Source organism: Nitrospiraceae bacterium (genome assembly GCA_035623075.1).
GTDB lineage: Bacteria > Nitrospirota > Nitrospiria > Nitrospirales > Nitrospiraceae > DASPUC01.
In genome coordinates this window covers 1-57,037 of the sequence record DASPUC010000004.1, presented here as the reverse complement: position 1 = coordinate 57,037, position 57,037 = coordinate 1, and the positions used below count along the sequence as shown (strand labels likewise).

Sequence of the window (57,037 nt, the reverse complement as noted above, 5' to 3'; positions counted from 1 at the left end):
TTGCTTGGCTACCTACTCCAGACCCATGGCTACGAAGCAATCTTGGCTTCGGATGCTCGTGAAGCGCGCCAACATTTGGACGAACAACCTTTCGCGCTCATTCTGTGCGATGTCAACATGCCCGGTGAATCGGGTATGGATCTTGTTCGCGCAATCATCAGAGAACATCCCCATACGGCGACCATCATGGTCACGGGGCTCGACAGCTCGGTTCTGGCCAACGCGGCTCTCGAGATGGGCGCGTTCGGTTACATCATCAAGCCGTTTGAATCCAACGAAGTGCTGATCGATGTGGCGAATGCTTTGCGCCGACGACGCCTTGAGATGGAAAACCGTCTCCATCGGGAGAACCTGGAAGACGTCGTCCGCACCAGAACGATGGCGTTACAGCAGGCTTTAGAATGGTTAGAACGAAGCGAGAAGGAGCTTCGCCTTTCCCGCGAAGAAACTATTCAGCGGTTGGCCATCGCAGCCGAATACCGCGACAGTGCCACCGCACAACATATTCAGCGGATGAGTCACTACTGCGAAATGCTCGCCAGACGCTACGGTCTCTCAAACGAACGGTGCGATCTGATCCGGACAGCCAGCCCGATGCATGACATCGGGAAGATCGGCACTCCCGATCACGTTCTCCTCAAGCCGGGCAAGTTTACCCAGGAGGAATTCAACGTGATCGCCCAACACGCTGAAATCGGGTACCGCATCCTCGGTGGCTCGGAAGCCGAAGTTCTGAAGGTTGCAGCCACGATCGCCTGGACGCACCATGAGCGTTGGGACGGCAGCGGCTATCCGCGGAAGCTCAGGGGTGAAGCGATTCCCGTTGAAGGACGTATCGCCGCAATCGCCGATGCCTTCGATGCTCTTACCACTCAACGGGTCTACAAGCCTGCGTTCGAACTGAGCCATGCCGTCGATCTCATGAGTAAACATCGCGGCGAGCACTTCGATCCAGAACTCCTCGATGTCTTCTTCGCCTCCCTGGACGAAATCAAACGGATTCACGAGCAGTACGCTGACCGATCGCCTCGGGGCATGAGCCTCGACCAGTAAGCAACATTCCCGCATTTCATTGACCCTCTCTCATCCCGCGCTATACTTCGTATACATCATACGGGCCGCCTCAGCTCCGCCTCAGCACTCGGTCCGAATCATCGTCCTTCAGGCGACGAAAGGATTGCCCCCATGGCAAATAAGGTCTCATCCGTGCGGAAACCGGCAACGACCAGAAACTGGATCGCCTATCTCTGTGAGTCACTCGTGACCTGCGGTGAAATGCCGACATGGGAAGCTGCAACCTACTTGACGGAGAATCTGTTCGCTGAAAAGCCGAACCCCCGGCTTCTTGGTACCACGAATGCCTTTGAAGTGACCTCGCAATTCCTCCACCGGTTGTATCATCCCCTTGTGGAAGCTGCGGCGCGCGATCTCTCATTCCCGCAGACTGCGAAGCTGCATGTCTTTACGGATATCAGTTTGACAGGGAAATCCGCGGTCCTCGTCGTCTACTTTCCGGGGAATAATCAATCGTCTCAGCTGCTGATGTTGGACGCGGCTAAGGCTTGGGAATTGGTCTTCAGCGACTCCGAGGAATTCAACCGGTGGGCTGAAGAGCGCTACCGATCGGTCAAGTCTGCTCTGATCGCTGCTATCGGCAATCCTCTGAATTCGACGCTGCTGGTGGGGCTTTCGGCATGAGAGTCCACTAGGACTCGGATGGTTCATAGTTCAGATTGGGGCCCAGCCATCGTTCGACGGTGCGCAGCTCCATCCCTTTTCGTCGGGCATAATCTTCAACCTGGTCTTTCCCGATCTTCCCCACGCCAAAGTATTTTGCCTCGGGATGAGCGAAATAGAAGCCGCTTACCGAAGCAGCTGGCAGCATAGCAAAACTCTCCGTCAACGTAATGCCGGTGTTCCGCTCGGCTTGTAACAGATCAAACAGGACTCGCTTTTCAGTGTGGTCCGGACAGGCCGGATAGCCGGGCGCAGGGCGGATGCCACGGTATTTTTCTCGGATGAGGTCTTCATTCGAGAACTTTTCTCCTCTTCCATATCCCCACTCTTCGCGCACTCGTTTGTGCAGCCATTCCGCAAAGGCTTCGGCCAATCGATCAGCCAACGCTTTCGCCATGATCGAGTTATAGTCGTCGTGATCTTTGTCGAACTGTCGACACAATTCATCCAGGCCGATCCCGGCCGTCACGGCAAAGGCGCCGATATGATCGTTGCGGCTGGAGTCTCGCGGCGCGACGAAATCTGCGAGCGCCAGGTTCGGTTGTCCTTGTGGTTTTTTGGCCTGTTGTCGCAACGTATGGACGACGGTCAAGTGTTCCTTCCTGGTTTCGTCGGCATAGAGCTGGATATCGTCGCCAACACTCGCAGCCGCATACAATCCGTACGTCGCTTTTGCAGTCAGAAGCTTCTGGTTCACGATCCTATCGAGCAAACGACGAGCATCGTCATGCAGCTCCTTGGCTTTGGGACCAACTATCGCATCGTCAAAAATTGTCGGAAATCTTCCCTTCAATTCCCACGTGTGAAAGAACGGAGACCAATCAATAAAGGCGACTAACTCGCTGAGCGGCTGATTGCTGATAACCTTTAGTCCCAAAAACGAAGGCACCGGAATCTCAATCATAGTCCAGTCAGATGCAAAACGATTCGCTCGCGCCCGACCGATCGGTAAGAGCGGCTTCGTCGCTCGATCCTGATGCGCCTGACGCACACGTTCATAGTCCATCCGGACTTGGCTGACAAATTCGGATTTCTGTCCCCGGTTCATGAGGCTCCCCACCACACCGACCGCCCGTGACGCATCCAGGACATGGACCACGGACGGCTCGTAGGACGGCGCAATTTTCACCGCCGTATGCGCTTTGCTCGTAGTGGCGCCGCCGATCAAAAGCGGAACCGTGAAGCCCTCACGGGTCATCTCTTTGGCAACATGCACCATCTCATCGAGCGATGGGGTAATGAGACCGCTCAAGCCGACGATATCAGCCCTTTGGTCCCGAGCCGTCGCCAAGATCTTTTCGCACGGCACCATCACGCCGAGGTCTATCACTTCATAGTTGTTGCACCCCAACACCACCCCGACGATGTTCTTGCCGATATCATGGACATCGCCCTTCACGGTCGCCAGCAACACCCTGCCATTTGACTTGGCGCCGCCTACCTTCTGCTTCTCCTCCTCCATGAACGGCAGGAGATAGGCCACGGCTTTCTTCATGACCCGGGCGCTTTTCACCACCTGTGGCAAGAACAGTTTTCCGGATCCGAACAAGTCACCGACGACATTCATCCCCGCCATCAGCGGCCCCTCGATGATTTCAAGAGGCTTCGCATATTTCCGGCGAGCTTCCTCGACGTCTTGATCGATATAATCCGCGATGCCTTTGACCAGCGCGTGAGCCAATCGTTCCTCGATCGATCCGGTTCTCCATTCGTCGTCTTTAATCGCCGCTTTTCCCTTCTGCTTAACCGTTTCCGCAAACGCCACGAGACGTTCCGTTGCATCTGGGCGACGGTCGAGCAGGACGTCTTCGACGAGCGCGAGCTGATCTTTGGGAATCTCCTCATACACTGCTAACTGACCAGCATTGACGATCCCCATATCCAGGCCGGCCTTGATCGCATGATAAAGAAAGGCCGCGTGCATGGCTTCCCGAACCACGTTGTTGCCCCGGAAGGAAAAGGAGATATTGCTGATGCCGCCGCTTACCCGTGCCAAGGGAAGGTGCTGCTTGATCCATCGCGTGGCTTCGATGAAGTTCACCGCGTAACTATTGTGCTCCTCGATCCCCGTCGCAACGGTCAGCACGTTCGGGTCGAAGATGATGTCTTGCGGTGGAACCCCCACACGCTCGGTGAGAATCTTGTAGGAGCGCGAACAGATGTCCATCTTTCGTTCAAGGGTGTCCGCCTGACCCCGCTCATCGAATGCCATGACGACCATGGCCGCGCCGTATCGTCGGATCAAAGTCGCCTGCTCGATAAACTTTGCTTCCCCTTCCTTCAAGCTGATGCTATTGACCACCGCCTTGCCCTGAAGGTTCTTCAAGCCGGTCTCAAGAATCTCCCACTTCGAACTATCGACCATCACAGGCACACGAGAGATATCGGGCTCTGACCCCACGAGCCGAAGGAATTTCTCCATCGCCGCCCTCGAGTCCAGAAGGCCCTCGTCCATGTTGACGTCGATGATCTGAGCCCCACCCTCCACCTGTTGCCGAGCCACCGAAAGTGCGCCGTCATAGTCGCCGCTCAAGATCAATTTGGCAAAGGCGGGCGATCCGGTCACGTTGGTTCGTTCGCCGATATTGACGAAGTTCGATTCCGGCCGGATCGTGAGGGCTTCGAGGCCGCTCAAGCGCGTATAGGGCTCAACCGACGGTGGAATTCTAGGAGGCAACCCCTGTACGGCTTCTGCGATCAACTTGATGTGGGCCGGTGTCGTTCCACAGCATCCCCCGACGATATTCAACCACCCGTTCTTCGCCCATTCCTTGAGTTGCGGGGAAAACGTGTCCGGCGTTTCCGGAAATCCGGTCGGCAACAACGGATTCGGGAGTCCGGCATTCGGATGGCTGCTCATATAGATGGGGGCAATCTGGGATAATTCCTCGATAAGGGGACGCATCTCTTTCGGCCCCAGCGCACAATTGATGCCGACACTCAGTAACGGGACATGGGAGATCGAATTCCAAAAGGCCTCGACTGTTTGTCCTGTCACCCCACGATTGCTGCCAGCCTGAATAAACGTCACTGACGCCATTACAGGTAACCGCAGCTTCCGCTCGTCGAAGAACCGCTCAATGGCGAAGAACGCGGCTTTGGCGTTAAGCGTATCGAAAATGGTTTCCACGAGCAGGATATCGACACCACCGTCGACGAGGCCGCGGACTTGCTCGATATAGGCGCTCACCAGCTCGTCGTACGTGGTGCCACGGGCTGCCGGGTTATTGACGTCGGTCGAGATCGACGATGTTTTTGTAGTGGGTCCAATAGCTCCGGCGACGAAACATTGTCGCCCTGGCTGTGCAGCACAAACCTGTGCTACAGCTCTCCTCGCACACTCGGCTCCGGCTTTGGCCAAGTCATAGGCGAACGATTCCATGTGATAGTCGGCCAACGAGATGGATTGTGAATTGAACGTGTTGGTTTCAACGATATCGGCGCCGGCTTCAAGATACTGGCGATGGATGTCCTGGACGATCTCCGGCTGGGTGAGGTTCAAGAGATCATTGTGGCCCTTGAGGTCCTTCTTCCAATCCTTAAACTGCTCGCCCCGAAACGCGGCCTCCTCCAGCCTCCGCTGCTGGATCATGGTCCCCATCGCGCCATCGAGGATCAGAATCCGAGCTTTCAGGAGAGCATCGAGCAATGATGCCTTTGACTTAGTTTCCGCCATGATTTCTCCCTGTTCCGGGTAGCGTCATGATACTGGAAGGATTCGTGACCAGCAAGCAAGAGCGGGGCTTCCACCTTGACATGCCCTTTTCTCGCCGATACGATGGCCAGCACCTGCTGGAGAGAAGCCTTGCTCCTGCGTCCAACTTCACCCATCAACTGTCTGCCAATTATTCTTTTTCTGTTCATTGTGCGTAGTTGGAGTGCTCCGTTTTGCCTTCAGGCGGCACCCTATTTTGAGGACGGCTTTCTTGGGCTCACTCAACAAGAACTGCATGAGAAGCTCGGTAAACCGCAGGCTGTCCGAGACCGCAAGTCCGCGCTGCGCGTCTTCACTTACTATTCGATAGCGGATTGGGAAAAATACTTTCGGCAAATGGTCTCGCCCGAGAATGGCGAAGATGTATACACGTTCAAACGAGAGGGAATCGATATCCGGTATTCCTTCAGCTATGCCGTGGATCCCAACGACCAAAACGAGAACCGTACCCTGTATGTTCGTCTCGTGGATATTGAGTTCACACCTCCGGTTCCGATGGGGCAAGTTCCCTCGCTTGTCCCTGAGTTCAAGCCGTCGGAAGATTCCCGTACTCCCGCCTTTCGTTCAAACATTTGGGTTCTCCTGTTCAAAGGCAACCCGTCAGCAGACGCCCGGTTTATAGTGAAGGAGAAAGGGAAGGACTCTCTCAACTGGTCGCTCGCCTACCAGCTATTTTCGCTCCAGGGGCTTCCCGATCCTCTGACTACCAAAGCGCCAGTCGATCGGATTGAAATCAGCACCCAGAGCGTCGACCTCGTGAAACAGCGCCAGCGTCTCACTCATGACCCCATCCTGAACCCATACTCCAAAGAATTCGCTCAACAACAGCTGACTCCCCCGCCTCCAAAGACAAAGAAAATTCCTGTCCCAAGCTATGCGGATTAACCCTCACGGATTGAATTAGGAGAGAGAATAGAAGAAAGGAAATTACTGAGCGTACTTCAGCCGGTCTTGTTGTTTCTCTTGGATTTCTCCCGCCTTACCCTTCAGGACCTCGACAGGACCATCCTTGGAAACGTATAACAAAACCGGGGTAGCGAGCCCTAACAAGACCAAACACCAAAGCGCAAGAAATTTCGTGACTTGGCCACGACTCATATACATGGCGATAACGCACACGAGCGCCATCAGCCCCGCATAGGTCAGGATCTGCGACTGATAGTTCGTCATGCCCGGAATGTCCGGTATCAGTCCATTCATGCCCTTCAACATATCTTTCGACAAATGGGTAAAGGAGTTGTGGAGATTCGCCAGCGGCGAGCCTGTCGAATGAGAAGATGGCGACGTTTCCGTGATCTTCACTTTGGATCGGTATCGCTCCGGAATGCTATTGAAGTTGTCCGTCATGACAGCCATGCCCTGCTCATCCACGTAGGAATAGATGGCCGTCACATAGGCTTCATGAACAAACCCAAGAAGCAACCATCCTAAGAGCAGAATTCCCACCAGGCACAGCATGGGAACGGTGAGATATGCCCTTGCCCGCATCGAATATTCGTCAATCATCGCCATAATAGACTAAGTATAGCCCTCACTCTTATCTCCATGATTTATAGATGGAAACCTGCTCTCGTCCTTGACTCCTCTCGAGCACCGTTGCTAGCATGCGTCAGACTGAATCTGACTGCCGTTTAAGCACCCGCAGAAATCACCATATGGATGCAACGACCCCTGCCACCCTCGAACCGACCCCCTTCCTCCGCCAGCGGCCTGTTCGCCTCACAATTTATGCAGGACTCGGGGTCTTCGTACTCCTCATGGTTGTATGGCCGCTTGTTGCCCAACTGCGCGATCCAAACTTCCAAAAACATATCGCAGAACATCGGGTCATGGTCGGGATGTCGAAAGAACAAGTATTACAGGCCTGGGGAGGACCTCAAACCATCAATACCACCTTCACGAAAGACGGTATCCGTCGAGAGGAATGGATCTTTGAAGATTGGGAAAACACTTCGGTAGTGAAACACCGCTATCTGTACTTTGAGGAAGGTACGCTCGTCGGCGGTTGGTTCCAAGGATCGGGGGAACGCCTTCCGGCTCAAGCTCCCCCCAACCCGCATACCCCACGGCCGCAAAGCTAGGCCGCCCTAGGCCTGGCTGGACACATCTCGCACTTCCAATCGCAGCCGACTCAACAATAATTCTGCACGTGACAGATCGACGGGGTCGACCATGACCATGGTACCTAGAAAGGGAATACCGGGATATAAACTGCTGACATGTTCATGGTGTACGATATACGGAATTCCATTGCTCTCCAGTAAGCTCTTGACGATGGCCAGCTCTCCCAAGCTATGAGGCTCCGTCAAACGAATCATCGACATCGATTGCTTTCCTTTATCATCGATACATCGGGAGCAAGAGCTCGCGATTTCGTTGCAATTTTTCGCCTCGACACATACACTGATCGACGATCAAGGAGTCTCCGTAATTTGAACACGACGTTGTTTGCCGGGGCCTCCTGAAATCGTGAGTACCCGTTTCCATTCTCGAACTTGATAGACCGCCCAGGCATTCGGCTGACCCTTATAATAGGCGAAGGGATCTTCTCCGCTGGCATTCAGATAGATGGGCTCTGTGAAACCCTCATCGAGCACGTAGTCCATCAGGCATTCGGACGTAAACCCGTCCCCACGCAATGAAACATCGGCCAACAGAGAAAGAATCTCGTCGGGGTTTTGCACAGTAATCTGATTCATACCATCACGCTCACGACGACAAAAGTGTAGCTGGCTCTCATGAGGGAAGGCAAGAGACGATGACGCGTCCTTTGACTAAAAATCATTTTCAAGAGGAAATCCTGCGCATCATGGACTGCAAACACCATTGGGCATGGCCTGCCTTCGCCAGCGGGAAATTGGATACGCTCCAACTCCGTGTCCATTTTCAGCAAGAATATGCAGTCTATGTCCGTGATTTCCCCGTCTTTCTCGCGCGGATTCACGGGCGCAACCCTCCGGCCTCCGTGCGTCGCATGTTGGCGGAAAACATTTACGAGGAAGACACCGGCGGGTTATCGCTCGGCAAGTCACACCCGGAGCTGTTTTTATCCATGATGGAGGGATTGGGCTTTCAGGCCGACTCCTTTAACGCGATCCGTTTGTTGCCGGCAAGTCGCGCCTACCGCGCTTGGCTCGACCGTGTATCGAGCCACAGGGACTGGGTAATCGGCGCCGCAGCGCTCACAATTTTTGTTGAAGGCAGCGTAAAAGACCGGCAGGAGATCCTTGAGCCGTCCAAACCGAAAACCACTGAAGAAATTGAATCCACAGTCCAACATCATCCTCTCGTGCAATTCCATGGCCTTTCACCAGATCATATGGATCTCATCCGCTCCCATCAAATGGTCGAAGCTGGGCATCGGCATGATGCGTACAACATGGTGGTAGGCCAATCCACAGCCCGCGGCCGGCAACAGGCAGTCCTCCGTTGCCTCAAGAAAAGTTTGAAGCTTTGGCTGGCCTATCGCGACGCCGTCGCCATCGCCTGCGGACTTAAGAAGCCCTGATGATATGCCGCATCCTCGGCACGCTGACACTCTTCGTAATCATCAGCCATCAGCAGGCAATTAGTTCGGACATACCCGACGACATGGCCTTGGTTCCCGCAGGGGAATTCTTCATGGGATCTCCTGCTGGTACTGATAACCTTCCCGATGAACAGCCGCAGCGTCGTGTGTATCTGAGCAGTTTTTTCATCGATCGACATGAAATTACCAATGAAGCTTACCATTTGTTCGTCAAATCGACGGGCCACCGCACTCCTGAGAATGCCAATCCATCCTCGACACTCTGGAGCAACGCGACTTCAATGGCGGGGATTGAGCGCCATCCAGTCGTCAACGTGAGTTGGAATGATGCCGTTGCCTATTGCCATTGGGCGGGGAAACGTCTGCCGACGGAAGCGGAATGGGAAAAAGCGGCACGTGGAACTGACGCACGGCGTTATCCCTGGGGAAACGATTGGGACTTCGCGAAAGCCAATAGCGCCAGTTACTGGGCGGAACGCACGGTTGAATTCAACAGCGGCGCTGATTGGGAAGCCTTCTGGATCAGGGGCGAAGGCGCGAGGCTGGCCAAGGAAAAAGGCATCAAGGGGGAAGTACTAACAATGCCTGTCGGCAGTTTCCCTCAAAGTCTCAGTCCGTACGGCCTCTACGACATGGCTGGCAACGTTGCCGAATGGGTACAGGACTGGTATGACCCTAATTACTATCGATCGGCTCCCCTCTCTGATCCACTCGGTCCGGAACGCGGCGCCATTAAATCCATGCGTGGCGGATCGTGGCTGAAACCAGCAGTGAGCCTGCGCACGACCGACCGTGACTGGGGTACGATGGACAGTCGCCCCAGCGGAACAGGATTTCGCTGCGCGAATGATGCATTTTGAAGCTGGACGCTGCCGGCTGATCGCACACAAGCTCCTATATATTCGAAGCTACCCCATGCTCCGAGGAAAAGAGTCATGTGGCTCCTTTTTCCAGAATACGGGATATTCTGCCTGCACCACAAACACAATAGAGCGGATGCGCACAGACCGCTCATCCGAAAAAACTCTGCTACAGCAATAAGTTATAGGTCAAGCATCGCAGCGAATACCTCCTCGATTCCTGAAGGCCGTTGGCAAGACAAATACTGAAAACGTGGTAAATTTTTTACTTAGGAGGTTAGGACTCCGCGCGGCTCAGCACAGGCGTGGACTCAGCGGGAGGAGGTCGTTATGAAACACTGGTTGAATCTTGCCTTTCTTGTCGCTCTCGGGGCGGTTATTTTTTCTGGCGCAACCGAAGCGGCGCAGCAGACGGTAAATATCAGACTCGGCGGAAAGTACTGCGGGTTTTATCAGATGGACCTTGAGAAGGAATTGAAACATGTTCCAGGCGTTACGGAAGTAGATTTCCAAACGATGCGAGGGCATGTGTACGTGACCATGATAGCCGGAAAGGTTCACCCAAACTCATTACTCGCTGCAATCCGGCGTGTTAAAGGAGATGGGTACTACTGCACAGGTCAATTTGAGGGTGAGCCAGGACGAGTTGAACACTACTGAAGGTTGACAGAACGAATTCCCGTACTCTGGCGTACGAGCGTTTCACATAGTCCTTCCCGCGCGTGGATGAGTGCTTCACTTACCATACGTAAGCTCACTGCTTGTCTTCCGCGCAACACCGGTCACTTCGTTGAACGGCTGGCACCCTCACCAATTCCTCTTTCCAGCAAATAGTCAATTCTCTCAATCCGCACCACCGGCATGATGAGCCCGAGACCTTCTTCGTCGTGGGAAAAGTCGTATACGATCGACTCTTGAGGGATAAGCCGACCCGTCATGACTACAGTGATGTCGATGGCCTGTTTGGTCTCCAAATCTCGCAATAACATGTCCCGCGTCCTTGGATCCGGAACCGCCAGAAGGTTGCCCGGCAGATCTTCCGGCTTGAACCGGACCATTCCCCAGCGCGTGGGGTTAAACTTGGGACCAACGGCGACGCTGAACCCCCCGCTTGCCAACTCATAATGAGACAGTGCACCTGGCCACACAAATGCTATAGACCATTGCAACGCAGGCTTCCCCTCTCTCAACCCATCCCGTTCTCGATTCAGATTGAATAAGCGATCATCGTGGCCCGGGTCATGGTGCCCGTGCCCGTACACTGTTGCCCACGCTGGCGGAGTTCCATCGAGCTCGACCAAAAATTGCTCGATCGCCGATGTTTCGATAAGAAGATGCGTGTCAGGAGGAAGAATGGTGCGGAGATCTGTCGCCTTGCTCACCAGAAGCGGCAGCGTCGTCGCGACTTCCTGTCCCCACGCGATGGCCACGCTCGTAGAAACAATCGCCAGAACTCCGAGGACCAGAGTCTTCACGGCTGTGCCATCATTCGGCGGCACGTTGAAGGGCGGATTCAAAACTAGAACGGAGCGCTGTCACAGCATGATGATCGCTGGGAAGCATTCCCTCTTCAATAAGAACTGTCAGCCGAGGTGTGGGATCGAGCCTCCGAAGAGCTTGCCGCGACAGCGCGCCTGCTTCGATGACTTTTTGATACGTGCCCAACCACGCGATTGCAATGGCGCGGAGGCCTGCATCGGAACGCTGCATCCGACCCATCCTCACCTGCTCGAGCAATTTGATCAGAGGATCCGACTGTGAGATAGCACTGATCGCACGCTGGAGAGCTTGTTCGCCTGGCTCCATCATCCTTCAATTCATGGAGCACGAACCTGGCCCGCGAGGGTCCCCGCAGGTCCCACAGGAACCGGGTCCGCTCGACGTGGCCCAACTTGTCGTGGCTCCGACCCCGAAAGCAGAGAATTGTTTCGCGACCGTAGTCGCCTTACACTGCGGACAGGCCACGATCGTCGAGCCTTGTACCAGTAATTCGAATCGATGATTGCAATCCTGACAGACATATTCGAAGATAGGCATCGCAACTCTCCTTCGTGATGCCATATTATAGGGTTGCGGCTGAGGTTGGCGCAACGCCCCGTCGAGGAGTCATGTATCAGGAAGAAAAAACTTTCACTCTTCACTTCAGTTTGGAAGCTGCGTTCCCCGATGAATACGAGGGCGACGAAGATCACATGGTTTGGACTCGCGATTGGGAATCGCGAGTGAAACCGGATGTCATCAAGGCCCTCTTTGCGTCACTGCGCCAACATCCGGGTTGGAATGCCCACATCCGCAATCGAGGCAAGTCTCCCATTGATGAAATTGAGATTGTACTGTCGAGAGACTTCTCCAAACCACAACCGTTCAATCTTTAACCATGTCGCAGACGCCGCTTGGTCTCTACCTCCACGTCCCTTTTTGTCGCCAACGATGTGATTTCTGTGCCTTCTATCTGGAAACCTACAGGGACGGCCGTGCAGGTACATTTGTAGACTCTTTGCGGCGCGAGATCCGTCTCTATGGCGCCCAGGATCTTGCAGCAACCCATTCGATCCAATCCATCTATTTCGGCGGCGGAACGCCGACGACACTTGCCCCCGATCAACTAGAAAGTATCCTGACAGAAATTCGGGCGGCGTTTGTGGTCATTCCCGAGGCCGAGGTTTCAATCGAGGCCCATCCTGCAACGGTCTCGGAACAAGACCTTGTACGACTGGTTCGAGCAGGTTTCAACCGAATTAGCTTTGGCGCGGAATCCATGGACGACCGGGAATTTCTATCAATCGGGCGACCCGGTTCCTCCGAGGACACCATCCGTGCAGTTGCGAGGGCCTGCGCTGCGGGGTTCACGAATATCAATCTTGATCTCATGTATGGCTTGCCCGGACAAACCCTGAAAAGCTGGCGACAATCTCTTGACCGTGTCGTTCAGCTCGATCCCGCTCATATTTCCTGCTATGCGTTAACGATAGAAGAAGGAACGACGCTGGCTCGGAACATCGCGCGCGAGGTCATTGCAGCTCCTGATGAAGTACGACAGGTCGAGATGGACCAAACGGCCGACGCATTCCTCCGCCGAGCGGGTTTCCAACGATATGAGATTTCCAACTACGCAAAGCCTGGTTATGTCTGCCGACACAATCTTCTGTACTGGACCAATGGGGCCTATCTTGGCCTTGGTCCGAGCGCCCAGTCGTACGTCGATGGAAGCCGTTTCGGAAACATCGCTGACTTGACGGCATACAACGGCGCATTGGGTGAACATCGTCTGCCGGTCCAAGGTTACACAGAGCTGTCCGACCATGAACGGCTTCGCGATGCCGTCGTCTTTGGGTTACGTCTGGTCCAGGGGATTCCCACACAAGCGCTCGAAGCACACGCCTTGCACTACGGCCATCGCGAGACATTGATGGGACTGCGTGCGCAACAACTCATCGAAGATGAAGGAACCCAGAGCAGACTGACGGCCAAGGGCCGCCAATATGCCGATACCGTTGCAGAGAAGCTCTTCTAGATGATGGAACAGGATGTTCAAAAACCGTCCTTGAATTCGTCAGTCGTATCTCGTCGCTCATGCCTCGGTTTCAACCTGCGAGATACGCTTCACGAACGACGCTTCACCGATTTGAAAAGGGGTGCCAGAACAACGCGCCGAGCAAAGCACGTTTCGACGCGCTCGGAGTGGTGAGTATGAAGGGTGACCTTTTTAGCATCCTGTCAGTGTCGGACCATCAGTACGTGCAAGGCCGCGTCAGACAGAATCCCAGCCCACGCCACACCATTCAACCATCGTAGAGAACGATGCCCCGATTTCCAATGGTGCAGTAATGCGAGCAACAGGCAGATTTGCGTCAATAACGAAAACGGCCGGTGGAGGTTCGCCGAAACCAAGCCACGCTCGCTCGCGATGGCCGATACGGCTGCTAAAGCATAACAGCCGAATGCCCCAATTTGGAGCCATCGTGCTTTCGCATCGGTGCCTCGTCGAACCACGAGAACGAGCGCCCACGTCAGACACACAATCACGACCAGGAGTAATAGAGGAAACAGCGGCCACCAGATTTTCGCATCCAGCATAGGGCGACGACTGTAACAACCGACCGGCGTTGCGTCAATGACCGGCTTTCCCCGACATTGACATTCTTACTGGTCAGGGTGGAAACTAGTTTCGTCCTGTACGGAGGTTCGGATGCCGGTCAATATGGATCCTACGAAGCGGAGACGGAAGTCGCCGGCTGCTCCCAAACCAGCAGCTGATCCCGCCGCCGATTGCGCCAAACCAGGTGCGTCGAAGACCTTCGGCGACGAAACAGAGACCGATCGCCTCAAGGCGCTGGCAGAAGCCGAGTCGAAGAATTTGTGGGATGCGACCGAAGTCATCGACATGGACAAGTGGTGAGCTGTCAGGGGGGTAGAAAGAAAAAGGCCATCGCAAGCATCAGGTAGACTCCGACCAGCATGACCCCTTCCATCCAGTGCGACTCGCCATCCACCGCGACGAAACCGACGATCACGACAGAGATCGTGACCGCAGCGACTTCAAAGGGTGTGAAGATGAGATCGAGCGGCGACCCGACCGCATAGCTAGCAAAGACCAAAACGGGAGCGACCAGCAACGCGATTTGCAGACTTGACCCAACCGCGATCCCGAGTGCCAGATCCATCTTATTCTTCAGCGCGACGATGACAGCGGTCGAATGCTCTGCCGCGTTCCCGACCAATGCGACCAGAACCAACCCAACAAATAGCTGCGTCATTCTCAGACGATGGGCCGCTGGCTCCAAGACACTGACCAGAATCTCGCTCATGACTGCGATCAACAGGGTCACCCCGGCCAGTACCATGATCGACTTGTTCCTGCTCCATGGTTTTTCTCCAAGATCATCGGCAGCATGAGGTTCACCTCTATACACGTGCTTATGAGTCTTCAAGGAAAACATGAGACTCAGGACATAAATAGTAAACAGAACAACAGCAATCGCCAGACTCAGCTGTTGTTCGATGGCGACACCGCTATCTGCCGCAGTAAAATGAAATAGGGCGGGAATGATGAGTCCCACCGCAGCAAGCAGCAAGAGGCTGGCTCCCATTCCAGCCGCCGTTTGGTTAAACTTCTGTCGCTCGTATTTCACCCCGCCAGCAACCATCGATGCCCCTAAAACGAGGAGAACGTTGCCGAGAATCGACCCAGTGAGAGAAGCCTTCACTACATCGTGCAATCCACCGCGTAACGCCACCAAGGCGATGATCAGCTCGGCAGCATTGCCAAACGAGGCATTAAGCAATCCGCCTATTCCAGCACCGACGTGGGACGTGAGATGCTCTGTCGCACGTCCAAGCAAGCCGGCTAAGGGAATAATCGCGAGCCCTGAGGAAAGAAACACGACCAGCGGATCGGCGTGCAGCAGTTCGAGCCCCACCGTGACAGGAACAAAGACGAGCAGGAGATCGAGCCAAGACGTGAAGATTTGTCGCACGAGCAACCCCTATAGCATGATGCCAGGCGTTTGTCGATGAAACCGCCGCTCGAACCAGATGCCCTGTACTACCCGTTTCACCTGTGTCATCCGGAGACGCTGCATCGGCTGCTGGCACGATTCGCTACAATCCATTTTCGTGATTTCATGGCGCTGCGTCTGACGCCGACGGCGGGCATGACCGCCTTTCAGGATCGGATGGGTGCGGACTTTCCCGACCTCGTCGCCAACAGCCGCCTCGTCCAGGGATACGACGTGAGTGGCCCGCTCACGAACGACCTCATCGCCGATATTGATCGTGATCTCGCTGATAACACGTGGCGCAGGCACTTTCATCAAGCCCTGTGCCACGACCGTCGGTTTCAGCGAGGACTCTTCGATCTCACTCACAGTATGCAGATCGGAAAGACAACGGTACCGGGAGCCGCAGCTCTCCTCAACCTGATGGGGCCCGCATTTCAGCAATATCCCTTACAAGTGGAAGACATCAAGGCGCTCAGCTCCGTTCCCCTCACGGTCGAGCAAGGGTATCGGTTTGAGTACGGCCTGGCATTGATCAAAACCTCGGCCTCTCTGGTTTATACCGACCGCCTCGCCCACAGGCACGGTCTCCAGACGGTCACAGATTCCTCCGCCCATTTTGCCTTGTTTGAGCATTCAGCCGGGCGAGATGGCCGTAAATGGGCCAACCATCTGCTGGTGAGACAAGGATATTAATCCCTTACCAGAAGTCTGCTAGAATTCCACCCGTATGGCTACGACGCCCCCCCCTCTAGCCGTTCCACATGCGGCGGAAACACCGACGACCGGAACCGGCGATGGGTTGGAAGCGCGAGTTATCGTCTATAACTGCGATTGTCACACTTACCAGCAAGTGATTACCCTATTTTGCCAATGCATTCCGGGAATGAGTTCGTCTAAAGCATTCGAGCTGGCCTGGAAGATTGACCACGACGGTGAGGCGGTGGTGTTCGCCGGAACGTTGAAGGAGGCGGATGACATCGCGGCCAAACTGGGTGCAGGAGGACTGAAGGTATCGGTCCAGTAGGGCAGGCTAGCGCTTCTTGGACTTCTTGGGTTTGTGAGATTTCTTCGATTTCTTTGGCTTCGCAGCCTTAGGACGACCCTTTCCATGTGTTGATCGTGTTTTCACCCTCGAGGCAACCTTCCCTTTGATCGACTTCTGTTGAGCCCCTTTGAGCTTGTGCAACCCGGCAGCCCGATTGAGCTTATTGACCATCTCTCCGCTAAAAATACGCACCTGATAGAGCTCAAAGAGTCGATTGATGGCTTTCTGATCGCCTTTTTTCGCCGCATTCAAGAGTCGGCGGCGTTGATTCATTTCTTCTTCTTCTGTGTGCGAGGCAGCACGTCTCTCCATGCCCATCCTTTCCGTCGATTTTCGGCGCAGCGCGGCGCGCAGTATAGCGGAAATAACACAATTGTTCTAGGCCAAATTAACTACCTCCAGCGTCCGACCTCCTTGTGGTCTCTTTTCTTGCGTGGGTATAATTCAGCGACGATTGTTTGAACGACGACGTGATTTCAGCAAGGAGGCCAGACCATGGAACACCAGCACAAACCAGAGACCACAGTTGCCGACGATCCTCATGCCCGCGACCTGCTGCGTCGAGCCTTTGAAAAGACGGCCCGCTGGCAACCAGACTTTAAAGGGTTTACGGCCGATTTGACCGTGAACATCAACGGAAAAGAGACAAGCGGGCCGGTGATCGTGAAAGGCCCTCGTGAGGTGTCGGTTCAACTCTCTGACGGCGACGTGCAGAAGTGGGCGCAGGAACAACTCGGCATGATTGCTGTGCATCGGGGCCCGCGCAGTTTTGAAGAATCGGATGGGAAATATACTTTGACAGCCGAGGAAGACGGCCATCCGCTCGGTACGAAACTCAACATCCACGGATCGAATTCATTTTATCGCCTCAAGAACGACCGGATCACGCAGATCAATCGCACGATGGCTCATCATGGGATGGCTCCCTTTGCCTTCACGATCAACGTGGAAGAAAGCGCGGTCACTCAAGATCATAAGAACCTAACGACGAAGTATACCGTCTATTACTATTCGCCCGCAGATGGCAAGCTGAACAACGTCGAAAGCTTTACCGACACGCATGTGCGCGTCGGTGCATCCGACCTCCCGGCCACTCGCCGGATCATTTCCTTCGAGAACGGCCAAGTGATCGTGAAGAGCTTGACCTTTGCGAATCATCGCCTGCTATAGGCCATGGATCTAAGGAAGAGCTTTCCGCGGAGCATGCGGTTCAAGTTGGAAGGTTACGTGCACCTTGCGCGCATGATCGACAAATGTCGTGCCGTGCTGGCCGGCACCGAAGGTGAATACATCTACCCCTGCCCGATGGACCTCAGGCTGATGGAATTCGCCGGCATCACTGACACCCAATTCACGGAGACGGTCAAAGCCAATCCGACCGATGAGGATGTGGCCCAGTGGTTCCGCAGGGTAGCGAAACCCCACGTCTCCGCAGAACTCGAAGAATGGAATCGGATGATGTTGAATCGGGGCCCGAGCACACCAGAAAAGCAGGAGTACTTCAACAAGTGCCGCAACGCCGTCGATCCTTCACGAACCGACCTTAACGCCTGGTCCGACTTGCAAGACCTCGAAGAAGGCCGGATCGTCCCTCGACGGACAGTTGCACCTTACTAGCGACCTGTGCCAAGACCCTCAAGCACTCACAAGGCAGCTCTTGAGGGATCGTATCGCCCTCGTCCACATCACAAAGTTGCACAACGGAGCCGCGGTTTAGGAAACCGTGTCCCTGACCCTACTCCGGCCTACTCCAGCTCACTCAGGCTCACTCCAGCCAAGGTTTAGCGAAATCTCGAACGTTGGCTGGAGTAGGCTGGAGTGAGGTGGAGTTGAGCACAAAATGAGCACAAACGGTTCATAGGATGCACTCATCCAGAATACGGTATGCCTTTAAGTTGCGATAACCGGCAATTCACGGGCTCCATTCGCTTCCTGTTGAATACGGAGGCGCTCGGCCCGCGAGGCATTGAGGATTTGGTGCAGCATGTCATCGGTGAGGTGCGTAAGCTGCGCCGCTGCGTCTTTCATATCGGCGTGCTCCACCGCTCGCGACAGCACTTCTGCTTTTGTGGCTCCCTTTGTTTGTCCGAGAAACGGTTTGATGATGAGATAGAGGACGTCACGTGCAGGCATATACCGAAGGAAACGACGCAATAACCTGTACGTTTGAAGGGGGTACCGCGTGAGTTTGTAGAGAAACAGTCGTTTGAGACCTTCTTGCCTAACTTGGTTAATGGTCTCCCCCGGCAGGCAGGTCGGATCAATCTCAGAACATTTAAAATACTTGTACCAGTCCGTGACCTCGTTCACTAATCCGCGCTTCACATATTCTTGCCACAAAGGCGTCCCGCGATAGACACACAGCCGATTGAAGCCAAACGTGTCCAGGGGCAATGTCGCTGCAAAGTCGAAGGTCGCCCTCATATCGAGAATTGTCTCATCGGGATTGCCGACCGTAAAAAAGCCGTGCACGATTTCGATGCCAGCTTGCTTGGCATTGGTGACCGCTGTTCGGACCTCGTCCAGCGTCTGCTCTTTGTGCAGGCGATCGAGGATCTTCTGACTCCCGCTTTCGATCCCGAACATGACCGTCCGGCAGTGGGCCTCAGCCATGGCAGGAAACAGGTGCTGGGCGACGGAGTCCACTCGCCCTTCGATGCCCCACTGGATCTTGAGTCCCTCCTTTACGATACCGCCGCAGATGGCTTCGATGCGCTTGGGCTGAAGGAGAAAATGATCGTCCACAAAATACACGGATCCGTACCCCTGCTCCTCAAGATGCTTCAGTTCTGCCACGACATGCTGTGCGCTGCGTGCACGCCACTTCCCTTCATTAAAGATGGGAATGTCGCAGAACACGCAAGGCCAGGGGCATCCTCGGGAGGTCTGCATGGTAGTGAAGCGTTCCATGGAGAGCACGGCAGGAACATCAAGCGGCATCGACTCGATGAAATCTAACATCAGGCTGTCCCGGTCTGGAAACGGCCATTGGTCCAGATGGCGTTCGACCAGGCGTCCGGGGTTCTGCACCACTTTGCCATCTTTCATCCACGTGAGGCCGAAGACGCCTTCGGGATCCTTCAATCGTCCGACCAGGTCAAGAATCAGCTGCTCTCCATCGCCACGACACACAAAATCCACTTCCGGACATTGCAGCTTCACGAGCGGCGCGTTTAGGCTGGCGAAGACGCCCCCAAACGCCAGCTTCACCTTCGGATTACTCGCGCGAATTTGTCTGGCCAATATTTTAGCGTAGGGGTAGCTCGTGGTACTCAGAAAGCTAAGACCCACCAGATCCGGCTGGTCGTGATTGATTGTCCGTACAATGACCTCGTTCGGCGTATCGGGATTGGCCTGGTCGAACATCACACAGTCATGCCCCGCTTGTTTCAAGACCGCAGACAGCGACATGATGCCGATGGGAGGAAACCCCATGATGCGAAGATTGCCGTTCTTCGCTCGGCCCTTGGCCGGAATGGCATAAAACTGGGGGTCACGAACGTGGATCAAAAAGATACGCAGACAAACTCCCTTTGCGATACGTTGAAGAACCGTTAAGGCGGTACGCGCGGAGTGACCGTCAGGAATGAAGAGAAGCGAGGGTCAATTTCAGACGCACCATATCATCTTATGGCGGTCTTGCAAAGGGTGAGCGTCAAGAAGCCCGTGGAAAAGAGTAGTGTGAGGTCCCTTTTTAGATGAGCCTAAAACCTCGAAGAGTTGAATTTCCCAATGTCTTTGAAAACTAAATAATTCATTACTCTATTTCGAATGTTCAGAAACAACGGGTTTTGCATCTTAGCCGGGGGTCAGCTCACCGTAACTTTGCCGGTAGCAAGATCGTAGACAGCAGCTTCCACTTTCAGTTCGCCAGCCTTGATCGCGCCCCGGATGACTGGAGAGGAAGTACGCAGCAAGTCAGCCTGAACCCGTGCATTGGCTTCGATTGCCTTACCAAGGTTACCGCCAGATCGTTCCACTGCTGGCTGAAGGTGCGGGTACAAGGCGCTGATTTGGCCAGGTGCCGCGTTGGCGTTCATCGCTGCCTTTACTGCCCCACATCCACTATGGCCAAGCACGACAAGCACTTTGATCCCAAGGACCGCAACTCCATATTCGAGGCCGGCGATAACCTCGGGCGTTACCATATTCCCGGCTACTCGTGTGACGAAGATGTGGCCAATCGTTTGATCAAAAATGAGTTCCACAGGTACGCGAGAATCGGCACAGGCAAGTACTCCCGCAAAGGGCTCTTGTTTATCGACGGTGTGCTCTCTCAGGATGACCAGATCGTGCTCAATCGATGTTGGCTGATTAGCGACCATCCGTTGGTTGCCTGCGAGTAATTGGTGCAGAGCTGCCTCGGGGCTCAGACCCCTTTGGGCATAACTCCTTTGAGGAAAAGCCAGCCCGATTCCAGCCTGAGTGGCAACCCCAACAATCGCGCCTGATAGCATCTTCTGAAGAATTTGTCTCCGAGTGGCATCTGCACGAATACGTGTTGGATTTGGCATTTTGCGATGCCCTCCTCAAACCTAAAAGGTTGGACAATTTCGCTGCAGGCTGACACAAATTGACATTGCACGCGGCCGTGCTGAGGTTTCTCTATCTTGTAGTCCGCGAGATGTAAGGAACGTTAAGTAGCTACTTAGCTATGCCAAAATCGACTGCTATGGACTCCCTGGCCGTATCTCCCCAGCGGTCGGTGGCGATGGCCACGTGAAGCTTTGAATCAACCAACGGTTACCTTCCTTGACTAAGGTATAGCGGACCTCGCGGACTTGCCCATCCAAGCCCTCAAGGGTGCCGCTGATGGTCGCGACATTATTTTCAACGTTCCGCGAGAGGAAGGTGCTCCCATAATTTTTCGAGACTACACTGGTTGCCCGAGCGAGAGCCTCGAAATCGTTTGCCGTCAGTTGCCACTTCGCCACCGAGCTGAGGTAGTCGTACGCCTGCATGTAGTTCGCCCTGTCGATCGCTTCGAGTTGGGCGCAGATCACTCGGACTGGTTCCAGAGTCCTCCCCCAAAACCACCAGCCGACGCCGCCGAGAAGTACCAGTATGACCAATTTGTTTCGCATTCGGTCTCGTCCTTCGTTGAAGACAATTCCCTGTTTCCGCTGTCAATATCACTGTTTTGGAATTCGTTCAAAATGATTTGTTTCTGGACCACCCTCCACTCTATTCAGAGCCTAGCGAAATATTTCAAGTCAGCACACGGCCTCTCGGGAGGATTTTGGGACACATCAAAACACTCTGTAAAGCACGCCTGATCTAGCGCAGGTATCCGGCAAGGTTGAGATTGATGCCATAGGCACAATTCTCAGGCCAATTGCCTGTCGTCGATCTTCGCCATTTGATCTGGAACTTACCGTCATGGGCCGCAACCCAGATCGAGTGTGGGGTGCGCGCTCCACCATTGACCACCGTCTCAACGGTCTGGGCGATGTAGGGATAATCCCCTGTCTCTCCCTGATCGCGATAGGCCAACGTCAGATTGCAGATCTCCTCCAACGTGCCGTGCGTAATAATCAAAAGACCGGAGAGGTAGATCGCTTTGACACCGTCCGGAATGATGCCCGTCACATCCACAGTGGTCCATTCATTTTCCGGAAATGTCGCCAGCCCCTCACCTGTATACGTGTTGAAGAAAATCACGGGAAATGCGTTCGGGTTATGCGCCGCGATGCCAATCGTGGTGCCTTCGACGAATCCTGAAGCGTTATGACACCCCGCCCCAATCAGAAAAACGATGATCAGCGCAGGGAAAAGACTTTGGAATATTCCGCCTAGCGATCGTCGCTCTTGCACCATTTCGATCAAAGCCGTTGATTTGGACACTTCATATGGTCACAGAGGACCTTTGCAATTTCTCGGAGTACTGGAGAGCAGATCCGGAAGGTTTTTCGACAAGCTCGAGAACTGTTTTGGACCACTACCCTATAGGCTTCGAAATCGAAAATTGTCTAAGCCCCGATCGTCGATTCTCGATGTCGTCGATCCTGTATAGCCGAGATTTATCTGATGCTTATCTCCAGGGGCTCACCATCGCGGCTGACTGTCAGCTGTGCGGGGAGCGAGACCGGGTCCGCCCAACTGCCTAACGGCTGACCATTCAATTTGAGGATTTGGTCGTCCGGTTTGAGCCCCGCGCGCAAGGCCGGACCTCCTTGGAGGACATCGATGAGCTTTATTCCCTCACCGGTCCAGGTATAGTCAGAGACCACCCCCAGAGGATTATCGCCAAAAGCCGCCGTGAGAGCAGCCAATCCATAGGCGGCAGCCTCCTCGATCGCCGGACGACGAGTGAGAGGTTTTGGCGTATTCAGCCGCATTGTGACCGCAGCCGCTTCAGAGGAGAAAGATTGCTTTGCCGACGTCATTTGACGGAAGACTGTGGTACCGCTTTCCACGTTAAACAAGCGCAGTTCGAACGCGGCGGACACCGACGGAGTATCGTCCGGCAGGATCAAGCGATAGGTCAACAGACTGTCCGCACCGACAAGTTTACCCACGCGAATCGTAGTATCGTCATCGACCTGTCCACCATATTGAATACCCACCTCGTCAAGCACCGCTCGCAAATCCTCCCGTTCGACCAATACTAATTCCCGGTGACGAGACCGCAAGAAATTCAGGGTGAGGTCCAGCCATGAGTTGATTTCGTTGTCGATGGATCCTGCGGTGGGGACGATCGCAATACGCTGAGGCAGCGGCGTGATAGGCGGAGGCATGAAGACCGGAATCACTGAGACCAGGATTTTCGGCCTGACGGAACTTTCTCTGTTTGTTCTTGCACCCTTTTCACAGGCCCACGAAACCAAGGGACGGACCGTATTCGGAGTCCCCCACATACAGAGACGATTGTCCTGCAGAACCACGAAATACGGGCTCGCGGATTCCGCCGGGAAGTAGCAGTTCGGGAAAAATGGACAGTGGGCCAAATACCCGGCCCACTCCCCTTTTGGATAGAACCGATACTCCCAGATTATTTGCTGCCCATCATCCTGAACGACGCGGTCTGGTTTACCCAAATTCTTCAACACCTGTTCCTTCGGCATGGAAAGAACCAAGCCGTCATCTAATTTCTGCGCATCGTACATGTAGGGAAGTAGAACGCCACAGCCTGATAGTGACAGTAGAGAGAGAAGACCGATCAGTATTCTCTCCATACGCTTCCTTCCAGTCACGGCCAAAACGCTCCTGAAGAATTACACGATTAATTTTACCTCTGACAGCCGGATAGAGGCTAGATGGCTGCTTGGGGGGAAAAAGTCTATAGGGAAGGCAGAGCCGATACTCGTCCTCAATGGTCGTTCCTTAGGATCGATCGCATTGTCATGCGAGGGTTCATCACTTGCTTCCCAATGATTGCTGGGTGTGGGTTCAGGGTGGGAGCGGAGGGGCCGCAGGACGAAACGGATACGTTTCCTTCAACGCCAGAGCAACAGCATCAGCCACCCGAATGTCGCGTCGACTGTGCTCGGTTATGCTGTCATACCGGGCCTGCGTCGTTTCGACCGGCATCTGTTTGTTGTATTCGCTGGTAATCTCCGCTCCTGCCTCTTTGAGGGCTGCACTGGCAAGCTTACGCAGATCACGTCCACTGAGATCAATGACTTTTCCGACATACCGTTCTGCGATCCGTTGAGCGACCATCTCAGCGCTCCGATAATAATATTCCGAAATCTGCCGGTGCCCGTCCTCATGGTCGACCGTCGTCTTGGGCGGATTCTTCGGCAACCAGATGGTGATGTCGAGCTGAAGCGTGACTCGCACCTGGTTGATCCTCAATTTTCCGTGTGTTGCATCTATCTGCTCAGCCTGTCCTCCAACACTCGCATCGGAAAGAAAATCAGAGGCGCACACCGCCTCTTCCGGCGGTGTCAACGGCGGCATGGTACGTGGCGGCCGCCGTGGGTCGAAGGTCTGCGTCGTCACTTTGACCGGGACTTTCGTGATCGTCACCTGTGCCAGCGTCTCATCCGTCCAAGCGGACAAAACTTCGGCAATCGAAAGAACTGTTAGGATTAACACTGCTCGCACAGGCCACCCTATCTGTACCCCTCGCCGCTCGTCCCCCCTCCAAATCCACCCAAATTCCCGCCGAACCCGCCCTGGCCCGTCCCCCAGTACTCACCTTTTTGAATCCTTCGATACGGATGCCGCAAGTCCGGCCGGCTGATCCACCAGAAAAAGAGCAGGGCCCCGAGGCTGGTCAAGAGCGTGATCCACAATCCGAGCCCTTTGAGGTGTCGATGCGCAGTCGAGCCGACGCGGACCTCCTGCGCCGGAGATGCAAGAGCCACAACCGTTCGATACAATCCCTCGCCAAAATGCCCAAGCTCAATAGAGGGATGGAGATATTCGCTTCCGACCTGATTCATGACAGCGGGTGTAATGACCGGCAACATCTGGCGTCCGAGCGTCATCGCGGCTTGCCGTTCTTCTACTGCTAGTAACACTAATATTCCGTGTTCCTGCTGTGTTGACCCGATTCCCCATCTTTCGTAGATTGCAGCGGCATAGTCATTCGCGGACGCAAAAGGCTTGATCGTCGATACCGTGACCACGACCATCTCGACACCGGTTTTTTGTTCGAGATCTTGGCATACAGACCGGATTCTGGCCTTCCAGTCGTCATCAAGAACACCGGCGTAGTCCGACACATACCCCCGCGGATCGGGCAATTGTATCTTGGGCCGCTCATAGGGCGCTGCGACTGCGCTTCCAGCAAAGAGCGCGACCAAAATGGGAAGAACGCTCCACATCATCATGGATGGCTGCCTCGACCAAGCTCGGCCACTTTGTTCGTCAACGTTGTCACCGCTTGGAGGTATCGCTCGAATAATCGTGGGATCTCCTTATGCCCTGGTGAAATCTGTCCTCGCTTCAGCAGCAGTGCGTCCTGCATTCCCTGTAGATCCAGACCCAAGTGTTCCGCCACCTCCTTGATGAGAGCATCAGACTGGTAGACGGTTGAGCGACCCTGTATCCGTTGAATTCCCCGGAGTAACGGCAACAGGCCGGTGATGGACAGTGACATGAGGACCAACGCTGCATCGTCCGTGGCGTTTCCTTCAACATACCGCTGCCGGAGACGGAACAACGATGCCATGAGTCCTTGCCGCACTTCGACCACGAGCCGAGCGGTGTCCACACGAAAACCGACGAAGGGATCGCGGCCGCCCAGGACTCGATGCTGCTCTTGGATCTCCAAATACTCGAGCGGAAATACCGGCGCAGATGCACGCAACTCCTCTTCCGTAAGAAAAAGCGGCGCCAGGACGTGTTCCTTACTCCAACGCCGATGAAGGGCGCCATACTTTTTCAGCACGGCTTGATCGTACGAGGATACGAGCAACAGAAGGTTGAGGTTCGATCTTCCAACCAGGAACTCACCCCGCACCGCACTCCCGTAGAGCAGCACTCCTTCCAGTTGCTCACCGAACAACGCTTTCACATCCTTCACATAGGCATGCAGCAGCTTCTGCGTCTCGTCCGGTAGGCCTTCGATGATTCGTTCCGCCGTCGCCATCTTTCCTCGTTACTGCACTGAGTGTTGTGGCCGTTGATGGGCACATATGTCAGGCAGAAATCCCGCCGCGATCACTCGATCGATCAAGCTTAACGGTGCCGTCGTCCGAAGGCCTGCTGTCGTCGATAGGACTTGATACCGCAAGCGCGCGTTCCGATCCAACGTATGGAACACACGATCGCGCAGGAACGCGACCACCGGATTTCCCGTGTTCCAGTAAAAGACTTGTTGATCCGCCAATCGCTGCAACATCGTGACTTGCGGGCGCCTCATCTCTTCATACGGCTTGAGTCGGATGGCCGAGCAATCGTCGTCAGCCAGACAGCCCGGCAAGATATCCGCCAGCATCATCGCATCAACCATCGCCTGCATGCGTCCCTGCGAGGCGTGGGGGTTCATGGCATGGGCCGCATCGCCGATTAAGACCGCGCCATCCGTGACCCATGTGGACGTCCTCACTCGTCCGGTCGGCAAGTAGGCCGTTTGATCCCAATCCTTCAAGCTCGCATACACCGGTTCAAATCGGGGATCGATCTCCATCCATTCCTTACGGAGCGCCTGGATTCCACGCGCCTTGACCGCTTCCATCGATCCGCTGCGAATCATATAGAAGAGATAGACCTTGTTTCCGGCGGCCGGGAACAGACCGAGAATCTTGTGCCTGCCGACATAGTAGAAGGAGTCCTTGGGTGGGTCTGCGCTCTCCAGAATCGCGATCAGGTACGCGTCGGGATACAAGTACAGATCGGCGGGAATCTTCAGCGCCTCACGGACTTTTGAGAAGGCCCCGTCGGCGCCGACCACGACCTTGGCCCTTACTGTCAGCTGATCGTCCTGTGCCTGAGCCTTGACTCCCGCCACCTTCGCCCCCTCGCGCACTAATCCCGTAAATGAGGTCCCGTACTGTAACGAGACCGACGGTTGTCGTTGTACTGCGTCGAGAATTGCGTGGTGAGCGACGTTCGGCAAGGTCACGATGGCTCGATTATAAGGAGCGGGCAACTCTCCGTAATCGACGCTGCAAAGACGGCGGCCACCGGTCCGAAGAAAGTGAAAGTGACGGACCGTCTTCGTCGAGTCGGGCGGTAATGACTGCAAGACGCCGAGACGATCGAGGACTTGCTGTCCATTCGGTTGGAGAATCTCGCCTCGCAATCCGGTTGGAGGCCCAGGAGCCTGCTCGAGTACGACCGTGCGGAGGCCTTTCCGCGCAAGCGCGAGTGCGAGTACCGCGCCTCCCCCACCAGCCCCTACCACCACGACGTCGGCTTGTTCCAGTTGTGAAGCCACTCCTACTGTCCTTCTACCCAAGGCTGGTACCGTTCACGATCATTCCACATCGCAAGAAACTTATCGCGTGCTCTAGCCGTGATGGCTCTATCGGTGATCACATCGAGCCGTTCATCGTTATAGCGATTGCCACTCGTCGTGTGGTTCATGGAACCGGACGCATTGATCTCATCGTCCATCACCACCTGTTTCATATGCATCAATCCGTCGTGATGATTCACCCGGATGGGGATACCGGCTAACCGAAGTGTGTTCACCGCTGCCCGCTGTTTCGGATCGTCCAATCGTTCCCGGTCTGTGAGGATCCGCACGTCGATTCCTCGTTTTTTCGCCGCCACGAGGGCTTCGACCGCACGCGGATTACTCAAGCCATACACCGCAACATACAGATATCGATGTGCTCGATTGTAGAGGGCGATAACGTGATCCAACGGCGCATCTTCCGGCGCATACAACACCTCGATGGTTGTCGCTGAGGACAATCCCGGAAGGATCGCTGGGACAAGCACAAGCAGACTGAGCCACAGAAAGACTACAAGAGAATAGAATCTGACAAGGCTGATACTAGGGGTCATTCGACTTCAAACAGGTCCCGAAAGTGGTCATCCGAGGCCTCCCACGCTTGCGGCGCCTGGCGACTCAACCAGTCACGGAGAAAGTGTTTCTGCCCCGGTGTGAGGAGTGCTTTGATTTGATGGGACCGACCCTGGAGAGGCTGGAGGAATCCGACCCGTTTTTGAAAATCCAACGTAGCGGTGCGGACATAGAGGCTTGAATAGGCTGACGGCTTTTCGTCGTTCCCCTCCCCTTGAATCCATACGGATAAAAACTTCTCTAACTGCAGCCCGGCACTGTCCATGGCGGGGTCCGTCTCGTGAAAGAGTTCCTGTTCGGACTCCTTGAGGGGCGTCGCCTCGCTAGCGCGAAACATGAAATTTTGCTTCCACATCGAGGCCGTCTCCAAAGAGCGGCATAGTGGCCGTGGACCGGGAGCAAAGTCAAGCAACTTACGATCGGACCAGTTACCTTGACAATATCGAAGAGTCTTTGTTAACCTCTTGAAATTCCTGAAACTCTAGGCCAAATTAGGAGCTGCATGCAGGTCAAAATCAACGGGAAAACCGAGACAATTCAAGGGGGCACCGTCCTCGACCTTCTCAAGGCAAAGAACATTGAACCCCAGATGGTCGCTATCGAGGTTAATGACGCAATGTTGGAGCGCAGCCATCTCGCCACCACTACCCTCAAAGAGGGTGATCAGATCGAATTCCTGTTCTACATGGGTGGCGGCCGATGACGATGGTCCTCCACAAAGACATTACCGAGCTGATCGGCAAAACGCCGCTCGTCAGATTAAACCGTCTGTCGCCTCCTGATGCAGCGACGATCTATGGCAAGGTCGAGTTCTTCAATCCCGGCGGCAGTGTGAAAGATCGGATCTGCCTCAACATGATCAATGAGGCGGAACGGCAGGGCAGGCTGAAGCCAGGCGGAACGATCGTCGAGCCCACGAGCGGCAATACGGGGATCGGCCTCGCGTTGGTGGCGGCAGTGCGTGGATATAAGTTGATTCTCGTCATGCCGGAAAGCATGAGCATGGAACGGGCAAGCCTCCTCTCATCCTATGGTGCACAACTCGTGTTGACCCCGGCCTGGGAAGGCATGAAGGGCTCGATCCGCGAGGCCGAAAGCATCATTGCTCAGAACCCGACATATTTTATGCCGGATCAGTTCTCGAATCCGGCAAACCCGGCTATGCATAGGATGACGACAGCGCCGGAAATTTGGGACGCTCTTGATGGCAAGATCGATGCGTTTGTCGCGGCGGTAGGGACAGGTGGAACGATTACCGGGTGCGGTGAGGTGTTCAAGGAAAAGAATCCACACGTAAAGGTCGTTGCCGTCGAACCAGCCGGTTCACCTGTCCTCTCAGGTGGAGACCCAGGTCCTCATAAGATCCAAGGGATTGGCGCTGGGTTCATCCCGAAGGTGTTGAACCAGAGGATCCTCGACCGCGTCATTATAGTGAGCGACGATGAGGCCTATCAAACGGCCAAGGCCCTATCGAAGAAAGAAGGCCTGCTCGTCGGGATTTCAGCCGGCGCCAACGTATTTGCGGCACAAAAAGTTGCGCAGGAACTCGGTCCAGGCAAGAATGTGGTGACTGTGTTATGCGATACCGGTGAGCGGTATATTAGTATTGAAAAGTATTTTAATATTTAGGTGCGAGACACGAGGCGAGTGGCAAGAGGCGGCAAAGAAGCAACCAGTCTCGAAACACCTCTAGCCCCGTGCCTCTAGCCACTAGCCGGAACAAAATCATGGACTTCACCGAAGAGCAAATAAACCGCTATAGCCGCCATATCCTGCTGCCGGAAGTCGGAGGCAAGGGGCAAAAAAAGCTGGCGAAGGCGAAGATTCTGATCGTCGGCGCCGGTGGACTCGGCTCACCTGCCGCTCTGTATCTGGCTGCGGCTGGAGTCGGCACGCTCGGCTTGATCGATAGCGACGTGGTCGATCTGACGAATCTCCAGCGTCAGGTTCTGCATCATACCTCCGATGTTGGCCGACCCAAGGTTGTCTCCGGAAAAGAAAAGATTCAGGCCCTCAACCCCGACGTGTCAGTCTCGATGTATGAAGAGCGACTCACCGCCGGCAACGCACTCAAGATCATCAATGATTACGATGTCGTGATCGACGGAGTGGATAACTTTACCGCCAAGTTTCTGATTAACGATGCCTGCTTCTTTGCCGACAAGCCGTTGGTCCACGGAGGTATCTTGCGGTTCGACGGTCGTGTCACCACGATCATCCCGAAGAAATCTGCGTGCTTTCGTTGCGTGTTCAAGACTCCGCCCCCGCCTGGACTGGTCGCGTCCTGCCAGGAAGCGGGTGTCATCGGGGTCCTCGCAGGGATTATTGGCACGATTCAAGCAACCGAAGCTTTGAAGCTTGTGCTCGGTATCGGTCACCCGTTGACGAATCGCATGCTCGACTTCGACGCACGCAAGACCCAGTTCCGAGAGATCAAGGTGCGTCGTAATCCGACCTGTGCCCTCTGCAGTGACCATCCGACGATTACCGAACTATTCGACGATGGAGATCCGTATGCCGGCTGTGCAGTGCATCCTTAACCACAGCATTCTCAAGGTGGTGTGATCATGGCCAAAATGAAAGCGCTGGTCTGCCGTGAGTGCGGGAAAGAATACCCGACAAAAGCCATCCACGTCTGTGAAATGTGCTTTGGCCCGCTTGAGGTGAAGTACAGCTACGAGGAAATCAAGAAGTCCATCTCGCGCCAGAAGATCGAAGAAGGACCGCACAGCATGTGGCGGTACGTCGACCTGTTGCCGGTGGAAGGGACCAACTTCGTCGGTCCCCATGCCGGACTGACGCCCATGGTGCGCGCCAAGAACCTCGGAGCCTACCTGGGCCTAGATGAGCTCTACATCAAGAACGATACGGTTAACCATCCGACCCTATCGTTCAAAGACCGCGTTGTGGCCGTAGCACTCACCCGCGCCCGTGAACTGGGGTTTGAAACCGTGGCCTGCGCTTCGACTGGGAACCTGGCAAATTCCGTCTCGGCCCATGCCGCTGCGGCCAATTTGCATTGTTACGTGTTCATCCCCGGAGACCTGGAAGCAGCGAAAGTGCTGGGCAATCTGATCTACAAACCGCACGTCGTCGAAGTCGAGGGAAACTACGACGACGTGAACCGGCTCTGCAGTGAAATTGCGGGCGAACACGGCTGGGCCTTCGTCAATATCAACATCCGGCCCTACTATGCGGAGGGCTCGAAGACGCTGGCCTTTGAAACTGTCGAGCAACTGGGCTGGAGGACGCCCGACCAAGTCGTCATTCCGATGGCCTCTGGCTCACTCCTGACAAAAATCTGGAAAGGCCTGAATGAAATGCACGCGCTCGGCTTGGTCGATTCGGTTCGGACCAGGATCAATGGAGCCCAGGCGGAAGGTTGCTCACCGATCTCCACCGCCTTCAAAGCCGGACGCGATTTCTTCAAGCCTGTGAAGCCGAAGACCATTGCAAAATCGCTCGCCATCGGCAACCCCGCCGACGGTTACTACGCCTTGAAAGCAACGGCCGAAAGTAAGGGCGCAATGGACATGGTGTCCGACGATGAAGTCGTCGAGGGGATCAAGCTGCTCGCACAAACCGAAGGCATCTTCGCGGAAACAGCGGGCGGTGTGACGATCGGCGTCCTGAAGAAGTTGGTGAAGCAGGGGATCATCAAGAAACATGAGGTGACGGTCGCCTACATTACCGGTAACGGGCTCAAGACCCAGGAAGCGGTGATCGAAGCGGTCGGTCGTCCTGTCCGAATTCAACCCAGCCTGGTGAGCTTTGAGAAAACTTTCAAGATGGGAAAAAACGGTGGTGGTGACGCATGATTAAAGTTCGCATCCCGACTCCTTTGCGCCCATTGACGAAGGGCCAGGGAGAAGTCGAAGCCAAGGCCGCTAATATTTCGGAAATGATCGAGACGCTAAACAGCGCGCATCCGGGCTTAAAGGACCGCCTCTGCGACGATACCGGTGAGCTTCGGCGTTTTGTGAACATCTACGTCAACGAAGAAGATATCCGTTTCCTCAAAGGGAAAGACACTTCACTCAAAGACGGCGACGAAGTGTCGATCGTCCCCGCAATTGCTGGAGGCTGATGATGTCACATCTACGGTTTCACATTCGCTTCCCGGAGGACAAGGTCAAAGAGCCGATCATCTATCAGATCGGCAGAGAATATAACATCGTGACCAATGTCCGCCGAGCGGATGTCCGTGAAACGACCGGCTGGGCCGACGTGGAGCTCTCGGGTGAAACGGCGGAAATTGAACGGGCGGTCGACGGCCTGAGGAAAAAGGGCTGTCTCGTCGATCCGATCGAACTGAACGTGGTCGAGTAGAATCGGTAATCGTTAAACGTGAATCGATAACCGTAAAGGATGTGTCTCTGCGGTTCACAAGCAACGGTTAACGTATAACGTCTTCAATATGGAATTCACCGAACAACAAATCCAGCGTTACAGCCGCCATATCATCCTCCAGGATGTGGGTGGTAAGGGCCAGCTCAAGCTCGCGAAAGCGAAGGCACTCCTGATCGGCGCGGGGGGGCTCGGCTCACCGGCCGGTCTCTACTTGGCTGCCGCCGGGATCGGCACGATCGGTCTCGTCGATGGCGATGTAGTGGATCTCTCCAATCTCCAGCGACAAATTCTCCACTCGACTGCCACCGTGGGGCACCCCAAGGTCGAATCGGGAAAGAAAACGCTTGCCGCACTCAACCCGGATATTACGATCAACGCGCATCACATGAATGTCGATGCCGACAATATTGTCGGACTGATATCCGATTACGACGTCGTGTTGGACGGATCCGACAATTTCACGACACGCTTTCTTGTGAACGATGCGTGCTTCTTCGCCAAGAAAACGTTGATTTCTGCCAGCATGTTCCGGTTCGAGGGCCAATTGACCACGATCAAACCGCACGCAGGATACCCCTGCTACCGTTGCCTCTATCCGGAACCGCCTCCGGCAGGTCTCGTACCAAATTGCCAGGAGGCCGGCGTGCTTGGGGTGCTCGCCGGAACCATGGGAATCTTGCAGGCGTCGGAAGCCATTAAGGAGATTCTCGGCATCGGTGAAACACTTGCAGATCGCCTCCTGATCTACGACGCCCTCGAGATGAAATTCAGGAAGGTCGGCCGCCCGAAGGATCCTGCCTGCCGTCTCTGTGGTCCCAAACCGACGATTACCGACCTCAGCAGTGACTACACCGTCACCTGCACCATTTAATCAGCCGTGCCAGACCTGTCCATTCCACAACAGATTATCGACGGCATGATTGCCCACGCTCGGGAGTTGGACCCTTACGAATGCTGCGGGATTCTGGCCGGCAAGAATGGCACGGTCACGGAGATTTACCGCATCACGAACATTGTGGCACTGGACGGAGCCGAGAAATTGTCATCGTTTGATCCTGCCAAAGCGGCACACCTGGAACGTCTGTCTCCAGCGGAACGGGCCGAAATCGCGTTCGTCATGGACATGCAGGACTTCTCCGCCGCGAAGAAGGACATCCGGAACAAAGAACTGGATCTACAAGTCGTCTACCATTCTCATCCTCACGATCCAGCGCGCCCTTCGGTCACCGATATTAAGATTGCCACCGATTATGAGGACATTTGGCCCAAGATCAACTTACCAATCCCCGCTTATCTCCTTATTTCATTGATGGACAAGAGTAAACCGGACGTCCGGACCTATTGGATCAAGGATGGAACGGTTTCTCCCGCCTCTGTTGTGATCGTATAAATACACTTCGTTTCCGACCTACAAGCGCCCCAATTTTCCTGTTCCCTTCTTTTTAGCCGGATGCCATAATGCGCGATCATTTACCTTCATCCGAGGAGTGCTCACCATGCAGATTACCCGCGGCCTGTCGATTGGAGCACTGGTTGTCTGGTTCCTCTTTCTCATCGTCATTCCTCCCACGATGGCTGAAGAACGGAGTTTCTATAGCCCCGTGATCTTCATCGATAAGGAGAAAAACCAAATTCTCATCTCAACCAGCGCAAAAGTCTTCTATATCGAAGTCAGTGAAACCGCCAAACCACACCTCGACAAATTACCTCAAGGTGTGCTCGTTGATTTCGTCGTCGAAATGCGCGGGGACAACAATCTTCCTCTCTTGAAAACATGGCAAGTGAAGGGGGGCGAATCCACCTGTATGATCTTCGATGGGAAGGTCTGCAAATAAGGGACGGTGGGTTACTCGGAACTTCCCAGCATATCGTCGATCAGCGGACGGTTGATGTCGATACAACCAGGACAAATGCTGTCGAACAGTGCTTCATGGTCTGACACGTAGTTCTTGTGGTCTACGAGCTTCTCCGCAATGACTTGACGGTGACACGTCTCACACAGCATCATCAAGCCGCGCATAACCGACACCGTTTTCCGCCCAGCACTGCTCGTCATAAGACGCTATACCGATCCCTTCTGCATCGCCATCCAAAAATCTTCCGCTTCGAGATCGAGCCCGCACTGCGGACATTCGTAGGGCTGCTCAACGGGTGGGACGCTTAACGGGGTTCGATCGATCCGCCCACGGCAGACATGATAGAAATTTCCTCGGGCATGTTCATCATCCAGCGGATCGCTCTCGTAAATCAGCACCATGAGCTGCTCACTCTTCTGAAGCGAATGGAAGTATACCGACGTCATCGGGGAACCCGCAACGATTGCCCACTGCGAGGCTAGACTTGAAACTGCGCCTCATAGAGAGTCGCGTACACGCCGCCTCGAGAGAGCAGTTCATCATGCCGTCCTTGTTCCACCAATCGCCCCTCATCCATGACGAGAATGCGATCAGCGTCGTGCAACGTCGACAGTCGATGGGCGATGATGATAGTTGTTCGGCCTTTCGTCAATTCATTCAATGCTTCTCTGATCTTCACCTCGGTTTCGGTGTCGATGTTCGACGTCGCTTCATCGAAGATCACGACCGGGGGATCCTTCAGCAGCACGCGCGCGATCGAGACCCGCTGCTTCTGGCCGACAGACAACTTGATCCCCCGTTCTCCGATCCAGGTGTCGTAGCCTTCCGGCAGTCCGACGATGAATTCGTGAGCCCTTGCCGCACGGGCCGCGAGTTCAAGTTGATGCTCGGTCGCCGCAAGGTTTCCGTAGAGGATGTTTTCCCGAACGGATCCGTTAAACAAAAAGGGCTCCTGCTGAACGAATCCGATGTGATCTCGCACATAGCGGAGCGGCAGATCGCGCAGGTCGATTCCATCGATCAAGATGGCCCCGCCCGTCACATCGTAGAACCGCATGAGCAGCTTCACCAACGTGCTTTTCCCCGCCCCGCTCGGTCCGACAAGGGCCACGCGTTCTCCGGGACGAACCGACACCGTCAGCCCCTTCAAGACCGGCACGTCGGGACGATAGTGGAACATCACCTGCTCGCATTTGACCTCGCCGCGCACCCGCTTGACCGGCGCCGTGACACCCGGACGGTCGCGCACGTCGGGAATCGTATCGAGGACCTCAAAGACCCTTTCGCTCGCCGCGAGCGCATGCTGTAACATGTGGTTCACGGAATGAATCTGATTGATCGGTACGTAAAATAAAGCGAGATAGGACAGAAAGAGGACCAGTTCTCCCAACGTTAATCGACCATCCCGCACTTCCCCAGCGCCATACCAGAGGATCAGGACCGTCCCCACGCTGCCGAGGAACATCATCCCCGGCGAGTACAGCGACCAGAGGTACATCGCCTTGAGATTACTGGCACTGTAGGCTCGGCTCAACCGATCGAATCGTTGCTGCTCATAGTTCTGCCTGGAGAACCCCATCGTCTCTCTGATCCCTGAGAGAGCGTCCTGGAGGTAGCTGCTGAGTTCGCCTGAAACCTTGCGGATATGATGATAGTAGCCATGTACTGTCCTTGTAAACCAACTGGCCGACACCATCAGGAGAGGAATCGGCAGCAACGAGAGAACCGCAAGCTTCCAATTGAGAACGAAAAGCATGCTCGTGATGCCGATCAAGGTCAGCGAGGCCGTTAATGCCCCCTCAAGCCCGTCGATGAAGATCCGTTCGACATGTTCGGTATCGTTCGTCACTCGCGACATGATCTCGCCAGTCGAGCGGTTTTCGAAGTAGTTGATCGACAGTCGTTGGAGGGAGCTGAAAACATGACTGCGCAAGTCGTGGACGACCGTCTGTTCCAACCGGTTGTTGAGTCGGATACGGAGCGATGCGAAGGAGGTTTTCAAACCGTACGACACCACCAAGCCACCCAAGACCCAGGGTAGCAGAGACATCTGTTGACCTTGGATCACGTCGTCGATCACTACCTTGATCAGCCAGGGCGGGAGCAGTTCCATGGCGGTTGCAGAGGCAGCTGCCAGCAAAGTCAACAACGCCAGTCGGCGGTAGGGGCGGAGATACTGGAGGACGCGGAGGAGGGATTTCACGAGTTGATCAGTCCGTTGTCCATCAGCTCAAATGACCGAGGCTGGCTCCTTCTGCCAGTAATGCGTGAATTCATTGAGTTGCGTGAGGGTTGACAGATCGGTCATGCGGTCTAAAAATACTTTCCCGATCAAATGATCCAGTTCATGCTGGATGCAGACCGCGTACAGACCGGTTGCTTCGAAATCAAGCATCCGACCTTGGCGATCAAGAGCCTGAACCCGAACCATGGACGGTCTCGTCACTTTGCCCCGCAAGCCATCGACACTGAGGCAACCCTCCCAATTTTCGACTTGGTGCGGTCCGTAATAGACAATCGTGGGGTTGATTAAGACGGTTGAGGGAAATCCCCCCTCACCCTCGCACCCCATCACGGTCAGCTGAATCGAACGAGAGACCTGCGGCGCCGCTAAGCCGATCCCTGGCTCATCGAGCATCGTCTCGAACATATCATCGATGAGTTGTTGAAACTCTTTAGTCTTAATGTCCCGGGGATCGACTGGATCCGCCACTTTCCGGAGCACAGGATTTCCGAGCTTTGCAATTTTTAACAGTGCCATATTCGAGCTAACACCATGCTTGCGTATGAATCTATCGTGATTGAATCCTATAACACAGGGTTTTTCGAGCCTGCAACCACGCGAAGGCAGGAGCTAGCGAGCGGGCGCGGGCCGCCGCGACTCCGGCAACTCAAATGAGTCCTTGGTGCTGTTCCACCACTCGACCCACTCGACCGACCAATCCTGCCGATCCTGTTTGGTTGATATATCCCAATCATGGAATTCTGTCTCGTGTCTGGTCAAAATCCACAGGGATTGCACCGCCGTCAGTCCCACAAACCGTTCGTCGTCAGCGATCATTCCGATCAAGGTTGGAATCACGGCTTTTTCCCGGACATAGCGCGATTCGAACGCTGCGACCTTGCGAATCGAAGAATTCTGATCCTTGGCCATCACGGCTATCGCTTCAGGAGTTTTCGACGCGTCCAGCCGCACCGCCACCCGCAAGGCATGCTCTCGAACTCGAGGAATCTCATTGGGTTCTTTGGCCGTCGCGAGCAAGGAAGGGACCGCCGCGGTCGCATGCATCATCGAAAGAGTTTCAATCGTGTTATAGCGGAGGCGCGGGCCCGGCATGGTCAACCCTTTGACCAGAACCGGCACGACCGGTTCGCCGAGATGGACGAATTCGCCCATCGCCCAAAACTCCTGTTTCCCTTCGAGCAACGGCAACAGGGCTTCGGCTCGCTGAAGCTCTTCGGGACTCAGCGCTTTGTTGTTGGGAGGAACCGAGAAGTCCGGAACGTCCGGAGATTTCGGCGGGGCTTCGTACGGCATTTGGACCGGCACCAACCAGCGACTTTGGTCTTGCACCGCCCATGCCGGCGTACTCACTCCGAGGACAAATCCCGCGACGAGACCGACCAGCATCCTGCGTCTCCCTTCGTGTGCGGTGATTCCGCGCATACGGTTATTCCTTTTCATCGTTCATCCTATCGCGTCTGTGCACCAGTTCATACAACACCGGCAAGACCACCAAAATCAAGACCGCCGCGGTCAACATACCGCCGACAACGACTCGCGCTAGAGGTTTTTGGGCTTGGGATCCGATGCCGGTGGCGAGCGCCGCGGGCAAGAGGCCGATCGCCGCACCGAGGGTGGCCATGAGAATCGGACGCATCTGAACGTCCGCTCCCTTGATAATGGCCTCTCGCAACGGAATGCCCGTGTCGCGAAACTCCACGATGCGGGAGATAAGCAGCACACCGCCGAGAATAGCCACGCCAAGGGTCGAGATGACGCCGACAGCAGAAGAGATACTGAACGCGGTTCCCGTCACAACGAGCGAGAGGACACCCCCGATGAGGGCAAAGGGGACAGTGGCAAAAACCAAAAATGCATCTCGTACCGAATCAAACGTGGTGTAGAGAAGGAAGAGGATAACCACCAGCGCTAAGGGCACAACGATGGTGAGCCGTTTTTGCTCATCCTTCAGCTGATCGTATTCTCCCGCCCATTCGATTCGATACCGTTCCGGCAGTTGAATGCGGTTTCCCAGCGTCGTCTGAGCTTGCTTCACTGTGCTTTCCAAGTCACGCCCGCGGACACTGAACTTGATCGGAATATAGCGCTCGTTATTCTCGCGATAGATAATGAACGCGCCGGCCTGAGTCGAAATCAGTGCTAATTGCTTGAGGGGAATCTTCGCCCCCTCCGGCGTGCTGACCAGGATATTGCCGATGCTCTCGACATCTTGCCGATATTCCGGCAGGAAGCGAACGACCAAATCGAACCACATTTCACCCTCAAAGACACGAGTCACACCCTGCCCCCCCACCGCCGCTTGGATCACGGCATTCACATCGGACACCGACAGACCGTACCGCGCGCACGCCTCCCGGTCGACCTTGATCAGGAGATTGGGCTGGCCCATCAGCCTGAAAATACCCAGATCCTTCACCCCCGGAACTTCTTTCATGGCCCGCTCAATCTTTACTGCAGCCTGCTCGAGGACCTTCAGATCCGATCCGAACAACTTAATGGAGTTCTCTCCCTTTACACCGGACATCGCTTCCTGAACGTTATCTTGAATCATCTGCGAGAAATTAAATGTGATGCCGGGAATCTGTGCCAAAACCGATTCAATCTCTTCAACCAGCTTCTCCTTCGAGATAATTTCCGACCGCCATTGCCGCTGAGGTTTGAGCGTCACCAGGAATTCGGCATTAAAAAAACTGGTCGGGTCGGTGCCGTCATCCGGTCTCCCCAACTGAGACACGGTATTCGCCACTTCTGGAAACTGTCGAAAGATTCCCCTGATCTCGGTGGCCAACCTGGCGGCTTGCTCAAAGGCGATATCGACCGGCATGGTCGCCCGTACCCACAGATTGCCCTCCTCCAACGCCGGCATGAACTCCCCGCCCACAAATTGCAGCGCGCCTACGGCGACGATCAACAGCAGTAGTCCTAATCCGACAACGAAGAGCGCGTGCTTGAGCGCCCATTTCAACACGGATTCGTACAGCCGACGGACGACTCGTACGACCGCCGTATCCTGTTCTCGAATAGGCCCTGCGAGTAGGATCGAACACAGCAACGGCGCCAGAGTAAATGCGATCAAGAGCGCGCCGACCAGCGCAAACCCGTACGTGATGGACATTGGAGCAAAGATCTTTCCGGGCACGCCGGTCATCGTAAATAGCGGAATGAAGGCCACGACGATGATGGCCGTAGAAAGAAAAATCGGTCGCCCAACCTGCCGGGCCGCGCGAATGACGTGTTGCGGCGTTGTCAAATGAGGCCCTGTGGGGTGGGCCAAGTGAAAAAACACGCTTTCTACCATGATCAGTGCGGCATCGACGATGATCCCGAAATCGATCGCACCGAGCGAGATGAGATTGGCCGATTGTCCGACGAGCACCATCATCGCGAACGTGAAGAGCAAGGAGAGCGGGATCGTCAAGGCCACAATCAATGCGGCACGGAAGTGTCCCAAGAACACGTAGAGAATGAAGAAGACCAGGACCATGCCACTGATCAGAATATCGACGACTGTTTCGATCGTGGTCTGAATCAGGATCGTCCGATCGTAGAACGTCTTGATCTTGACCCCCGCCGGCAGCTTCCAGGCGTTCAGCTCCTCGACCTTATTCTTGAGTAGCTCCAAGACTGCCATGGCTTTGTAACCGCGCTGCAGCAGGACGACGCCCTCAACCACGTCGTCCCGATCGTCAATGCCGACCTTGCCCAGACGTATCCGATGGCCCAGGCTGACTTTCCCGAGATTCCTCACAAAGATCGGGGTCCCGTCTTTCTCCGCCACCATCACGTTTTCGATATCGTCCATGTTATTGATCAGCCCCAACCCTCGGATATTGAAATTCTGCGATCCCACCGTGAGGTAATTACCCCCGACATTGGCATTGCTGTTCGTGAGAGCCCCCAGGACTTGCGGCAGAGTAACGCCGTAACTCAGCAAGGCCCCCGGATTGACATTGACGTGATACTCTTTCGTCGTGCCGCCAAATGCCGTCACGTCCACAACACCGGGCACCCGTTTAATTTCTCGGTGCAATTGCCAATCCTGAATCGTTTTCAGATCCGTCAAGGACACGTCGTCGCCCACCATTTCATAGCGATAGATTTCTGCAATGGCCCACCAGGGCGACAGCGTCGGCGTGATGGATTCCGGAAACGACATCATTGCCAGCCGGTTCAGGACCTCCTGCCGATCTTTGAAGTAGTCCGTTCCGAACGCAAAATAGAACTTGATGTCACTCAGCCCGAAAATGGAGAGCGAACGTAAGTCGGTCAGACCCGGCATGCCGGTGAGAGCTGTTTCGATGGGTATCGTCACTTGCCGCTCGATTTCCTCAGCCGACCATCCGGGATATTGGGTGATGACCTCTACCATGGGCGGCGAGGGGTCAGGGTAGGCGACAACGTCGAGAATGTGAAACGCGTAGAGACCGCCGAAGAACAGGACGACACCCAGGATCAGCATGAGTGCCCGCTGGACAAGAGCGAATTCGACGAGTCGAACGATCATGGCTGTTCCTTGCTGGCCAGACCCCGATGGAGGAGCGCGTACAGAACCGGAAGAACCAAAAGAATCAGCACGGCCGACGTGAGCATGCCACCGACCACGACCCGAGCCAAAGGTTGTTGGGATTGGGCTCCGATCCCGGTGGCCACAGCGGCAGGAAACAACCCAATCGCTGCAGCCAGCGTCGTCATGAGAACCGGGCGCATCCGCGCTTCCGCGCTTTGCACGATGGCATCGGTCAGTTCGTGCCCTTGTTCCAACAAATCACGAATTCTCACGACCAGAATGAGTCCGCCTTGGATCGCCACTCCGAAGAGGGAGATGAAACCGACGGCAGCAGAAATACTGAAGTCGGTCCCCGTGAACAACAGCGAAAAGATCCCGCCGATCAGTGCAAAGGGAACGGTCGACAACACCAACAATGCATCGCGAAGCGAATCCACCCCGAGATAGATGAGGACCAGAATGATGAGGAGACTCATCGGCACGACGGTCGACAGCCGCTGCTTCTCTTCTTGCAATTGATCGAACTCGCCGTGCCATTCGATCCGGTAGCGGGGTGGCAGCGTGACCTGTTCTTGAATAAGCCGTTGAGCCTCTTTCACCGTACTTTCCAGATCCCGTCCGCGCACGCTGAATTTAATCGGGATGTAGCGCTCGTTATTCTCGCGATAGATGATGAACGCGCCGGTCTGCATCGTGACCGATGCCAGTTGCTTGAGCGGAATTTTTGCCCCTTCAGTATTCGTGACAAGAATGCTGCCGATGGCATCCACGTCCTGCCGATACTCAGGGAGGAACCGGACGACGAGATCAAACCAACGCTCTCCTTCAAATACTCTCGTGGTCGCCTGTCCTCCGATCGCAGCCTGGATGACCGCATTCACATCCGACACCAACAACCCGTAGCGTGCGCAGGCTTGTCGATCCACTTCGATGAGCAGATTCGGTTGGCCGAGCAGCCGGAAAACTCCTAGATCCTTGACCCCCTTCACTTGCTGCATCACCTTCTCGATTTCCACCGCCTTGGCTTCCAGGGTCTTGAGATCAGAGCCGATCAGCTTGATGGAATTTTCCCCTTTGACTCCGGACATCGCCTCCTGCACGTTGTCTTGGATAACCTGGGAGAAATTGAACGTGACTCCCGGAATCCTGTGCAGTTGGCGCTCAATATCCTCGATCAAGGCTTCCTTATCGTGGTGTAGCTCACTACGCCACACCGAGCGGGGCTTGAGATTGACGAGATATTCCGCGTTGAAGAAGCTGGTCGGATCGGTCCCGTCATCCGGCCGGCCCAATTGAGAAACCACACTGTCGACTTCGGGGAACTGCCGAAATATCTTCCTGACATCCGCCGACAACCGGTCTGCCTGCTCAAACGAGATATCCACTGGCATCGTCGCGCGCACCCAGAGATTGCCCTCTTCTAGTGCCGGCATGAACTCGCCACCGAGCCTGGTGGCGGCAATCAGGGCCATCGCGAATAATCCCAACATGATGCCAATGATCGGTACTGGATGACGAAGCGCCCAGTTTAATCCCCGCATGTACCGCTGCCTGATGACCCGCACCAGCCAGGTTTCTTCCTCTCGAATAGGGCCCGTGAGGAGAAAGGCACTGATGGCAGGAGCCAAGGTAAAGGCCATCAGCAGCGCACCGGTGAGCGCGAACCCATAGGTCAGCGACATCGGGGCAAAGATCTTCCCCGGTACCCCGGTCATCGTGAAGAGGGGAATGAACGCGACGACGATAATAGTGGTCGCAAAGAAGATCGGCTTTCCGACTTCCCTCGCAGCTCTGGTAATGTGCATGGGAACCGTTAGTTGCGGACCCTTCCGGTGAGCAAGATGAGAGAAGATACTTTCCACCATGATCAGCGTCGAATCGACGATGATGCCGAAATCAATCGCGCCGAGCGAGATGAGGTTCGCTGATTCACCGACCAGCACCATCATGCTGAACGTGAAGAGGAGCGCCATCGGCACCGTCAAGGCGACGATGACGGCTGTCCGAAAGTGCCCGAGAAAGACGAACAGAATAATGAAGACGAGCACGATCCCGCTGATGAGAATGTCCACCACCGTCTCGACCGTCGTATGAATCAGCGTCGTTCGATCGTAAAAGGTTTTGATCGTGACTCCTTGGGGCAGCTTCCAGGTGTTCAGCTCCTCAACTTTTTGCCTCACCCGTTCCAAGACCGGCTCCGCCTTGTAGCCTCGCTGGAGTAGCACCACACCTTCCACGACATCATCGCGCTCGTCGATGCCCACCTTGCCAAGACGTATACGGTGCCCCACGCTGACTTTGCCGAGGTTTTTGATAAAGATCGGTGTTCCGCTTTTCTCCGTCACCATCACATTTTCGATGTCTTCCAAGCCATTGATAAGCCCCAGACCACGGATATTGTAATTCTGCGCTCCGATCGTCAGATAATTGCCGCCGACGTTGGCGTTGCTGTTGGTCAATGCGTTGATGACTTGCGGGAGGCTCACTTCGTAGCTGAGCAGAGCCCCTGGATTAATGTCGACATGGTATTCTTTGGTGGTTCCTCCGAACGCCGTGACATCGATCACTCCCTGCACCCGCTTGAATTCACGCTGGAGTTTCCAATCCTGGAGTGCTTTCAGCTCGGTCAATGGCATCTGGTCACCGACCAGTTCGTAACGATAGATCTCTGCGATCGCCCACCAGGGCGAGAGCGCCGGCTGCACGTTGCCCGGCAAATTGAGCATCGCGATCCGATTCAGAACTTCCTGTCGGTCCGTGAAGTAATTGGTGGAGAAGTCGAAGTAGAACTTGATGTCGCTCAGGCCGAAGATAGAGAGGGACCGGATTTCTTTGAGCCCCGGCATACCGAGGAGCGTCGTTTCGATGGGAATCGTGAGTTGTCGTTCGATTTCTTCAGACGACCATCCGGGGTACTGGGTGATGATCTCGACCATCGGCGGGGAGGGATCCGGATACGCGACGACGTCGAGGATATGAAAGGCGTAGAGGCCGCCGAAAAGAAGAACGATACCGCCGAGGCAGACTGAAACCCGCTGGACAAGTGCGAACTCGACCAGCTTGGCGATCATAGCTGTAGGGGATTGTTCAACCGCTGCATGTCACGCACTAGCAGTGAGCCGTCTTATCCCTTGACTTCCTGCCCCTTGATAAGCACAGCTCCCTTGACCACGATTCTCTCGCCTGAACGAAGCCCTTCGACAATCCGAGCCTGCTCTCCCGACGCACCGGCAACTTTGACTTCTCGTTTGACATACCGATCCGGGGCTTCCATCACGTAGACGAATTGTTTTCCGTCTGCTTCCAGAATTGCCTCACGCGGAATGGTCAGGATTTGAGCCGAATCCCCTACTTCGATGTGCAGGCGAGCAAACATTTCAGGCTTGAGTTTGTGTGCGTCATTGTTGACCCACGCGCGCAATTTGATCGTTCTCGTCGTCGGATCAACCACATCGCCGATCATGGCCACCGTGGCTGGAAAATCCATGCCCGCGTAAGCCTCGACGGTGACCTTGGCGAACTGGCCTTCCTTCACCAAAGAGAGGTCACGCTCGTAGAGATCCGCCACGACTTGAAGCATGTCCAGATCCGCTACGGTGAACAACACTTGACCGGGATCACCACCAACCGATTGCCCCGGCGTGACCGACCGCTCGACAACGGTCCCGGTCAGGGGACTTTTCATTTCAAATCGCGATGTGATCTGCTGCTTATCCAAGGGCTTATTCAATTCCTCTGCAGGAACCCTCAGTGACAGCAATCGTTCCTTTGCACGTCGGAACTCCGCCCGAGCCTTGACCAACTCGTTCTCAGCCTGCTTGAGATCTTTGAGCGGCATCGCCTTGTCTTCGTAGAGATCTTTGGCTAACCCATAGGCCCTCGTCGCATACTGGAGGTCGGAGTCCTCCTTCATATATTCCGAGTACGCTTGCGCGATATCGGGGCTGTCAACCACCAGCAAAACCGCTCCTGCTTTCACCCTGTCTCCCAAACGTGCCCGTACTTCGACCACACGGCCTTGCAGTGGCGACGAAATCCGGGAATACCGGTCCTCCCCATAGGCAATCTTGCCGGAAAGTGTCAGCGCCTGGTGGGATGGACTAAATTCGACGATCGCGGTCTCGATACGCGGTTGTGCCTCGGATTTGACCGCCCTGCTTTTTCCGACCGGCGGAGTTGCAGCGTCCGAATGAGCTGGTTGCTCTCCACGCCCGCAGGCCACGAGCGCGGACAACAGGACAACAAGGGTTACCCTTTCAATCCTTTCCTTCATGAAGCGAGCTCCTGCCCCACAGCGCTTTCGAGTTGAAACAAGTTGTGCTGATAGTTGAATAAGGCCTCGATATAATTCTGCTGAATCGTCCGCGATGTCCGGGCCGCATCAAGAAGATCAAGGATGGTCGCCCCTCCCCGTTCATAAGCCCGCTCAACAATGGTAAAGGTGGCCCGGGCATCTTCGAGCACACCTCCAATATAGGCTTCCACGAGCCTCCGGCTCTGCAGGAGATTGCGATACGCGACTTCCACCTCATTCTCAACTAAGATCATGGTTTTGTTCAAGTCGGCTTCCGCCGTCTGAGTGGCCACTTCGGCTTGCCGGATGCCCCCCTGATTCCGATTGAACAAGGGGAGCGGCAGTCCCATATTAAGGGCAAATTGCTGTTGATTATCTGGTCCCTGCGCCCCCTGAATCGCATAGCCTGCGCCGATCGTCACATCAGGAATCCGATAGGCTCTGGCTAGTTTCAAATCTGCCTCCCGTTGAGAGTAGGTAAACCGCTTTGCTCGGACATCCGGACGGGCGTCGAGGGCGGCGACCCGTAGTTTGGCGATATCGGGATCGATCCGGCGAAAATCCAAATCCGTCGTGAGTTCCAACGATGTTTTCGGTGTGAGTCGTAACAATTGTCGAAGATCTCCCTTGGCCGATTCCGCTTCCTGTAACGCACCGATGACTTGTGATTGAAAATCCACCATTTGCAACCGAATCCGGATGAGGTCGACTTCGGCAATGTAGCCCTTCTTAAAGCGAATCGTATTGACGTCAAGGATGCGTGAAAACCGGTCGCGATTCTCTTCGGCCAGGGCCAGGCGACGGAGGGCCAGCTGAATGCGATAATAGGTGTCTTTGACAGTAAAGCTGAGTTGACGAACCGCATCTTCGAAAGCTGCTTCCGCCGATTGCGTCCCATAACCGGCACTTTCGATGCGATACCCTCGTTTTCCGGCCAACTCAAATAGCTGTTGCGCTTGCATGAACAGCTGGCCGCTGTTGCTCGCCGTATGTCCTTGCGTATAGGCGCTGAGAGTTCCGATCGACATAACCGGGTTGGGAAAGAGCCGAGCCGTAATCTGTTGTCCCTTGGCATACTCGATTCCATATTTGGCGACCAGGACGTCCAGATTCTGACTCAAGAACAGACTCAGCGCTTCGTTGACGCTGAGTCGGAGAGTTCTCGAAGAACCTTGTTCGATCGTATCCGCCGACCCGTCTGCCCCAGAAAGCGGTGCCCCGAAAAAGACTGCGAGGAAGGCGAGAAGGTAAACCGCGCGCACCTGCCTATAAAAAGCCACAGACACCGAATGCCCCACGAAAGGACCAGAGCAGTGGTGGCGGTGTCCACACCTCACACCTAGGCCACCGAGCTTGAGATGAGTGGCATTATACAGTGAAAGCAAAAAGAGTGGAAGAAGCTCTTGAGAAACCACGACTTAGTGGATTTTGAGCTCTGTCCAAGCCCGGTCGTAGATTCGCATAGCTTTTCCGACATCGGTCATCCACTCCAAGCGTGGAATCAGGTCGGCCGGAGGATAGACGGCAGGGTTCTCACGCACCTGATTATTCACGAGTCGTCCTGCTTCACGATTCGAGGCAGCGAAGAGCAGTCGTTCCGAGGTCTGCGCCGCCACACGGGTGTCGATTAAGAAGTTAATGAATTGCATCGCCAATTCCTTCTTCTTCGACGATCTCAGTACCACAAGACAGTCGGCCCAAATCGTCCCCCCTTCTTTGGGCACCACATATCGGATCGACGGCCGCTCACGCATAGCCCGTGCGACCGGCCCCCCCCACCCGTGTGCGAGAATGACATCTCCTGAGGCTAAGAGCTGATCATAGTGTTCGCTTGCGTAGGTTTTCACGAGCGGCTTCTGGGCAATCAGTTTCTGCTTCGCTTCCTCGATGATCGCCGGATCCGTCACATTCATTGACTTGCCCATGGATCGGAAGACCGCGCCAAAGACCTCCCGCTGATCGTTTAACATACTGATCTTGCCCGCATAGCGCGGGTCCCAGAGGACAGCCCAACTGTCCGGCGGGGGTGTCACGGCAGCGGAATCGTATCCAATCCCGACCGTTCCCCAGAGATACGGCATGGCGTAACGATGCTCGGGGTCGAAGGCCAAACGTTGGAGATGTTCTTCAAGGAGAGCGCTGTTCGGTACGGCTTTCATATCGAGCTCAGCCAATAGTCCTTGTGCGATCATGATCGACACCATGAAATCGGACGGCACAGTGACGTCGTACCCGGTCGCGCCGCTTTGCAGTTTCGCCAACAATTCTTCGTTACTACTGAAGGTGTCGATCACGACCTTGACGCCATGTTGCCGTTCAAATTCCGTGATGAGCTCGGGACTCACGTAGTCCGACCAGGTAAAGTAGTGCAACGTGCCATTGCCCGGCTGAGACCCTCGCTGGCAACCGAACCCGATTGCGATACTGCAGAGGACCAGACTCAGAACGATCGCCCCGTACACTCTCATGGCCACGCCGATCGTCACCGCCGCTGAAGGAGAAGTGAGATAGACACAAGCCCCATCGACAGCAGCACCATCAGGGCAGACAGGGCGTTGATTTCCGGCGAAACGCCGGACTTGATCATCGAATACACTTTCAAAGGAAGTGTCGTCGCCCCGGGACCTGCGACAAAAAAGGTTACGATAAAGTCGTCGAGTGACACGGTAAAGGCCAGCAAGACGGCTCCGAGGATGGCAGGCCGTAGCAGAGGAAGGGTGATCAGGCGAAAGATCTCCCATGGCGACGCCCCCAAGTCAGCCGCCGCTTCCTCCAGGCACGGGTCGAGCTTTCGCAACTTCGCTCGCACGAGTACGATAACGACAGGGAGGTTGAAGGTTGTATGCCCCAGTATCACCGTCGTCAGACCCAGCGGCATCCCGATCATGACAAACAGCAGCAGTAAGGACACTCCCATCATCACTTCGGGAATGACAAGCGGCAACAGGAACAACCCTCCCAGGATCTGTCGGGGGCGGCGCGCCAGCCGCTCTAGTCCCATGGCAGCAGGAATACCCAGCACCGTTGCCACCGCCGTCGATGCCACGGCCACGAGCAAGCTGTTTTGCACGGCGGCGTGAAGCGCGCCGTTTTCAGCCAGTTGGCTATACCAGTGCCATGAAAATCCCTGCCAGGTCGCGGCCAATCGGGACGCATTGAAGGAAAACACCAACAGCACGAGGATGGGCAGGTATAAAAACCCGACATTGAAGATGGCAACCAACGGCAACCACGATTCCCGATGTTTCACGGCTCAACTTCCCTGCGAGACCTTGTGGACTCAACGAAGAAATAGGCGATAACAGCCGCGATGACGACGATCAGGAGAATCAAGGAAATGGCCGACCCTAGTGGCCAATCCCGCGCGACCAAATATTCATGTTGTATCAGATTGCCGACCATCATATTGCGCGCACCACCCAACAGGTCGGGTGTGATGAAGGCGCCAAGAGAAGGGATGAATACCAAGAGGCATCCAGCGATGATGCCAGGTTTCGCGAGCGGAACGATGACTCGCCGGAACACGGACCACTGATTCGCATAGAGATCCTTGGCTGCCTCGACCAAGGCTGGATCCAACCGTTCGAGCGTCGCATAGAGCGGGAGCACCATGAACGGGAGGTAGCCGTACACCAGACCGATGAGAACCGCTTTGTCGGTGTAGAGTAGATCGAGTGGGGTCGTGATCACCCCAAGGCCGAGCAAAAGGGTGTTCAACAGGCCCTCAGTTCGCAGGATGAACATCCAGGCATAGGTGCGGACGAGAAAGTTTGTCCAAAAGGGAATCATGATCAACATAAGCCAGACAGCCTGCCAGCGTGGAGACAGTCTGGCGATGTAATAGGCCAGCGGAAAACCCATCACCAAACAGATCACGGTTGTCAGGAAGGCAAGGACGAGGGATTGGCCGAAGATGCGTGTATAGACCACGTGCCACAAATCACGATAGTTCTCAAGATTGAACTGCCAGATCACCCCGCCGTATGTTCCTCGCGTGGCAAAACTGATCACGCCGACCACGATCAGAGGGATAAACAGGAACGCAACCGACCAAAGGATCCCCGGGGTGAGTAGCCAATACGTCGTCCGATGACTCGACACAGGATGGCCCATGTCTTCAAGCGATCCCGTGCTGCCGGCTAGCCGGGTCATAACAGCAGCACCAATCCGTCCTCAGCGCGCCAGTGGACGAAAAGATTCGTCCCAACCGGCCATACCTTTTGCCCGCCGGACAGGCAGGACACCTGGACCGTCCATTGCACCGACCCGGAGAGTCGAATCGTGTACTGTAATTCACTCCCGAGATAGAGCACCTTTTCGACGCGACCCTGGAGACGATTATCAGACGCTGGAGCCTCGATTGCCGCCGAGAGGTGCAGACGTTCTGGCCTCACCATGAACGCCACGGGTTTGTGAGGTTCCATATCCCCCGTGACACGCACGCGGATGTTTTGACCTTCTTCTAGATCATGCGACTGAAACAGCCCTGTTCCTCCATCATTGCCGACTAACACCCCGCGCAATTCATTTGAGCTCCCCACAAACTGGGCGATAAAACGGTTCGCCGGCGCGTCATATATCTCTTCCGGAGTCCCGACCTGCAACACCTGCCCTTGGTGCATCACTGCAAGGCGGTCGGAGAGGGCCAACGCTTCTTTCTGATGATGCGTCACGCAAACAAAAGTAATACCGACTCGTTTCTGAATGGCCTTTAACTCCACCTGCATGTCCTGGCGCAATTGATGATCCAAGGCCGAAAGCGGTTCGTCCAGGAGGAGCACGGCGGGCTGATTGATCAACGCACGGGCGATGGCCACCCGTTGTTGCTCGCCGCCCGATAATTCTGCCGGAAGCCGCGCTTCTTTCCCCGTCAGTTTCACCATGTCTAAGACTGCACGAATACGACAATGAATCTCGCCGACCGCCATTCCTTGCATCTTCGGACCGAACGCCACGTTTTCTCCCACGCTCAAATGAGGAAATAGTGCGTAAGATTGAAACACCAGATTGACGGGACGACGGTGGGGCGGAATTCCGTGGATCGATCGTCCTTCTATTCGAATCACTCCCTCGTCGGGCGGCTCGAACCCCGCAATCATGCGGAGGACGGACGTTTTGCCGGCTCCGCTAGGGCCCAGGATTGAAAAGAATTCTCCCCGGTCGATGGCGAACGAAACGTGATCCACGGCGAGGACACCGTTGTGCCGTTTGACGAGCGAGATGAGCTCCAGGATAGGATCGGCCAACGGAACCTACTCCGGCAGGAGGGAACAGCGTGCTATCTGATTGCTAATGGCGGAAATCACTGCGAGGATACGCTCACCAGGAAAGTCAGGAATCTAGGCCGACCTTGGAATCTGCATCGCGCAAGTGTTTGCGTGCGCGGACCTGCGCGTGATGCTTCCGTAGCAGTTGCTGCCTGATGGCTTCACGATCTTCAGCAACGATACGGACCAAGCGATCCATGTCTTCGGCATGTTCGCGGACCAGTTGGGACAGTTTTTGCATTTGTGCTTCCAGGTGCTCCAACCGCCAGGCAAGATCCTTTGCTCCATTCGACGAGGGTTTGCTGACCTTCGCCAACGATGTCACCACAACATCCCGTTTCATAATACGCTCCTCAGTTCGCGTTCGGCCCACTCATGACATCCGACTACCGGGTAGTATCAACTTGCATCAGCTGGATGTCAACGATTTGACTTTCTTTCTATTTCCAAGGGGTCCTGATACAATTCGCCGCGATGGACAATATTTTCACCATGATCCTCTCTGGCGGAAAAGGCGAACGCCTCCAGCCGCTCACCGAACATCGGGCGAAACCTGCCGTTCCGTTCGGCGGGAAATATCGGATCATCGACTTTACCCTCAGCAATTGCCTGAATTCCGGCCTCCGTAAGGTGGCTGTATTGATCCAATACAAATCGCACTCCCTCGACCGCCATATACGGTCCGGCTGGCATGTCTTGAGCCCGGAACTGGGGGAATACATCGCGTCCGTGCCGCCGCAACAGCGCATCAGCGAGGACTGGTACCGTGGTACCGCCGATGCGGTGTACCAAAATCTCTTCCTCCTAGACGCCGAGCAGGCAGAATATCTGTTGGTGCTCGCCGGCGACCACATCTATAAGATGAATTATATGGAGATGTACCACTGGCTGGTGGCGAAAGAGGCCGACGCCGTCGTCGGCGCCATTGATATTCCGATCGCGGAGGCATCACGCTTTGGGATCATGAGCGTGGATGAAGACTTTCGAATCACACAGTTTGAGGAGAAACCCGTTCAACCGACTCCGATCCCGAACGATCCTGCTCACGCCTTCGGTTCCATGGGGATTTACTTGTTTCGCACGAAGGTCCTCCGCGAGCATCTCTTGGCGGATGCCCAAGCCGGTACCGCCCATGACTTCGGGAAAAACATCATCCCAAACATGATCAAGAGCGGACGTGTCTATGCGTTTAAGTTTCATGATGCCAACAAGAAAGCCGTTCAATACTGGCGTGACATCGGAACTCTGGATGCCTACTGGGAAGCCAATATGGATTTGGTTGCGGTCGATCCTTTGTTCAACCTGTACGACCAGCAGTGGCCGATCCGCACCTACCAAGGCCAGTTTCCGCCGGCCAAATTCGTGTTTGCACAAGATTTTCAAGGCGGCCGTATGGGGGTGGCACTGGACTCGATCGTCTGCGGCGGCTGCATCGTCGCGGGTGGCCGCGTCCAGAACTCCGTCTTGTCGCCTAACGTTCGTGTCCTGGATCATGCCGACGTGCGGGAATCAATCGTGATGGAGAACGTGATCATCAGCGAATCCTGCCGGATCAAGCGCGCCATCATTGACAAAGACGTCGTGATCCCGCCGCATACGGAAATCGGATACAATCGGGACGCCGATGCCCAACGGTTTACCGTGACCGAATCCGGCCTCGTGGTTATTTCAAAGGGAATGAAACTGCATGCCCCCCTCGATTCATCCGGTTGACCTGATTGCAGCCCTTCGCCAGAAACACCTCACTCCAGCGATCGTGTTCCTGACATCCCGGCGTGCCTGCGATGAAGCCATGCAGGCGTTCGATCACAACCAGGCCTTACTGCCTCCTGTCAGGCAGCAGGCGATCGCCACGGTGCTCGAGGAAGTGATCGCGGAATACCCGAGCGTTGCAGATCATCCTTTGATTCCGACTGTACGACGCACCGGAGTGGCCGCCCATCATGCCGGCCATCTGCCTTCATGGAAAATCGCCGTCGAGGAACTAATGCGTCACGGCTGTCTGGATGCGGTTTTCGCCACGACCACGCTCGCGGCTGGCGTCGATTTTCCTGCCCGTACCGTCATCATCACTCAATCCAGCATTCGCAAGTCGCGTGATTTCACCGACCTCACCATCGCCGAGATCCAGCAGATTGCAGGACGTGCCGGCCGTCGCGGGAAAGACCTCGTTGGGTTCGCAATCGTCACACCATCACCTTACATTGATCTGGGCATCCTCACCAAAGGATTGACCGGCCAGCCTGAAGCCATCAACAGCCAGTTCATCATCACCTATCCGATGGTGCTCAATCTCCTGAAGGCCCATCCGCTTGACCAGATCCAACCGATCCTCGCGAAGAGCTTTGCGCAGTTTCAGCTCAATCAACGGGCCGAGACCCTGGAACAAAAACTGGACGATCTCCATCAGAAGATGGAACCGTATGGCCCGCGCGTCTGCACGGACTGGATCACGCAATGGCAGCTCTTCGACCAATTCAGACGGCATAAATCGCATCGCAGCCCGGTCCGGCGTCACGAACCGCCCGACGTCGTCGCGCGCTTCCACTTTCTCACCCCAGGACGTGTCGTCGGGCTGTCACGCGGCCGGGGGGTCGTCCTTCGGCAGTATCGAAGCAAAGGCCAGAAAAGTCCCATGATCACGGTTCTCCGGCCGGGCGGTGGGATTACGGAATGTCCCGCGTCGACGGTCACGGAAGTCATCGACCGTGTGTTTGACTGCCATGAAGCGCCGGTGTATCCCTGGTGTACGCCGGACAGTCTCGAGACCCTTACTCATCAACTGAGCGATCTACCCACCAGGCTTCCGCCGCTTCCGATTCTTGTGCCGAAAGAAGATGAACCGATGCCGGACGCGCTGGCCCACACCTTCGGCGATTTTCCTTGCCCCGCTTGTCCGTCTCGTTCGGCCTGTCAGAAAGACCATGCCGTCGCGTTGAAGCTGCGCCAGGAACTGCACCGCAATACAAAGTCGATTCAAGCCTTGCGCACGAGTCTCTGGCACCGATTTCAAGAGCGTATCGACGTCCTGCAGCGGTTTGGTTACCTGACGGTGACCGCTCATTTAACCGATGTAGGTGAATGGGCCCGTCTCATCCGTATCGATCACTCGCTGCTCATTACCGAGTTGATCCGTGCTGAGGCTTTCACCGGCGCCGATCCGGCCATCCTCGCCGGTATCATGTCCAGCATCGCGCACGATGACGATCGGCCCGGTGCCTTTCCCCGTATCAGCAGCGGGTTGGCTTCACTTCTTGGTCAAGTCCGCAAGCTGGCCGAGTCCCTGGCCCCGCACGAAGACCCGCCGCTCCTACGCGCCGACATCGCAGCCATCACGGAACGGTGGATTGGAGATCCGACACTGACGTGGATTGGCCTCTGCAAGAGCACGACGATGGCGGAAGGGGACATCTATCGCCTACTCGCGCGCACATTGGAATTTCTCTCGCAACTCCATACGCTCAAAGCCACACATCCTGCGCTCGCTGACACGGCTTCTCGGGCGATTGCAGTGCTACGGCGCGGCGTTTTGGAGGAATTGCCATGAACAAGCACCTAGCGATCAGCTCTCAGCTGACGGCTGAATGCCGACTGCTGAAGGCTAAGACATGACCAGCGACGAACTCGAGAAACTGCTCGCCCAGCAACCTGTGGCCCTCTTGCATCGCCTCGCTCGGGGCCGGATACACAGGCATTTCCGGGCCGGTAAGCGGCGCTTGATTGAGCTCCTGCTTCGTCATTCTGCTGAGAATCGCGCCGGATTCGAATCCGATGTCCTCGCCCTCGTCGGCGAACGACAGGCTCGTTCCGACACGCCGATGCAATCCGCTCCAACTCGACAGTCTTCCTCTCTCCACCATTCGCACCGTCGTCCGACACAAAAACCGAGCGAACCTGAATCGCATGAACCGGCTGTCTCGCTCGCCACCTGGCTGGAGGGAATCGGAGTCCCGCCGCCGCACCCGTTCATTCCGGATGCGTGGCAGGACGAGGCTCTGATCAAACTCATGGAAGGCGATGTGATCGTCAGCGTCCCGACTGGAAGCGGAAAAACTTATGTGGCTGTGGAAGCGGCCCGCCGGGCGATGGCCGAGAATCGGACTGTCATCTACACGTCACCGCTCAAAGCCTTGTCGAATACGAAATTTACGGAATTCTCCCGCATCTTCGGTCAGGACCAGGTCGGCATCTTGACCGGCGATCGGCGCGACAACGGACAAGCCCCGCTCCTGATCATGACGACAGAAATATTGAGGAATCTGCTCTATGATGCCGCAGGCGGAGAAATCGACGTGCGATTGGACACATTAGGGCTGGTGATCATGGATGAATCACAATACCTGGCAGACCCGGAACGCGGCGTGGTCTGGGAAGAGACCATCATTTTCTGCCCCGCCCAGGCCAAACTCCTGCTGTTGTCCGCCTCGATTGGGAACCCGCACGACCTTGCGGAATGGCTGACTTCGATCCGGCTACAACCTTGTCATCTCGTGCGACACAGTAAACGGACCGTGCCCCTGCGCGCAGGCTATCTCCATCCGAACGGCAAGCTGACACCGCTGTTCCGCACGGTCGGCATCCCTCACGGTCATCCGAACAACCTGCATCCGGAAGCCAAACGACTCTTCGCCCAGTACGAAGACGATACCTTGCCAGGCCGCTCCCGCTGATTTGAAACGATGGGGCGAACTGCATTATCAGGCCTGCAGGATGTTCAAAAAGACCGACCAGCAAGGCCACAGCGAGCGATGAGGCGAGGCGTACTCCTTGCCGTACGTGGAGCCTCTGAGCGATGCGAGAACGCAGCTGGCGGGCTTTTTCAGGATCCTGTTAGAAGGTGTAATCCAGGCCGAAAAAGATTCCCTGGCGAGTATTCTGGAACTTGGTCAGGCCCCCATTAATAGAACTTGACGTCCCATCCGCGTTAAAAAATGTAACATTCCCGTTCGTCACTTGCGTCCACCAGTAGCGGTATCCCACGTGAGCGGACAAACCCTTGGTCACCATAAATCTCGCCGAACCTTCCAGATTCGTCCCGACACCGGACCCGGTCATTTCAATGCTGGGGTCCTGGGCGAGATCGGATCTCAAGTGATGGATATCTTTGTTGTTCAATGAGGCATAGGGAATGAACACTGCCTGCCCGTCGATACTGAATCGCCGTGTGATCCGAAATTCGCTCTGCGCGCCAAGTCTGAGTGAATTCCATGTCTGCGTGTTTGTGATCACAGTGGTTCCATAATTCGACGGTGAACCTGGGTTACAGACTACGCCCTGGCCTGCTTGCGTGCAGACGACTTGCGTCAGGCCGTTCGCCTCATGCTTTTCCCGCCGATATTGATATCCGATGAAAACATCGAACGTGCCTCGGCGACCGGGGAAGTACGCCAAGGTGAATCCGAGATCGCTGTTGACATACCACACACTGTCTCCCGAGATATTGCTGTGTGTGCTTGAGGAAGGTTGCCCACCATCTGCGGCAAGATAATCATTGTCGGTAAGGCGGCCGCCTCCGATGCCGCCATAACCCCCATTGACCCTAACGAAAACCCGATTCGGAAATCTTGCCTGACCCGTAAAATCGATAATATTGGTTCCTACATCCTTGTACGTCAGCTGTGAGGTCGGATTGCTGAACGGTGCCTGCGAACTATTAAAGGCCCACTTAGTCGTCCCCTCCGTGAACCATCCCGCCGCCCCGATTCGATACTGAATACTGGGACGGTCGCCCGAGTCTGCACCTTGGCAAAGGCCAGGTCCGAGAACCGTCGCCAAACCGACGGCACAAAGCAGCGATCGCCCCGGACCGACGAACTTCCGCAGGCCGCTCATCTCCTCGCCCCACCGCGCTGAATAATGACCGTGTCAAAACACCGATCAGCCGACTCCGGCATCACACGCTTACATGCCGCACGAATGTCCTCCTCTGCAACATAGCGTTGGAGATAGACGGATAACCAGACCAGCCATGTTCCCAGCACGAAGACGAGGATTGTTCCCACCACCCACTGCACCAACAGTATCGTCCGCGGCGACCATGTAGTCGAATGCTCACGGACCTCGTTGTCCTTCTGGACCACTTGCAAGGATTGCATCGACATGGTTGCCTCCCTTGACAGAGCTTGACCTCCGTCCATCCTACTCAAGACGAGCCCTTCTGAAAATTCTTATATCCTTTTCGACCATCCCTCCACTGGGCTCTCTCTTGACCAAGCCCGTCCACGCCCTGTATAACCGCTGCCTGCTCTCGTCACAACCAGTGCTGAGTCCTGGGTGCTGAGTTCTGAGATCAAGGTGACTGTTGGGCCTCGTCTCAAAGCTGCCTGTCGTTTACTTCACTCAGCACCCAGCACTCATACATCAGCACTTTTTCAGTAGGCGCCCGTAGCTCAATGGATAGAGCACCAGACTACGGATCTGGGGGTTACAGGTTCAAGTCCTGTCGGGCGCACCACTAAATCAACAGCTTGCACATTTTCCTCCACTAGACCTTCCTGCTTGGTTAAGGTTTTGGTTAAGGTTCCAGATGTGGTTTTGTTCTCACTTCCGAACAAACTCCCTCGGTTCACCCCGTCCTTGAGGTGGTTCGGAGCGAGGTGGGCATACCGAAGCGTGGTCTCAATGTCCCGGTGACCCATGATCTCCTTCACAGTCACGAGATCGACGCCGGCCATCACCCGCCGGCTTGCGGCTGTGTGGCGGAGTG

General features: G+C 55.3%; 62 protein-coding genes and 1 tRNA gene (1 of these 63 cut by a window edge). 27 read left to right on the top strand and 36 right to left on the bottom strand.

Features of this window, described 5'->3' with window-relative positions; translation table 11 throughout:
* On the top strand, window positions 1-1,053 hold the 3' portion of the coding sequence (locus VEI50_01185; GenBank protein ID HXX73725.1) for an HD domain-containing phosphohydrolase. 90 nt of this gene lie to the left of the window's left edge; 1,053 of the gene's 1,143 nt are visible here — the last part of the coding sequence; its start codon lies off the left edge, out of view; the stop codon is at window positions 1,051-1,053.
* 132 nt (window positions 1,054-1,185) lie between these two features.
* Complete coding sequence (locus VEI50_01180) at window positions 1,186-1,698, top strand: hypothetical protein (GenBank protein HXX73724.1); 513 nt, start codon at window positions 1,186-1,188, stop codon at window positions 1,696-1,698.
* Between the two features lie 7 nt (window positions 1,699-1,705).
* Here the strand turns inward: VEI50_01180 and metH are convergent, their stop codons facing one another.
* Complete coding sequence (gene metH, locus VEI50_01175) at window positions 1,706-5,413, bottom strand: methionine synthase (GenBank protein ID HXX73723.1); 3,708 nt, start codon at window positions 5,411-5,413, stop codon at window positions 1,706-1,708.
* 75 nt (window positions 5,414-5,488) lie between these two features.
* On the opposite strand from metH, the gene VEI50_01170 reads away from it, so the two are divergent.
* Window positions 5,489-6,337, top strand: coding sequence for a hypothetical protein (locus VEI50_01170; GenBank protein ID HXX73722.1), 849 nt, complete (start codon window positions 5,489-5,491; stop codon window positions 6,335-6,337).
* Between the two features lie 42 nt (window positions 6,338-6,379).
* Here the strand turns inward: VEI50_01170 and VEI50_01165 are convergent, their stop codons facing one another.
* A complete protein-coding gene (locus VEI50_01165) occupies window positions 6,380-6,964 on the bottom strand; it encodes a hypothetical protein (protein HXX73721.1) in 585 nt (194 codons plus the stop codon).
* A 143-nt stretch (window positions 6,965-7,107) separates the two neighbouring features.
* Here VEI50_01165 and VEI50_01160 point away from each other — a divergent pair, with 143 nt between their 5' ends.
* Entirely contained in the window at window positions 7,108-7,533 is a 426-nt protein-coding gene (locus VEI50_01160; protein HXX73720.1) for a hypothetical protein, read from the top strand.
* A 6-nt stretch (window positions 7,534-7,539) separates the two neighbouring features.
* On the opposite strand, the gene VEI50_01155 is transcribed toward VEI50_01160, so the two are convergent.
* Window positions 7,540-7,776: a DUF2007 domain-containing protein gene (locus VEI50_01155; GenBank protein ID HXX73719.1), complete on the bottom strand. Its 237-nt coding sequence runs from the start codon at window positions 7,774-7,776 to the stop codon at window positions 7,540-7,542.
* Between the two features lie 90 nt (window positions 7,777-7,866).
* On the bottom strand, window positions 7,867-8,151 hold the full coding sequence (locus VEI50_01150; protein ID HXX73718.1) for a hypothetical protein: 285 nt from the start codon (window positions 8,149-8,151) through the stop codon (window positions 7,867-7,869).
* A 59-nt stretch (window positions 8,152-8,210) separates the two neighbouring features.
* Here VEI50_01150 and VEI50_01145 point away from each other — a divergent pair, with 59 nt between their 5' ends.
* From VEI50_01145 to VEI50_01135, 3 genes are all read left to right on the top strand, one after another.
* Window positions 8,211-8,960, top strand: coding sequence for an iron-containing redox enzyme family protein (locus VEI50_01145; protein HXX73717.1), 750 nt, complete (start codon window positions 8,211-8,213; stop codon window positions 8,958-8,960).
* On the top strand, window positions 8,960-9,841 hold the full coding sequence (locus tag VEI50_01140) for a formylglycine-generating enzyme family protein (protein ID HXX73716.1): 882 nt from the start codon (window positions 8,960-8,962) through the stop codon (window positions 9,839-9,841). The genes VEI50_01145 and VEI50_01140 overlap by 1 nt, the downstream gene beginning before the upstream one ends.
* 330 nt (window positions 9,842-10,171) lie before the next feature.
* The gene (locus VEI50_01135; protein HXX73715.1) at window positions 10,172-10,501 is read left to right on the top strand and encodes a hypothetical protein; all 330 of its coding nucleotides are present in this window, start codon (window positions 10,172-10,174) and stop codon (window positions 10,499-10,501) included.
* 122 nt (window positions 10,502-10,623) lie between these two features.
* On the opposite strand, the gene VEI50_01130 is transcribed toward VEI50_01135, so the two are convergent.
* Together VEI50_01130 and VEI50_01125 are read right to left on the bottom strand one after the other, a co-directional pair.
* A complete protein-coding gene (locus VEI50_01130) occupies window positions 10,624-11,316 on the bottom strand; it encodes a hypothetical protein (protein HXX73714.1) in 693 nt (230 codons plus the stop codon).
* 10 nt (window positions 11,317-11,326) lie between these two features.
* Window positions 11,327-11,650, bottom strand: coding sequence for a hypothetical protein (locus VEI50_01125; GenBank protein ID HXX73713.1), 324 nt, complete (start codon window positions 11,648-11,650; stop codon window positions 11,327-11,329).
* A 299-nt stretch (window positions 11,651-11,949) separates the two neighbouring features.
* Between VEI50_01125 and VEI50_01120 the strand changes: the two genes are divergently transcribed.
* Both VEI50_01120 and hemW read left to right on the top strand, forming a co-directional pair.
* A complete protein-coding gene (locus tag VEI50_01120; GenBank protein ID HXX73712.1) occupies window positions 11,950-12,216 on the top strand; it encodes a hypothetical protein in 267 nt (88 codons plus the stop codon).
* Window positions 12,217-12,218: 2 nt separating this feature from the next.
* Window positions 12,219-13,355, top strand: a complete 1,137-nt coding sequence (gene hemW / locus VEI50_01115; protein HXX73711.1) for a radical SAM family heme chaperone HemW — start codon at window positions 12,219-12,221, stop codon at window positions 13,353-13,355.
* 203 nt (window positions 13,356-13,558) lie between these two features.
* On the opposite strand, the gene VEI50_01110 is transcribed toward hemW, so the two are convergent.
* Window positions 13,559-13,918, bottom strand: a complete 360-nt coding sequence (locus VEI50_01110; protein ID HXX73710.1) for a hypothetical protein — start codon at window positions 13,916-13,918, stop codon at window positions 13,559-13,561.
* 112 nt (window positions 13,919-14,030) lie between these two features.
* On the opposite strand from VEI50_01110, the gene VEI50_01105 reads away from it, so the two are divergent.
* Entirely contained in the window at window positions 14,031-14,240 is a 210-nt protein-coding gene (locus VEI50_01105; GenBank protein ID HXX73709.1) for a hypothetical protein, read from the top strand.
* A gap of 4 nt (window positions 14,241-14,244) precedes the next feature.
* Here the strand turns inward: VEI50_01105 and cax are convergent, their stop codons facing one another.
* Complete coding sequence (gene cax / locus VEI50_01100; protein ID HXX73708.1) at window positions 14,245-15,318, bottom strand: calcium/proton exchanger; 1,074 nt, start codon at window positions 15,316-15,318, stop codon at window positions 14,245-14,247.
* A gap of 30 nt (window positions 15,319-15,348) precedes the next feature.
* Between cax and VEI50_01095 the strand changes: the two genes are divergently transcribed.
* Both VEI50_01095 and VEI50_01090 read left to right on the top strand, forming a co-directional pair.
* The gene (locus tag VEI50_01095) at window positions 15,349-16,035 is read left to right on the top strand and encodes a hypothetical protein (protein ID HXX73707.1); all 687 of its coding nucleotides are present in this window, start codon (window positions 15,349-15,351) and stop codon (window positions 16,033-16,035) included.
* Window positions 16,036-16,069: 34 nt separating this feature from the next.
* Window positions 16,070-16,366 (top strand): ATP-dependent Clp protease adaptor ClpS, encoded by a 297-nt coding sequence (locus VEI50_01090; protein HXX73706.1) that lies wholly within the window; start codon window positions 16,070-16,072, stop codon window positions 16,364-16,366.
* 6 nt (window positions 16,367-16,372) lie between these two features.
* Here the strand turns inward: VEI50_01090 and VEI50_01085 are convergent, their stop codons facing one another.
* On the bottom strand, window positions 16,373-16,699 hold the full coding sequence (locus VEI50_01085; protein HXX73705.1) for a hypothetical protein: 327 nt from the start codon (window positions 16,697-16,699) through the stop codon (window positions 16,373-16,375).
* Window positions 16,700-16,882: 183 nt separating this feature from the next.
* Here VEI50_01085 and VEI50_01080 point away from each other — a divergent pair, with 183 nt between their 5' ends.
* Window positions 16,883-17,557 (top strand): DUF3386 family protein, encoded by a 675-nt coding sequence (locus VEI50_01080; GenBank protein ID HXX73704.1) that lies wholly within the window; start codon window positions 16,883-16,885, stop codon window positions 17,555-17,557.
* 3 nt (window positions 17,558-17,560) lie between these two features.
* Window positions 17,561-18,004 carry a DUF5069 domain-containing protein gene (locus VEI50_01075; GenBank protein HXX73703.1) on the top strand — a complete coding sequence of 148 codons (444 nt, stop codon included), beginning with the start codon at window positions 17,561-17,563 and terminating at the stop codon, window positions 18,002-18,004.
* 273 nt (window positions 18,005-18,277) lie between these two features.
* Here the strand turns inward: VEI50_01075 and VEI50_01070 are convergent, their stop codons facing one another.
* From VEI50_01070 to VEI50_01020, 11 genes are all read right to left on the bottom strand, one after another.
* Window positions 18,278-19,897 carry a radical SAM protein gene (locus tag VEI50_01070; protein ID HXX73702.1) on the bottom strand — a complete coding sequence of 540 codons (1,620 nt, stop codon included), beginning with the start codon at window positions 19,895-19,897 and terminating at the stop codon, window positions 18,278-18,280.
* Between the two features lie 299 nt (window positions 19,898-20,196).
* Complete coding sequence (locus tag VEI50_01065; GenBank protein HXX73701.1) at window positions 20,197-20,901, bottom strand: carbonic anhydrase; 705 nt, start codon at window positions 20,899-20,901, stop codon at window positions 20,197-20,199.
* A 156-nt stretch (window positions 20,902-21,057) separates the two neighbouring features.
* Window positions 21,058-21,471, bottom strand: coding sequence for a DUF4864 domain-containing protein (locus tag VEI50_01060; protein HXX73700.1), 414 nt, complete (start codon window positions 21,469-21,471; stop codon window positions 21,058-21,060).
* A 193-nt stretch (window positions 21,472-21,664) separates the two neighbouring features.
* Window positions 21,665-22,231, bottom strand: a complete 567-nt coding sequence (locus VEI50_01055) for a hypothetical protein (protein ID HXX73699.1) — start codon at window positions 22,229-22,231, stop codon at window positions 21,665-21,667.
* 176 nt (window positions 22,232-22,407) lie between these two features.
* A complete protein-coding gene (locus VEI50_01050; GenBank protein HXX73698.1) occupies window positions 22,408-23,562 on the bottom strand; it encodes a PDZ domain-containing protein in 1,155 nt (384 codons plus the stop codon).
* Window positions 23,563-23,776: 214 nt separating this feature from the next.
* The gene (locus tag VEI50_01045; protein ID HXX73697.1) at window positions 23,777-24,436 is read right to left on the bottom strand and encodes a hypothetical protein; all 660 of its coding nucleotides are present in this window, start codon (window positions 24,434-24,436) and stop codon (window positions 23,777-23,779) included.
* Between the two features lie 8 nt (window positions 24,437-24,444).
* Window positions 24,445-25,167, bottom strand: a complete 723-nt coding sequence (locus tag VEI50_01040; GenBank protein ID HXX73696.1) for a TPM domain-containing protein — start codon at window positions 25,165-25,167, stop codon at window positions 24,445-24,447.
* Window positions 25,164-25,928 carry a hypothetical protein gene (locus VEI50_01035; GenBank protein ID HXX73695.1) on the bottom strand — a complete coding sequence of 255 codons (765 nt, stop codon included), beginning with the start codon at window positions 25,926-25,928 and terminating at the stop codon, window positions 25,164-25,166. The genes VEI50_01040 and VEI50_01035 overlap by 4 nt, the downstream gene beginning before the upstream one ends.
* A gap of 9 nt (window positions 25,929-25,937) precedes the next feature.
* The gene (locus VEI50_01030) at window positions 25,938-27,218 is read right to left on the bottom strand and encodes an FAD-dependent monooxygenase (protein ID HXX73694.1); all 1,281 of its coding nucleotides are present in this window, start codon (window positions 27,216-27,218) and stop codon (window positions 25,938-25,940) included.
* A 2-nt stretch (window positions 27,219-27,220) separates the two neighbouring features.
* Window positions 27,221-27,793, bottom strand: a complete 573-nt coding sequence (locus VEI50_01025; GenBank protein HXX73693.1) for a phospholipase D-like domain-containing protein — start codon at window positions 27,791-27,793, stop codon at window positions 27,221-27,223.
* Window positions 27,790-28,167, bottom strand: a complete 378-nt coding sequence (locus VEI50_01020; protein ID HXX73692.1) for a hypothetical protein — start codon at window positions 28,165-28,167, stop codon at window positions 27,790-27,792. The genes VEI50_01025 and VEI50_01020 overlap by 4 nt, the downstream gene beginning before the upstream one ends.
* Before the next feature lie 147 nt (window positions 28,168-28,314).
* Between VEI50_01020 and thiS the strand changes: the two genes are divergently transcribed.
* The 9 genes from thiS (at window position 28,315) to VEI50_00975 (ending at window position 33,997) form a co-directional block, all read left to right on the top strand.
* Window positions 28,315-28,515: a sulfur carrier protein ThiS gene (thiS, locus tag VEI50_01015; protein ID HXX73691.1), complete on the top strand. Its 201-nt coding sequence runs from the start codon at window positions 28,315-28,317 to the stop codon at window positions 28,513-28,515.
* Window positions 28,512-29,441, top strand: coding sequence for a cysteine synthase A (cysK, locus tag VEI50_01010; GenBank protein HXX73690.1), 930 nt, complete (start codon window positions 28,512-28,514; stop codon window positions 29,439-29,441). The genes thiS and cysK overlap by 4 nt, the downstream gene beginning before the upstream one ends.
* A 98-nt stretch (window positions 29,442-29,539) precedes the next feature.
* Window positions 29,540-30,352 carry a molybdopterin-synthase adenylyltransferase MoeB gene (gene moeB / locus VEI50_01005; GenBank protein HXX73689.1) on the top strand — a complete coding sequence of 271 codons (813 nt, stop codon included), beginning with the start codon at window positions 29,540-29,542 and terminating at the stop codon, window positions 30,350-30,352.
* A 27-nt stretch (window positions 30,353-30,379) separates the two neighbouring features.
* Window positions 30,380-31,630, top strand: coding sequence for a threonine synthase (thrC, locus tag VEI50_01000; GenBank protein ID HXX73688.1), 1,251 nt, complete (start codon window positions 30,380-30,382; stop codon window positions 31,628-31,630).
* The gene (locus VEI50_00995) at window positions 31,627-31,899 is read left to right on the top strand and encodes a MoaD/ThiS family protein (GenBank protein ID HXX73687.1); all 273 of its coding nucleotides are present in this window, start codon (window positions 31,627-31,629) and stop codon (window positions 31,897-31,899) included. Before thrC ends, VEI50_00995 begins: the two co-directional genes overlap by 4 nt.
* Entirely contained in the window at window positions 31,899-32,141 is a 243-nt protein-coding gene (locus VEI50_00990) for an NIL domain-containing protein (protein HXX73686.1), read from the top strand. Before VEI50_00995 ends, VEI50_00990 begins: the two co-directional genes overlap by 1 nt.
* Window positions 32,142-32,229: 88 nt before the next feature.
* Complete coding sequence (gene moeB, locus VEI50_00985; protein ID HXX73685.1) at window positions 32,230-33,033, top strand: molybdopterin-synthase adenylyltransferase MoeB; 804 nt, start codon at window positions 32,230-32,232, stop codon at window positions 33,031-33,033.
* Between the two features lie 6 nt (window positions 33,034-33,039).
* The gene (locus VEI50_00980; protein ID HXX73684.1) at window positions 33,040-33,552 is read left to right on the top strand and encodes a M67 family metallopeptidase; all 513 of its coding nucleotides are present in this window, start codon (window positions 33,040-33,042) and stop codon (window positions 33,550-33,552) included.
* A 106-nt stretch (window positions 33,553-33,658) separates the two neighbouring features.
* Window positions 33,659-33,997 carry a hypothetical protein gene (locus tag VEI50_00975; GenBank protein HXX73683.1) on the top strand — a complete coding sequence of 113 codons (339 nt, stop codon included), beginning with the start codon at window positions 33,659-33,661 and terminating at the stop codon, window positions 33,995-33,997.
* Between the two features lie 11 nt (window positions 33,998-34,008).
* Here the strand turns inward: VEI50_00975 and VEI50_00970 are convergent, their stop codons facing one another.
* The 14 genes from VEI50_00970 to VEI50_00905 all read right to left on the bottom strand — a co-directional run bounded on the left by VEI50_00970 (window position 34,009) and on the right by VEI50_00905 (window position 50,674).
* The gene (locus tag VEI50_00970) at window positions 34,009-34,218 is read right to left on the bottom strand and encodes a hypothetical protein (GenBank protein HXX73682.1); all 210 of its coding nucleotides are present in this window, start codon (window positions 34,216-34,218) and stop codon (window positions 34,009-34,011) included.
* Between the two features lie 6 nt (window positions 34,219-34,224).
* Window positions 34,225-34,464 (bottom strand): hypothetical protein, encoded by a 240-nt coding sequence (locus VEI50_00965; GenBank protein ID HXX73681.1) that lies wholly within the window; start codon window positions 34,462-34,464, stop codon window positions 34,225-34,227.
* Between the two features lie 32 nt (window positions 34,465-34,496).
* Window positions 34,497-36,221: an ABC transporter ATP-binding protein gene (locus VEI50_00960; GenBank protein HXX73680.1), complete on the bottom strand. Its 1,725-nt coding sequence runs from the start codon at window positions 36,219-36,221 to the stop codon at window positions 34,497-34,499.
* Between the two features lie 27 nt (window positions 36,222-36,248).
* Window positions 36,249-36,779 (bottom strand): peptide deformylase, encoded by a 531-nt coding sequence (def, locus tag VEI50_00955; GenBank protein ID HXX73679.1) that lies wholly within the window; start codon window positions 36,777-36,779, stop codon window positions 36,249-36,251.
* Between the two features lie 93 nt (window positions 36,780-36,872).
* Window positions 36,873-37,703, bottom strand: coding sequence for a HEAT repeat domain-containing protein (locus VEI50_00950; protein HXX73678.1), 831 nt, complete (start codon window positions 37,701-37,703; stop codon window positions 36,873-36,875).
* On the bottom strand, window positions 37,690-40,767 hold the full coding sequence (locus VEI50_00945) for a CusA/CzcA family heavy metal efflux RND transporter (protein ID HXX73677.1): 3,078 nt from the start codon (window positions 40,765-40,767) through the stop codon (window positions 37,690-37,692). Before VEI50_00945 ends, VEI50_00950 begins: the two co-directional genes overlap by 14 nt.
* Window positions 40,764-43,841: a CusA/CzcA family heavy metal efflux RND transporter gene (locus VEI50_00940; GenBank protein HXX73676.1), complete on the bottom strand. Its 3,078-nt coding sequence runs from the start codon at window positions 43,839-43,841 to the stop codon at window positions 40,764-40,766. The genes VEI50_00945 and VEI50_00940 overlap by 4 nt, the downstream gene beginning before the upstream one ends.
* Before the next feature lie 53 nt (window positions 43,842-43,894).
* Entirely contained in the window at window positions 43,895-45,043 is a 1,149-nt protein-coding gene (locus VEI50_00935) for an efflux RND transporter periplasmic adaptor subunit (GenBank protein HXX73675.1), read from the bottom strand.
* On the bottom strand, window positions 45,040-46,362 hold the full coding sequence (locus VEI50_00930) for a TolC family protein (protein ID HXX73674.1): 1,323 nt from the start codon (window positions 46,360-46,362) through the stop codon (window positions 45,040-45,042). Before VEI50_00930 ends, VEI50_00935 begins: the two co-directional genes overlap by 4 nt.
* A 120-nt stretch (window positions 46,363-46,482) precedes the next feature.
* Window positions 46,483-47,532 (bottom strand): spermidine/putrescine ABC transporter substrate-binding protein, encoded by a 1,050-nt coding sequence (locus tag VEI50_00925; protein ID HXX73673.1) that lies wholly within the window; start codon window positions 47,530-47,532, stop codon window positions 46,483-46,485.
* A 14-nt stretch (window positions 47,533-47,546) separates the two neighbouring features.
* Window positions 47,547-48,314: an ABC transporter permease gene (locus tag VEI50_00920; protein HXX73672.1), complete on the bottom strand. Its 768-nt coding sequence runs from the start codon at window positions 48,312-48,314 to the stop codon at window positions 47,547-47,549.
* On the bottom strand, window positions 48,311-49,216 hold the full coding sequence (locus VEI50_00915; GenBank protein HXX73671.1) for an ABC transporter permease: 906 nt from the start codon (window positions 49,214-49,216) through the stop codon (window positions 48,311-48,313). Before VEI50_00915 ends, VEI50_00920 begins: the two co-directional genes overlap by 4 nt.
* Window positions 49,213-50,310 (bottom strand): ABC transporter ATP-binding protein, encoded by a 1,098-nt coding sequence (locus VEI50_00910; GenBank protein ID HXX73670.1) that lies wholly within the window; start codon window positions 50,308-50,310, stop codon window positions 49,213-49,215. Before VEI50_00910 ends, VEI50_00915 begins: the two co-directional genes overlap by 4 nt.
* Before the next feature lie 85 nt (window positions 50,311-50,395).
* On the bottom strand, window positions 50,396-50,674 hold the full coding sequence (locus VEI50_00905; GenBank protein ID HXX73669.1) for a hypothetical protein: 279 nt from the start codon (window positions 50,672-50,674) through the stop codon (window positions 50,396-50,398).
* A 131-nt stretch (window positions 50,675-50,805) separates the two neighbouring features.
* On the opposite strand from VEI50_00905, the gene glgC reads away from it, so the two are divergent.
* The 3 genes from glgC (at window position 50,806) to VEI50_00890 (ending at window position 55,001) form a co-directional block, all read left to right on the top strand.
* Window positions 50,806-52,044: a glucose-1-phosphate adenylyltransferase gene (gene glgC, locus VEI50_00900; protein HXX73668.1), complete on the top strand. Its 1,239-nt coding sequence runs from the start codon at window positions 50,806-50,808 to the stop codon at window positions 52,042-52,044.
* On the top strand, window positions 52,019-53,878 hold the full coding sequence (locus VEI50_00895) for a helicase-related protein (protein HXX73667.1): 1,860 nt from the start codon (window positions 52,019-52,021) through the stop codon (window positions 53,876-53,878). Before glgC ends, VEI50_00895 begins: the two co-directional genes overlap by 26 nt.
* Before the next feature lie 61 nt (window positions 53,879-53,939).
* The gene (locus VEI50_00890; GenBank protein ID HXX73666.1) at window positions 53,940-55,001 is read left to right on the top strand and encodes a DEAD/DEAH box helicase; all 1,062 of its coding nucleotides are present in this window, start codon (window positions 53,940-53,942) and stop codon (window positions 54,999-55,001) included.
* A 160-nt stretch (window positions 55,002-55,161) separates the two neighbouring features.
* On the opposite strand, the gene VEI50_00885 is transcribed toward VEI50_00890, so the two are convergent.
* Window positions 55,162-56,163: a hypothetical protein gene (locus tag VEI50_00885; protein ID HXX73665.1), complete on the bottom strand. Its 1,002-nt coding sequence runs from the start codon at window positions 56,161-56,163 to the stop codon at window positions 55,162-55,164.
* Window positions 56,160-56,432, bottom strand: a complete 273-nt coding sequence (locus VEI50_00880) for a hypothetical protein (GenBank protein HXX73664.1) — start codon at window positions 56,430-56,432, stop codon at window positions 56,160-56,162. The genes VEI50_00885 and VEI50_00880 overlap by 4 nt, the downstream gene beginning before the upstream one ends.
* Before the next feature lie 277 nt (window positions 56,433-56,709).
* Here VEI50_00880 and VEI50_00875 point away from each other — a divergent pair.
* Window positions 56,710-56,785 (top strand) — tRNA-Arg (locus VEI50_00875).
* The last annotated feature ends 252 nt before the right edge of the window (window positions 56,786-57,037 follow it).

Bases quoted from the DNA above. Each gene is read 5' to 3' on its own strand.
- VEI50_01180 (HXX73724.1), top strand. From the start codon at position 1,186: ATGGCAAATAAGGTCTCATCCGTGCGGAAACCGGCAACGACCAGAAAC.
- metH (HXX73723.1), bottom strand. From the start codon at position 5,413: ATGGCGGAAACTAAGTCAAAGGCATCATTGCTCGATGCTCTCCTGAAA.
- VEI50_01165 (HXX73721.1), bottom strand. From the start codon at position 6,964: ATGGCGATGATTGACGAATATTCGATGCGGGCAAGGGCATATCTCACC.
- VEI50_01160 (HXX73720.1), top strand. From the start codon at position 7,108: ATGGATGCAACGACCCCTGCCACCCTCGAACCGACCCCCTTCCTCCGC.
- VEI50_01155 (HXX73719.1), bottom strand. From the start codon at position 7,776: ATGTCGATGATTCGTTTGACGGAGCCTCATAGCTTGGGAGAGCTGGCC.
- VEI50_01150 (HXX73718.1), bottom strand. From the start codon at position 8,151: ATGAATCAGATTACTGTGCAAAACCCCGACGAGATTCTTTCTCTGTTG.
- VEI50_01145 (HXX73717.1), top strand. From the start codon at position 8,211: ATGACGCGTCCTTTGACTAAAAATCATTTTCAAGAGGAAATCCTGCGC.
- VEI50_01140 (HXX73716.1), top strand. From the start codon at position 8,960: ATGATATGCCGCATCCTCGGCACGCTGACACTCTTCGTAATCATCAGC.
- VEI50_01135 (HXX73715.1), top strand. From the start codon at position 10,172: ATGAAACACTGGTTGAATCTTGCCTTTCTTGTCGCTCTCGGGGCGGTT.
- VEI50_01125 (HXX73713.1), bottom strand. From the start codon at position 11,650: ATGATGGAGCCAGGCGAACAAGCTCTCCAGCGTGCGATCAGTGCTATC.
- VEI50_01120 (HXX73712.1), top strand. From the start codon at position 11,950: ATGTATCAGGAAGAAAAAACTTTCACTCTTCACTTCAGTTTGGAAGCT.
- hemW (HXX73711.1), top strand. From the start codon at position 12,219: ATGTCGCAGACGCCGCTTGGTCTCTACCTCCACGTCCCTTTTTGTCGC.
- VEI50_01110 (HXX73710.1), bottom strand. From the start codon at position 13,918: ATGCTGGATGCGAAAATCTGGTGGCCGCTGTTTCCTCTATTACTCCTG.
- VEI50_01105 (HXX73709.1), top strand. From the start codon at position 14,031: ATGCCGGTCAATATGGATCCTACGAAGCGGAGACGGAAGTCGCCGGCT.
- VEI50_01090 (HXX73706.1), top strand. From the start codon at position 16,070: ATGGCTACGACGCCCCCCCCTCTAGCCGTTCCACATGCGGCGGAAACA.
- VEI50_01085 (HXX73705.1), bottom strand. From the start codon at position 16,699: ATGGAGAGACGTGCTGCCTCGCACACAGAAGAAGAAGAAATGAATCAA.
- VEI50_01080 (HXX73704.1), top strand. From the start codon at position 16,883: ATGGAACACCAGCACAAACCAGAGACCACAGTTGCCGACGATCCTCAT.
- VEI50_01075 (HXX73703.1), top strand. From the start codon at position 17,561: ATGGATCTAAGGAAGAGCTTTCCGCGGAGCATGCGGTTCAAGTTGGAA.
- VEI50_01065 (HXX73701.1), bottom strand. From the start codon at position 20,901: ATGCCAAATCCAACACGTATTCGTGCAGATGCCACTCGGAGACAAATT.
- VEI50_01060 (HXX73700.1), bottom strand. From the start codon at position 21,471: ATGCGAAACAAATTGGTCATACTGGTACTTCTCGGCGGCGTCGGCTGG.
- VEI50_01050 (HXX73698.1), bottom strand. From the start codon at position 23,562: ATGGAGAGAATACTGATCGGTCTTCTCTCTCTACTGTCACTATCAGGC.
- VEI50_01040 (HXX73696.1), bottom strand. From the start codon at position 25,167: ATGATGATGTGGAGCGTTCTTCCCATTTTGGTCGCGCTCTTTGCTGGA.
- VEI50_01035 (HXX73695.1), bottom strand. From the start codon at position 25,928: ATGGCGACGGCGGAACGAATCATCGAAGGCCTACCGGACGAGACGCAG.
- VEI50_01025 (HXX73693.1), bottom strand. From the start codon at position 27,793: ATGACCCCTAGTATCAGCCTTGTCAGATTCTATTCTCTTGTAGTCTTT.
- VEI50_01020 (HXX73692.1), bottom strand. From the start codon at position 28,167: ATGTGGAAGCAAAATTTCATGTTTCGCGCTAGCGAGGCGACGCCCCTC.
- thiS (HXX73691.1), top strand. From the start codon at position 28,315: ATGCAGGTCAAAATCAACGGGAAAACCGAGACAATTCAAGGGGGCACC.
- cysK (HXX73690.1), top strand. From the start codon at position 28,512: ATGACGATGGTCCTCCACAAAGACATTACCGAGCTGATCGGCAAAACG.
- moeB (HXX73689.1), top strand. From the start codon at position 29,540: ATGGACTTCACCGAAGAGCAAATAAACCGCTATAGCCGCCATATCCTG.
- thrC (HXX73688.1), top strand. From the start codon at position 30,380: ATGGCCAAAATGAAAGCGCTGGTCTGCCGTGAGTGCGGGAAAGAATAC.
- VEI50_00995 (HXX73687.1), top strand. From the start codon at position 31,627: ATGATTAAAGTTCGCATCCCGACTCCTTTGCGCCCATTGACGAAGGGC.
- VEI50_00990 (HXX73686.1), top strand. From the start codon at position 31,899: ATGATGTCACATCTACGGTTTCACATTCGCTTCCCGGAGGACAAGGTC.
- moeB (HXX73685.1), top strand. From the start codon at position 32,230: ATGGAATTCACCGAACAACAAATCCAGCGTTACAGCCGCCATATCATC.
- VEI50_00975 (HXX73683.1), top strand. From the start codon at position 33,659: ATGCAGATTACCCGCGGCCTGTCGATTGGAGCACTGGTTGTCTGGTTC.
- VEI50_00970 (HXX73682.1), bottom strand. From the start codon at position 34,218: ATGACGAGCAGTGCTGGGCGGAAAACGGTGTCGGTTATGCGCGGCTTG.
- VEI50_00965 (HXX73681.1), bottom strand. From the start codon at position 34,464: ATGACGTCGGTATACTTCCATTCGCTTCAGAAGAGTGAGCAGCTCATG.
- def (HXX73679.1), bottom strand. From the start codon at position 36,779: ATGGCACTGTTAAAAATTGCAAAGCTCGGAAATCCTGTGCTCCGGAAA.
- VEI50_00950 (HXX73678.1), bottom strand. From the start codon at position 37,703: ATGAAAAGGAATAACCGTATGCGCGGAATCACCGCACACGAAGGGAGA.
- VEI50_00945 (HXX73677.1), bottom strand. From the start codon at position 40,767: ATGATCGTTCGACTCGTCGAATTCGCTCTTGTCCAGCGGGCACTCATG.
- VEI50_00940 (HXX73676.1), bottom strand. From the start codon at position 43,841: ATGATCGCCAAGCTGGTCGAGTTCGCACTTGTCCAGCGGGTTTCAGTC.
- VEI50_00935 (HXX73675.1), bottom strand. From the start codon at position 45,043: ATGAAGGAAAGGATTGAAAGGGTAACCCTTGTTGTCCTGTTGTCCGCG.
- VEI50_00925 (HXX73673.1), bottom strand. From the start codon at position 47,532: ATGAGAGTGTACGGGGCGATCGTTCTGAGTCTGGTCCTCTGCAGTATC.
- VEI50_00915 (HXX73671.1), bottom strand. From the start codon at position 49,216: ATGACCCGGCTAGCCGGCAGCACGGGATCGCTTGAAGACATGGGCCAT.
- VEI50_00905 (HXX73669.1), bottom strand. From the start codon at position 50,674: ATGAAACGGGATGTTGTGGTGACATCGTTGGCGAAGGTCAGCAAACCC.
- glgC (HXX73668.1), top strand. From the start codon at position 50,806: ATGGACAATATTTTCACCATGATCCTCTCTGGCGGAAAAGGCGAACGC.
- VEI50_00895 (HXX73667.1), top strand. From the start codon at position 52,019: ATGCCCCCCTCGATTCATCCGGTTGACCTGATTGCAGCCCTTCGCCAG.
- VEI50_00890 (HXX73666.1), top strand. From the start codon at position 53,940: ATGACCAGCGACGAACTCGAGAAACTGCTCGCCCAGCAACCTGTGGCC.
- VEI50_00885 (HXX73665.1), bottom strand. From the start codon at position 56,163: ATGAGCGGCCTGCGGAAGTTCGTCGGTCCGGGGCGATCGCTGCTTTGT.
- VEI50_00880 (HXX73664.1), bottom strand. From the start codon at position 56,432: ATGTCGATGCAATCCTTGCAAGTGGTCCAGAAGGACAACGAGGTCCGT.